The organism is Prevotella brunnea, assembly GCF_008016795.1.
Lineage (GTDB): Bacteria > Bacteroidota > Bacteroidia > Bacteroidales > Bacteroidaceae > Prevotella > Prevotella brunnea.
Genome location: NZ_SDIK01000019.1, coordinates 1 through 42,857 on the forward strand (window position 1 = coordinate 1; position 42,857 = coordinate 42,857).

Below are 42,857 nucleotides of genomic sequence, written 5' to 3' on the forward strand. Positions count from 1 at the left end.
AGCTAAATCCGTATAAGACACTTTTACAAACTGACAGCTAATGTATGTATAATCATGGTGCATCTTTTGAACGCCACAAAAGGAAAGAAGAAAGCATAATCGCTTGGGTATTTAACAAGAAATGATTACTTTTGCAACGGCTTTCAAACTGAAAGCTAAGGGGGTGCTCGCCTTCTTTGGCGTGGCTGAGAACATACCCATGAACCTGATACGGATAATGCCGTCGTAGGGAAACGCCCCTTTACACATTGATTTATAATATTTTAAAATGAAAAAAGTAGTTTTATTGGCTGTTGCGTGCTTCTGTATGGTAGGGATGAAAGCCCAAACGGAAGATACATTGGCAAGTCAAGAATTGCAAGAAGTGATTGTGGCAGGTGTTCGCGCTCCGAAAAATGCACCCTATGCCGTTGCGAATATCGGGAAATCGGAATTGGAGAGTTTTTCAAAGAGCGGCAGAGAATTGCCCTTCCTTTTTTCAAGAACTCCCGGAGTATTGGCATGGGGCGAAAACGGTTTGGGAACAGGCACTGCAGCCATGCGCATACGAGGAGCGGCAGGTAGCAGAATAAATGTAACGCTCGATGGCGTGGCTCTGAATTCCCCTGAAGACCAAACGGTTTTCTGGGCGAACATGAACTCCTATGCCGCACTGTTGGGAAGCGTACAGATACAGCGCGGTATTGGTACATCGACTAACGGCGATGGGGCTTTCGGTGGTTCCATCTCGCTGGCTACGATTGCGCCAAGCTTAATGCCATCTGCAAAAATCAGTGGGGCGTACGGCTCCTACAATACTTATAATACGGGCGTTAGTTTCTCAACGGGATTGCTCGGAAATCATCTCATCTTTGATGGGGCTTATCATGAAACATCTACAGATGGGTTCATTCACGGAACGAAAGGACGCTCAGGTTCCTACTATGGTGGACTGACCTTTCTTGGGAACGGCTTTCAAATTCGCTACAAAAACATTGGCAACTTCGAGAAGACGGGACAGGCTTGGAACGGTGTAGTCATGGGTAGTGGTGATTTAAGCCTCTTTGATGGGACCTATGGGACTAAGACCGGAATAAGAAATTACAAAAACTTGTATGATAAAGGACTCGGCAAATTCAATTCGCTCTATGAATATATTGTAACCAATGCCGATGGCTCGTTTGCGAAAGATGCCAATGGAAATTATATTACCGAAAGATACAAAATGCGCGATGGCTCTTATTGGAATAAAACCACCGACAACTTCTACCAAAACCACAATATCCTGTCGGCTGTGTGGCAACCTTCTGCGCATTGGAGTCATAATATCGCATTGCATTACACCTATGGCTTCGGATATTACAGTGAGCTGAAACCAAACTCTAAATTCTCTAAGTTTGGTCTTACGTTCTATGATGGGAATGGTAATTTCGTGAAAAAGTCAGATTTCATAAGAAAGAAAGGATTGTCTCAGCATACTTATGGAGCTGTGTATAACGTGAATTATAAGGATGAGAATTGGGATGTCATCGGCGGTCTCAATCTGCAACAATTCCGAGGCGACCATTTCGGATTTGTTACTTACATTAAAAACGAGGAAGCCGATGCAAAGTTCCGTCCTAATGGGAAAGATTATAAATACTATGACTCCGATGCCACGAAGTTCGATTACAGCGGTTTCATGAAGGCAAACTATCATTTCAACAACTATTGGAATGCTTTTGCCGACTTGCAGTACCGTTATGTAGAATACAAAACAAGTGGAATAAACGACAGGTTCTATAGTGATAAAAATGGTTATTACAACCAAAAACTCGCTGTGGTTGAGCGTTATAACTTTGTTAATCCAAAAGCCGGAATCAGTTTCTTCAAGGATGGACACAAAGCCTATGCCTCCATCGCTTATGCCAATCGCGAACCGGAACGCAACAACTTCACCGATAACGGAAAATACGGAGGTCCAAGTCCGGAAAGGCTAACCGATTATGAGCTTGGCTATCAATACATGGGGAGCAATTGGCATGCCGGCGTGAACTTCTATTACATGGATTATACCAATCAGTTTGTCCAAACCGGCGAGCTGAGTGATATCGGTGAGACATTGACCACGAATATCAAGTCGAGCTACAGGATGGGCGCAGAGTTTGTGGCAGGATGGAGTCCGCTTTCTTGGCTTACTGTCGAAGGGAACGCGGCATTGAGCAAGAATGTAGTCAAGGATTTCGATGAGATGGCAAGCGAAAATTGGGAAGACAGTTTCCGTAAAATCCATTACAGCCATTCAACGCTTGCATTTTCGCCATCAGCCATCCTCAATGGCTTTCTCAACTTGCATTATAAAGGTGCGCAAGTTGTTTGGCATACAAACTTCGTGAGCAGTCAATATTTGGACAACACCGAGAATACAAGTCGGTCGCTCCCCTGCTTCAGTCAAAGTAACATCAACCTAAGCTATAACTTGAACCTGACAGGAAAGCGTTTGGGTGTAAAGGAAATCGTCTTTGGGGTGGACTTATATAACGTCTTCAATCGCCATTATGCCATTAGTGGTTGGGCATACGACACCATTCTCGATGCTGACGGTCATCCAAATGAAAATCGCTATACGCAGTTGGGATTCATTCCTGCCGCCGGTTTCAACATGATGGGTAACATAACATTGAGATTCTAACATGATGATATCCCCTTTCTTGGCGGAAAGGGGATATATTCTATTGTAGTAAACAAAGGAAATTACGAATGTTCGACGCTATTTTCGCTTTTTTTCAGAACACAGATACGTATAGAATACTGGATGTAGTGGGAACCATCATTGGTTTCATTTACATCTATCAGGAATATAAGGCAAGTATATGGCTTTGGCTGACGGGAATCGTAATGCCGATTATTTATACATTCGTCTATTATGAAGCGGGATTGTATGCCGATTTCGGTATGCAGATATATTATACGTTGGCTGCTGTTTACGGATTTCTTTATTGGAAGTTCGGGAAGAAAGCAAATAATGACAGTGAAGAGTTGCCCATAACACATTTCCCCAAAAAGCTAATTTTTCCCACCTGTTTAATATTCCTTTTTGCGTGGGGAACTTTATATTTTATACTGATAAGGTTTACCAACTCAACTGTTCCCATTCTTGATAGCTTTGGCAACTCTCTTAGTTTTATAGGGTTGTGGGCTTTGGCGAAGAAATACTTGGAACAATGGTGGATTTGGATAGTTGTCGATGTGGAATTGGCTGCGTTATATGTATATAAGGATATTCCATTCACTGCCGGACTCTACGCTGCTTATTCCTTAATTGCCATTGCCGGCTACTTAAAATGGAAGCGAATGATGAGCGAGCAAACAACAATAAGCAAATGAATGAATTAAGAACTCGATACGATGTCGTTGTGGTGGCTGCGGGGGAGATGCCGAAATCCTCATTAGCAAACTGTATCTTGAGGAATGCTGCCCATGTCGTGGCCTGTGATGGGGCATTGGAAAGTTTGTTGTTGCAAGGTATAGAACCCGAAGCGGTTATCGGTGATGGCGATTCTATTACCCCACGGTTGAAGGAAAAATATAAATCCATCTATCATCAGGTTGATGAACAAGAATACAACGACCTTACAAAAGCAACCCGATATGCTCTATCTAATTTTGATTTAGGAGAAAAACCGGCTTTTTGCTATCTTGGAGCTATGGGGAAACGGGAAGATCATACTTTAGGAAATTTGTCTCTCCTGCTTCATTACTACACGCATTTACACATTGCCCCCGTGATGGTAAGCGATTATGGGTGGTTCGTTCCGGCAAAGGGTAGTGATAGTTTTGCTTCCTTTCCACACCAGCAAGTAAGTATCTTTCAGGTGGATTGCAAGCAGCTTAGCAGTGTGGGGCTGAAATGGGAAATATATCCTTTTAGGGAATTGTGGCAAGGAACATTGAATGAGGCTGTAGGTGATTGTTTTGCCATCGAAGCCGATGGAACATATCTTGTTTACAGAACCCATCAACCGAAGTAAGTGCATCAGTTGATAGGGTAAGGAAATATCGTTCAACAATGAAAGGGCTTGAGAATGCAATGATTTCAAACCCTTTATTTTTTATCCTTTCAGCTTAAATGAATTTTCTATCGATGACAGCTCGGCGGTAAATCTTTTGTCCACCTGTAATCGTTTCTCGATTCGAGAACAACTGTGTATCACCGTGCTGTGATCACGTCCTCCTACCAATTTACCTATTCGGCTTGCGGGCATCTTTGTAAACTTCTGTGCCAAATACATGCTTACTTGGCGCGCCAAAACAATGTCCTGTTTCCTTGAGCGCGAATTGACAGCGGTGGTCGTTACATTGAAGTGTTCACAAACTTTGTCAAGAATGTCGTCAATGGTGAGTGGCTCATCATCTATTTTCACCGCACGCTTAATTATTCTTTCAGCAAGTCGCATATCCACCTTGCTATTATAAACCACACTATAGGCTAACAGAGAGTTGATAACACCTTGCAAGTCACGCACACTTCCATTTGCCGTTTCAGCAATAAACTTAACGACATCTTCCGGAATTTCCAACCCATCTCGTTTTATCTTGTTGTGCAGGATGTCGATGCAAAGCTGTGTATTGGGCTTTTCCAACTCGGCAATCAGTCCGCAGGCGAAACGTGTGAGCAAACGTTCGTTCATCCCTTTCAATTCTACCGGTGGGCGGTCGGATGCCAAAATTATCCGCTTCCCATTCTTGAATAAATGGTTGAAGATGTGGAAGAAAGTGTCTTGCGTCTTTGTCGCCGTCATCCATTCTTGTATGTCATCTACAATCAAGATATCAATTGTCTGGTAGAAGTTGATGAAATCATTTGTTGTATTGTGCAAAACCGAATTGGTATATTGCACTTGGAACAATCGGGCAGAGATGTACAGTACTCGTTTCTGTGGATAGAGTTGTTTCGTTCGCAATCCAATCGCATTAATAAGATGCGTCTTTCCACATCCGGATGGTCCGTAAATAAACATCGGATTAAACTGTGTGGTGTTAGGATGTTCGGCAATGGATAACCCGATGGAACGCGACAGTCTGTTGCTGTCTCCTTCTATATAGTTGTTGAACGATTTGTGTGGGTCAAGTTGTGGGTCAATGTCCTGTGGAGCAATGTCCAATGCTGTCGGACTTTGGTTGCCGCGTTGAGTAGATTGTTGAGTAGGTATTTTCTCAATGGGGTCGGCCTGTATGTCCTGTGTCAGGTTGTGGGTTTTGTCTGTTACCACACGATAGGTCAGTTTCACCCCCTGACCATATATGCGTGTGAGTATCTTACTCATTAAATCTACGTAGTTCTCTTCGAGATATTCATAAACAAACAAACTGGGAACTTGAACCAATAACGTTTTCGAAGCCGTATCAAACGTCTCGAATACGATTGGTCGAAACCATGTGGCAAATTGCTGCTCGGTTACATTCTCTTTAACAAGCGAGAGACATTTTTCCCAGAGAGCATCGGGGTGAACTTTCATGTTTACTAAATATCTTTATGTCTTTCGACGATGGTTATTTTTATCGACTGCCTTTTCAAAAGGTAGTTGCAAAGTTAGCAAAAAAAATGCAAACCATTAAATAAATCCTATCGCATCTTTTTGTCTTGGTTTCTTCTAATGTGCTATGTACTTGGTTTTTAGATGTGAATATCGCTTTTCTGTCAATTTCTAAAATTGCTAAATTCCAACATTCTATTTTTCAGCCTGTTAAGAGAATTATCAGAGAAATGGTAGAAAGTGGTGAAACATTGTGTTACAAACTTAAAAAGATTGATTTTCAATTGTGTTACAACTTTCTCTTAAAGTGTGGAACTTCAATGGTGGTATTTAGACTCTTTTTAAATAATTCGTGATAATTTGTCTTTTTAGGTATCTATGATAGACAGCTTTGCAGAGATTCATTTGTGTTTTCTTTCCAAATCTTATAGTTTGCAATCCAATAACTTGCCTGCCGCAATGCAAAACCTTAGCTTTTTCGTGTTCAGGCGATGGTAAACAGCCGCTCGGTAGTAAATATTCCACCCGACCATCATTGTGAAATTATATTACAAAAGCCACGCCCGATAAACGCTTTGTAATCTGTTGATAATCAGGATGATATTATTTGCGATTTAAAAGCTTAGCTTTTGCACTCCAATTCATGACCTTTTGCAATGCAAAAGCTTAGCTTTTACGGAGCAAAAGCTTAGCTTTGGATAGATGAATGAAGAATAATTAGGACATTATTGAACTTTTCTCATATCAGGGGTAAGGATTTTCGCATTTTCAATGCCCTTAAAAAATAAAGAATATGCTTGTCTTTTGTCTTTCCCCGACAGGCAGGTGGTGATACGGGTTCATAGCGCATGTTTTTTAGTCAGTAAATTGCTGAATGGCAAACATCTACAATTGAATATTTCCAATGCAGTCATTAGAAAAAAGAACCAAAGAGGTTTCTAATGAAGATTTGGGCTTAGGAGTGAAAGGAAACGCTAACAGCTCATCTCACCCTGATACACACCTCGCCACGGAACGCCTTATTCTCTTCCCGACTTATAAAGCCGTAAACAGGTGTTTTACCTTGTGTCATCAATCTTTCATATAATTTGGGTTGGGCATCCACGTAACCACGAATGGTATGCTCGGAGTCATAAACACAAATTCGTCCATCGTGGGTCTCATCAGTCTTTGCAAAACCAACAAACAAGCCCACTTGTTCTTCTTCCACCGGTAGTGCAGTGCTCAGGTCGTAATGCAGAAAGCCCAACCGAGTAATGAGTTCGTTTTCAATGAAGGCATCCTCCACGTCTTTTAAGGATAGACTCTCAAAGTTTTTCGGAGCAATATTGCGCTCCGGTTTATTCTTTTTTACTGCGGAACGTTTTGATAAGTAAATCACAATCACAATGGTGATAACTATCAATATGAGATTTAAGATGTTCATATTCAAAGCATTTTCAAGACAGAGGGGATGGCAAATGTTTCCATCGTTCTCTGCAAAGATACTAAATCACTCTTAAAAAATAATGTTTTTTATTATCAATCCTAAGATTTATGATGAAATTTTGGTTTAAAGCTGTATCTTTGCATATAACTTATTCATTTTAAGATATGAGAAAATTATTCAACATACTAACAATTTTGCTTATGGCACCTCTCGGGATATGGGCCCAAAGCTATAGCACTCTTTGGAAACAAGTGAATGAAGCCGGCAGGAAAGACTTGCCAAAAACTCAAATAGAGCTTTTGGAAAAGATTGTCTCAAGGGCTGAAAAAGAAAAGTCGTATGGAAATTTGTTGGCAGCGGAACTGATGACAACAAGGCTGTGGACAGAAATTTCTTCAGACTCGCTTGATGTACAGAAGTCAAAACTGGAACGCCGAGCTGCCAACGCTGAAGAAAAAGACAAGGTGCTCGCGGCGGTTTACTATTGTGCCTTAGGCAAAATGCAGCGAGATGACGATTCCAACCCTAACGGTCAAACCTTATATTTCGATAAAGCCATGGCGCATCCGGAATTGTTGGCAAGACATCAGGCTGCGGAATATGTTCCATTGATAGCAAAGGGAAAAGACGACGCTATCTTTCATAATGACTTGTTACACGTCATCGGCTTGGAAAGTGGACGCTACGAAGTGTTAAACAAGTATTACACCTCGGTTGGAAATCGCGAAGCGGCTTGTTACACAGCGTTGAAAGCAGCTGAGAACAACGTTGATGCAGTGAAGTTGGATTCCATTATCCGGCTTTATGGCGACCTTCCAATTTGTGGAGAAGTGGCTGTAAGGAAGTTCATGTTGCTGAAGAATGATAAGAATATTTCAGCTAAAGAGAAATTAGACTTCATTGACAAAGCTTTGGGACGTTGGGGAGCATGGGAAGGAATGAACCGACTTCGGAATGAACGCACCGAGCTCATCTGTCCGATGTTCAGCGCAACATTGGATTCGGAAATGGGAATACCCAATAAGAAAAAAACAATCGAAGGATTGAAAGTAAGAAACATCAATGATTTAACACTGACAATCACTCGCACTACATTGGATGGGAATGCAGAATTAAACTCCTATAACCCGAAAGACATTCAACGAATAAAATCGGCTTGCATAGCTTCCACCGCACAGAAAATAACCCATCGATATGACAATCGCCAACCCTATGAAATAGTTGAGGACTCTCTTGAATTGCCTAAACTATCAACAGGTGTTTATCTGCTGGAGTTTTCTTCCTCAGCGACAGGCATGAAGATGCAATATAATTTGTACTACGTTACTAATGTCTTTCTGATGAGCGAAGAGCAACCGAACAAAAGGATACGGTATGTTGTGGTGAACGCCACAACGGGACAACCCATCGCGAATGCGAGCTTGAAACTAACTTTCGATTCCCGATATGGTGGAAGATCAACCACAAAGATGCTGACAACCGATAAGAAGGGGGAAGCATTCTATACCTATAATAAGGTGACGCCCGATGAGGTGTTCGCTTTTACTCAAAACGACCAAGCGTGTCCGAACTCAAACCTTTGGACTTCTTTTCAATATCGTAAAGACGAGAATACACAGAATATATGCGATGTCTTTACTGACAGAAGCGTATATCGTCCGGGACAAACGGTTCACACATCGGTCATCGTATATACAAAGGACGAGAAACAATTGGAAACCAAAGCCAAAGCAGATTGTAAGCTTACTCTGCAATTGCGCGATGCAAATTACAAGGAAATTGCTACAAAAGACGTAACTACCGATGAATATGGTACGGCTACAGCCGACTTTGAACTGCCCAAGAGCGGACTGACGGGTCGCTTTTCTATCATTGCTCGTTATGGAAACAACGGCTCCACGACCTTTAATGTAGAAGAATACAAACGCCCGACATTCGAAGTTGAGTTTGATAAATATGAGAAGAAATATGCTATCGGCGACACAATTAAAGTGAAAGGAAGGGCTAAGACTTATTCAGGAGTTCCCGTTCAGGGAGCAAAGGTGGAATATGCAGTCAATCGTCGTTCTGCATTGTGGTGGTGGCGCACCGGAGACGCCAATGAGCAACTTGCCAAAGGTGAGATTACTACCGACGAGAAAGGAGAATTTGAAATCAATGTGCCTTTCATTTTCCCGAAGAATGAAAGCATATCCAAATATCCTTACCACAGCTATTCACCTAATTTCTATAACTTTGTTGCGGAAGCAAAGGTAACCGATGTGGCAGGAGAGACAAGAGAAGGGTCATTGTCTTTGCCGTTAGGTTCAAAAGCAACTGCTTTCACCTGCGATTTATTGGATAAAAATTTGAGCGATAGTCTTAAATCTATCAAATTCACGTATCTGAACGCTGCCGGGAAGCCCATTGAGGGTAGAGTGAAATATGCCATTTTGCCCTATGGAAAACAAGCTCAACCGGTGGAGAAAGATTACATGGAAGCAGTTGCCAATGAAGTCTCAAAACTGAAGTCATTGAAATCGGGACGATATAAATTGTACGCGGTATGCGGAACAGATACGCTGGAGAAAGAATTTGTTGTTTTCTCATTAGACGACAAACGTCCCGTGTCACCGACACACTACTGGTTTTATCAAAGTGCAAAACAGTTCCCGCGTGATGGAAAACCGGTATATATTCAGGTAGGATCAAGCGATAAGGATCAGCACATTGTTTATTCCATTTATTCGGGTAATAAGATAATAGAAACCGGAGCGATAGATCAGAGCAATGCCATCACTACTCGTAAACTTGTTTATAAGGAAGAGTATGGCAACGGACTGACACTCACTTTCGCGTGGGTGAAGAATGGTGAGTTTTACAATTGTACAGCGAATATCGAACGACCGCAACCGGACAAACAACTGCGAGTGGCATGGAAGACATTCCGCGATCGTTTGGTACCCGGACAAGAGGAAGAATGGACGCTAACCATTCTAAATTCCAGCGGCAAACCGGCAACCGCCCAGCTGATGGCAACGCTTTATGATAAGAGTCTTGATCAAATCATACCTCATGTATGGAGTTTTAACTCTTCATTTTACAGCAATCTGCCGTATGCGGAGTGGACCGGCATTGTAACGTCTCCACAATCAATCGGATTTCTCAAGCCCATAAAATGGCTGAACATCAATAATCTTAAGTTTGCAACCTTTGATGAGCGTTTCTTGAGCAGATATTACTACATGGATTATAATCGTCGTTTCACTCGAAATAAAGAATTTGGAACCGTATTGATGGCAGTGGGGGACGTGGGAGCACGGAAAATGGAAGCAAAAGAACAAAGTTCTCCAACTGGTGCTCGGTTCTCCGCACCGGTGATAAAAATGGACAGAGCAATAAAAGAGGAGAGTGTGTCTGAGAATAGAGCCGAATCGGGAATCGGGAATGTGCAATTAAGGGAAAATCTCAATGAAACTGCCTTCTTTTATCCTCGCATGGAGACTGACAAAGATGGCAATGTGAATCTGAAATTCAGACTGCCTGAAAGTCTGACGACATGGCGTTTCATCGGACTTGCTCATGACAAGGATATCAATACGGGGATGATTACCGGCGATGTGGTGGCACAAAAGACGGTGATGCTTCAGCCCAATATGCCTCGTTTTGTGAGAATGGGGGATGAAGCGACCCTGTCTGCACGACTTTTTAGCACTTCTGAGAAGCAAGTTACAGGCACTGCGACCATAGAAATCGTAGATCCCGAAACGGAGAAAGTGCTGTATAGCGAAAGCAAAGCATACAGTCTTTCCCCCAAGGGAACATCTTCGGCAACTTTCTCCATTTCCGATCTTTTATCGGAAACCGGTGAACGAAAATTATCAACCGACCAATCGCTTCTAATAGTTCGCGTGTTTGCCAAAGGAACGGACTATTCGGATGGTGAACAACAATACCTTTCAGTTTTGCCAAGTCGAGAATATGTCATCAACACTTATCCGTTTACCCAAAACGAAAAGGGAACGAAGACCATTGATCTCACGAAGTTGTTCCCAAAGAACACCACCAATCAGCGTCTGACGATTGAATATACTAACAATCCCAACTGGTTGATGTTGCAGGCTCTGCCATACGTTGCCGATGCAAATGAAAAAAATGCCATTAGCTTGGTTTCGGCATATTACGCGAATACCTTGGCGAACATGATATTGAAGGCTTCGCCGAAGATTAAGCAAACGATTGACAAGTGGCGTTCGGAAACCGGCAAGGAAACCTCAATGATGTCGTCTTTGGAAAAGAACCAAGAACTGAAAGAACTGGTTTTGAACGAAACGCCATGGGTATTGGATGCCCAAGACGAGAGCGAGAGAAAGCAAATGTTAGTGCGCTATTTTGATGAAAATCAATTGCGAAACAATCTGAACACATCACTGTCCGGTTTGCGAAAGCTGCAAAATCCCGATGGTTCGTTCTCATGGTGGCAGGGAATGAGTGGTAGCATGTACATGACAGTAGAGGTGGTGAAAACCCTTTCACGCCTGAATGTCTTGTTGGGTGCCACTGATTCGCAAACAAAAGATTTGCTCAATAAGGCATTTCGTTATCTTGATGAGAAAGTTGCCCAACGAGTAGCGGAAATGAAGAAGGTTGAAAGGAAGGGACAAAAGAACCTTTTCCCATCCGATGTCCTTTGCGACTACCTCTACAGCAATGCTTTGGCAAAACGTCAGACGACAGCGGATATTGCTTACCTCATTAATCTACTGTCCAAAAAGCCTGTTGAACTCACCATCTATGGTAAGGCGAATACGGCTGTTATTCTCCAGCAATACAGACAAACAGCCAAAGCTGCAGAATACTTGAAGAGTATAGGGGAATACACGGTGTACACGGAAGAGAAAGGTAGATACTTCGATACAAGTAAGGCTTACTATAGTTGGTGCGACTACAAGATACCAACGCAAGTGGCAGCAATCGAGGCCTTTAAAACCATCACTCCGAAAGACGATAAGACCATCAAGGAAATGCAACGCTGGCTTCTGCAATCCAAACGAACCCAGTCATGGGACACGCCTGTAAACTCGGTGAATGCCGTTTGGGCATTTATGAACGGTGGAAACATGACACTCGACAACGGAGAGGAAAGTGTATTGAAGTTGGACGGCAAAGTCATAGCCACTCCGAAATCAACAGCCGGAATGGGATACGTAAAAGTAAGTGAGGCGATCAATGTAAATGATAGTTCAAACGGTGAACTCCGCAATACTGTTCACGCTTTCTCGGTCGAAAAAACGAGCACCGGAACAAGTTGGGGAGCTGTTTATGCGCAGTTCTTCCAATCGACGACAGCTATCTCGGATGCCACTTCCGGGCTGAAGATAAAGCGCGAAATCATCCCGGTAGGGGTGGATAATAAGCCCAAAGAGGCGAAAAGCCTGAAAGTCGGCGATAAGGTACTCGTTCGCCTAACCATCACCGCTGATAGGGATTATGACTTCGTGCAAGTCATTGATAAACGTGCCGCGTGTCTTGAACCTGTCAAACAGAACAGTGGATATCAGTGGGGTGGCTACTATGTCGCGCCAAAAGATTACACGACAAACTACTATTTTGATAGCATGTCTAAGGGGACACACATCGTTGAGACTGAATATTTCATCGATCGAAGCGGTAGTTATCAAACCGGTACTTGCTCGGCGCAATGTGCCTACTCACCGGAATATTCCGGAAGGGCGAAGGGTATCACCATGGAAGTGAAAGAATAGGCGAACGACAATGCTCCAAATTGAAATCGACAATGGCAGCGGATTCTGTTTCGGTGTAACCACGGCAATTAATAAAGCCGAAGAAGAATTGGAAAAAGGTACAAAATTGTACTGCTTAGGCGACATTGTTCACAATAGTATGGAGGTGGAACGACTCACCCGAAAGGGACTCGTTACCATCAATCACGAGCAGCTCAGAGAGCTTCACGATGCCACTGTGCTGCTTCGTGCTCATGGCGAGCCACCGGAGACATACGAATTAGCAAAGCGCAACAATATAGAAATTATCGATGCCACCTGTCCCGTTGTATTGGCGTTACAGCGCAGGATAAAGAATCAATATGAAAAAGGGTGTGCAAGTCCACCGCGTAAAGAGGATTTGGCGGATAATGGCTGTCAGGGCGATAAAAGAAAATTAGTAAGGGACTCGGAAAATTCAAACTGTTCGATAACTTCCATGAAACTTTCGGAAACCGATGAGGCGGAAGAAAATGCCAAAGGAGATATGCATGCTGCCCAAATTGTCATTTTTGGTAAGCCCGGACATGCTGAAGTGCTTGGTCTTGTTGGGCAAACTCACAGCAAGGCTGTGGTGATAGAGAAACTTGAGGACGTGAAACAACTGGATTTTACGCGAAACATCTACCTCTATTCACAAACGACAAAAAGCCTGAACGAGTTTCATAAAATCATTAATTACATTCAAGAGCATATTGCTCCCGGCGCAATTTTCAAGAGTTTCGACACGATTTGCAGGCAAGTGGCTAACCGTATGCCCAACATCTCATCCTTCGCGGCACGCCACGACCTGATACTTTTTGTTGCCGGGCGCAAGAGCTCAAACGGAAAGGTGCTTTTCCATGAATGTCTTAGCGTAAATCCCAATTCCCATCAGATAGAAAGTGCCAACGAAATCGAAATGTCATGGTTCGAAAACGTGAAGACCGTTGGCATCTGTGGCGCGACGAGTACCCCGAAATGGCTGATGGAAGAGTGTCGCGATGAGATTTTGCGAAGAACATAAACAGGGACAAAAGAGAGCCTTCGGGTTGCAAGTTGGAACAACCATTTGTAAAGATTATTCCCAAAGGGTTTTAAAACCTAAGCTATTGCCATTCAAAAGGTAAGCTTTCAGACTCCAAAAGGTAAGCTATTGGAGGACGATAGCTTACCTTTTGCGATTTAAAAGCTCATGAAGTTGATTTTCAGTAAGTTACAAAATGGATTCCATTCTCTGTGGGTGTAAAAGTTTTTCATCATGATACCATGGTCATGTACATACCTCGGAACCCCCTCTTTTGGAAGTCTTATATTTACCGTAATACCATATCTCAATGCTGTTGATGATATTTTGCCAAAGGATATAACATCCCGGTCCGACGGAAGACAAGGGGTTCAGATAGGTATAGGCAATCCAAATGGCGAATGCCGTATTCTTTTGTCCGAGTGATTGACCCGCATTGACCGTACTCTGAAAGAAGTGTCCAATGTAGCGACCGACAGCGAATTGAAGAATACAAATCATTAACCCGAAGAAAGCGATGAGAAGCAGGAACGGAACTCCGGCATTGGCATGCACGATGTTCTTCATGGTGGTTCCCGTTACAATGGTCAGCGAACAACCCCAAAGATAGAAGCTCAGGTCTTTTACGTTTGTCAGCCAAAGATGAAAGTGGTGTAAAGGCTTGAAGTGCTTCGTTATATACGCCAATATCATCGGCACCACCAATATGGCACATACTTTATAGAGAATTAGAAGAAACGAACTCCAAAATCCCATTCCGTTGCCCGGTTCTATCAGGGGGAAACAAATGGGAATGAGGATGGCGCATAGGAAGTTAGACAAGAAAATATAAGTTGTCATTTCCTCCAAGCTGCCACCAAGTTTCATCGTTACAACAGCAGCCGCTGCTGCACAAGGTCCTATGATGCAGGTTAATATCGACTCAAGCAATATCAGATTGTTTCCCTTCACATTGAAGAGGAGTATTGCTCCGACTATCAATGCGACGAAAAACACTTGAAAAACTCCCACCCAAAAGTGCCATCGGACAGGAATGAGATTGCGAAAGTCCACTTTACAAAAGGTTACATAAAGAATTAAAAACATGAACAAAGGGAGGATGGCGTCCATGAAAGGCGACAACAAAACAGCTGCCGGTTCCAAAACGGGTATAAAAGCAAAGAGCAAATATACCGTAATCCCGAACAACATTGCCATTGGGAGCGTCCATTTCTTCAGTAATGTTTTTAAGTTCATAAGCATCAGACTGATGCAAAGGTATAAAAAAGATTGGAAAGCAACAACGAGAAATCGTTACTTTCCAACCCATTAACTTTTGTTTGTCTTGCCATCCAATCGCTACCAATCATTAACGGCACATGTTCATAAATTATTTTTCTCTATATCCTTAAAGTATCTGTACGTACTTACTTTCAGTTCATCGCAAGCAGCTTCATCAGTAACTATGATTCCATGTTTATGCATCTGCAAGGCAGAGATAGTCCACCAATGCGTAACCGGTCCTTCTATAGCAGCCTGCAAGGCGCGTGCCTTGTGATGACCGTTAACGAGTATCATCACCTCGCGCGCATCCATCACCGTACCCACGCCAACAGTTAGCGCATACTTGGGCACTTTGTTCACATCGTTATCAAAAAAGCGCGAGTTGGCTAAAATTGTATCGGTGATTAAGGTTTTCTCTCGCGTCCGGCTGGTGAGACTGGATCCCGGTTCATTGAAAGCGATGTGTCCATCGGGACCTATTCCTCCGATAAACAAATCGATTCCTCCTACTTCTTCAATCATCTGTTCGTAATGGTTGCATTCAGCTTCCAAATCCTTTGCGTTCCCATTAAGGATATGAATATTCTCACGCGGAATATCAATATGGTCAAACAGGTTGCGCGCCATGAAAGAGTGATAGCTCTCCGGATGATTTTCAGGCAGTCCTACATACTCGTCCATATTAAACGTTATCACGTGCTTGAAACTCACCCTTTTCTCTTTGTAGGCTTTCACCAAATTCGCATACATACCTTCGGGCGAAGAACCCGTTGGCAAACCGAGCACAAAGGGGTGCTCCGATGTGGGATTGAAAGCATTAATGCGCTCGATTACATGATTTGCCGCCCATTCCGACAGTTTCTCATAATCATTTTCAATAATTAATCTCATTGCCTTTTTATTTATCAACAAACTGAATTATTGTACAAAAGTAAACAATATCTAAAAAACAAGGGTATTATTGGTGCATAATTTATAAAAAATAACAATTAAGTTCTGAAAAACATCATCACTATCTCGTTACAACTCTTAACTTTTTAGTATCTTTGCATCCAAACATCATTATAGTACAATCCTGATGAGAGAATTTGTTATATCCGATGCAAAAGCCGAAACAGCAGTCCTTGTGGGCTTGATAACACAAGGACAGGATGAGGCAAAGACAAGGGAATATCTTGACGAACTTGAATTCTTGGCGGACACTGCGGGAGCTGTTACCGTCAAACGCTTTACCCAACGTTCCGGTGGAGCGAACATGACCACCTACGTAGGAAAAGGCAAATTGGAAGAAATCAAAAGCTATATACAAGTTAAGGAAGACGAGGAAGACCCCATTGGGATGGTTATCTTCGATGATGAACTATCCGCCAAACAATTAAGAAACATTGAGAAAGAGTTAGGCGTAAAAATATTGGACCGCACCTCCCTCATCTTGGATATCTTTGCCATGCGGGCACAAACAGCCAATGCCAAGACACAAGTGGAATTGGCTCAATACAGATATATGCTTCCCCGACTGCAGAGACTGTGGTCGCATCTTGAACGTCAGGGCGGTGGCTCGGGTGCCGGTGGCGGTAAAGGAACTGTGGGACTTCGCGGACCGGGTGAGACACAGCTGGAAATGGATAGGCGCATCATCCTTCAACGAATATCGCTGCTAAAAAAAAGACTTGTGGAAATCGACAAACAGAAGACAACACAACGCAAAAACCGCGGACGATTAATTCGCGTTGCCTTAGTGGGTTATACCAATGTGGGAAAATCGACCATCATGAATCTATTGGCTAAAAGCGAAGTCTTTGCGGAAAATAAGCTCTTTGCCACACTTGACACAACGGTTCGTAAAGTTGTCATTGAGAATCTTCCATTCCTTTTGGCAGACACGGTAGGGTTTATTCGCAAACTCCCTACGGATTTAGTAGATTCTTTCAAATCCACTTTGGATGAAGTCAGGGAAGCCGACTTGCTGCTGCACGTTGTAGATATCTCTCATCCCGACTTTGAAGAACAGGTTCAGGTGGTTAACGAGACATTGAAAGACCTTGAGTGTGCCGATAAACCATCCATGATTATCTTTAACAAAATAGATAAATATCAATGGGAAGAAAAAGAACCCGATGACTTAACTCCGGCGACCCAAAAGAATATTTCCCTCGAAGAACTCAAGCGAACATGGATGGCAAAGCTTAATGACGATTGTCTCTTCATATCAGCTAAGAACAAGGAAAACATTGACGAGTTCAGAAACATCTTATACAAAAAGGTGAGAGAACTTCACGTTCAGAAATATCCCTATAATGACTTTCTCTACGAAGCGGATATCAACTAACGATTATAAAACCTACTACAATAAGACAAAAAGCGTATATGACATATAGAAACTTAACAAACGAAGAAATATTAGTTTTTGAAAACAATAACTGTTGGGCTGAGGATTGGTCTCGCGTGCAGGTAGCCGAAGAGGGATTCTATCCCAAATTCTTCCACAGAGTGATGTTCTATGGTGATATCCGATTGGGAAGTTTCGAAAAAGAAGTTGAAGTAACGAAAGGCTTTGTGAAACATTCCGGTATCAATGATGCTACACTGAGAAATGTTTCTGTTGGCAATGATTGCCTGATAGAAAAAGTCGGGAATTACATCAACAACTATACGATTGGCAGCGATTGCATCATTACCAATATTTCCGTCATGGAAACAACGGAGGGAGCTACTTATGGAGAAGGTAATCTCATAGCGGTGCTAAACGAAACCGGAGACAGCAACATCATTTTCTTCCATGATTTGAATAGCCAGTTCGCTGCTTTCATGGTGAGACACTTTAAGGACAAAGATCTCAAAAACGCCATTCGAAGACTTGTCTCGGAAGAAATAACACGCACCAATCCCGATAGGGGAACCATTGGTAACAACGTAAAGATAGTCAATACCAAAGAAATAACCAACACAGTCATTCAAGATGACTGCGAAATATCCGGAGCAAGCCGACTCAGCGATTGCACAATATTAAGCTCAGAGAATGCGAGTGTGTATATCGGGACAGGGGTAATATGCGAAAATTCCATTATCAGCGATGGCTCAAGCATCATCAACAGCGTGAAAATGCAAGATTGTTTTGTGGGAGAAGCTTGCCAAATATCAAACGGTTTCACTGCGGCGCAAAGCGTGTTCTTTGCCAATTCTTTCATGGCGAATGGTGAAGCGTGTGCAGCTTTCTGCGGTCCTTTCAGTGCTTCACATCATAAAAGCTCACTGCTTATTGGAGGAATGTTCTCTTTCTACAATGCCGGCTCCGGTACGAACTTCTCTAACCACGCCTACAAGATGGGACCTATGCACTGGGGTGTTCTTGAAAGAGGAAGTAAAACCGCAAGTGGTGGCTATATTCTCATGCCTGCCACCATCGGGACATTCTCTGTCTGCTTCGGAAAGCTCATGCATCACCCCAACACGCAGGCACTTCCATTCTCTTATCTCATAGCGGGAGGAGACACAATGTTCCTCGTTCCGGGACGAAATATCACTACAGTGGGACTTTATCGCGACATTAAGAAGTGGCCGAAGAGAGACATCCGCCCTATTGGGTCGCAAAAGAGTATCGTAAACTTTGATTGGCTTTCTCCATTCTCGGTCGGAGAAATTATTCGAGGTAAGAAAATCTTGGAAAATCTTAGACAAGCAAGTGGGGAAAACGTTTCCTCTTACATCTATCACGAGTATGTCATCAATGCCTCAAGTCTGAATAAAGGTATCAAATACTATGATATCGCTTTGCGAATTTATATGGGAGCGGTGCTAAAACGAGCACACAAATGGGGCTTTTTTGGAAAACCTAAAACCCAAATCGGACTAGGCAAATGGAATGACTTATCCGGTCTTCTGCTTCCCGACACTGAAGAACAAAAGCTTCTTGAAGATATCAAGAGCGGAAACCTTGAAACCATTCAAGACGTGCTTGATCGTTTCACGGAAATTCATGCGAACTACCGGAAATATCAATGGGCTTGGACTTACCGATTGATACAAGACTACTACGGAATAAAAGAAATTTCAGAAAAAGACAATAAGAGAATAGAGCAAGACTATATCGAAGCTCGGCGGGCATGGATTGCTGAAATCCGAAAGGACGCAGAGAAAGAATTTGCCATGGGCGATGTGGAGGAAGAAGTGCTGACGGCATTTATCAACCAGCTCGACCACGAAGTGGATTACGAAGAATAGTAAAGCGCAAGCCACAAGGAAACAATGCCACCTTGAAAGCTGCGAAGAATAATGTTTAATACTAAATATAATATTATGTTGAAAAACCTTAGTTTCAAAAAATTAGGTATCGGCATGCTCCTCCTGTTGGCTGCAGTGGGGATAAAAGCGCAGACTTATACCTATGAGAGTGTGCCTAATGATCCGATGAACACTCGCATTTACACACTGAAGAATGGTCTTAAGATTTATCTTAGTGTAAACAAGGAAAAGCCACGTATACAAACTTACATCGCTGTTCGTACAGGAAGTCGCAACGATCCGGCAGAAACAACCGGATTAGCACACTATCTTGAGCACATTATGTTTAAGGGAACGGAAAAGTTCGGTACATCGAATATGGAGGCAGAACGTCCCTATTTGAAACAGATTGAGAACCTCTACGAAGAGTATCGCCACATTACCGATCCTGCCAAGCGCAAAGTATGGTACGCTAAGATTGATTCTGTATCGCAATTGGCAGCGAAATACAACATCCCCAACGAGTATGACAAACTCATGGCGTCTATCGGTAGCAAGGGAACGAATGCTTATACCTCGAACGATGTAACTTGCTATGTGGAGAACATCCCCAGCAATGAGGTAGAATCTTGGGCAAGAGTTCAGGCTGATCGTTTCCAGAATATGATAGTTCGCGGTTTCCACACTGAATTGGAATCCGTTTACGAGGAATACAATATGGGTTTGACCAGTGATGGTAGAAAAATATTTGCAGGCTTGATGGCAAAGCTGTTCCCCACCCATCCTTATGGTACCCAGACCACCATCGGTAGAGGAGAACACTTGAAAAACCCCTCAATAACCAACATCATGAAGTATTACAAACGCTACTATGTTCCAAACAATATAGCCATCTGTATGTCGGGAGACTTAGATCCTGACAAGACTGTGGCTACCATTGAGAAATACTTTGGTAGTTGGAAAAAGAGCGAGAACCTAAGCGTACCGCAATATGGTCCTCAGCCTAAGTTCACCGCCCCTGTAGATACAACCATCGTGGGACAGGAAGCTGAAAGAATTTACATTGGTTGGAGAGCAAAAGCCGGTAACAGCTTGCAAAGCGATACCTTGAACATTATTAGCGAATTGCTCAATAATGGACGTGCCGGTCTTTACGACTTGAACTTAAATCAAAAGATGAAAGTTCAGGGAGCGGGCACGGGTTTTGAAGACCTCCATGACTACTCATTGTTCATTGCCATTGGTATGCCCAAGAAAGGGCAAACCTTACAGGAGGTTCGCGATTTGCTATTGGAAGAGATAGGAAAACTGAAACGTGGAGAATTCTCCGATGATTTACTGCCTTCGGTCATCAATAACTATAAGCGCAGTTACTACAAAAATCTGGATAATAACCAGTTCCGTGCCAAAGCCTTTGTCAATTCGTTCATCAATGATGTAGATTGGAAGCAGGAGGTGGGCAAGATTAATCGCATTTCCAAAATCACGAAAGGAGAAATAGTCAGCTTCGCCAATCGTTTCTTCGACAACGGCTATGCTGCCATCTATAAAACACAAGGTACCGATACCACTATTCAAAAGGTAGAAAAGCCTAAAATTACGCCTATCCCCACTAATAACGACAAACGTTCTGCGTTCTTGGAGGAGATTGCCAACCACAAAGTAGAGCCTATCCAACCTTCATTTGTCGATTTCAAAAAGGATATGACAATAGGAAAGATGAAAAATGGTTGGAAAGTGCTATACAAACAGAACAAACAAGACGACCTCTTCACGCTCTACTTTGAGGTGCCGTTTGGAACGGAGAGCGATTTGCTTCCCGACTATGCAGCATCATATCTTGATTATCTTGGTACGGACAAGATGACGAACGATCAGATAAAGCAAGAGTTCTACAAGTTGGCTTGCGATTACAGGTTTGGTCAGACCAATGACGAGACATTTTTGGTCATGACTGGACTGAATGAAAACTTGCCTAAGGCATTGGCATTGCTCAAAGATCTTGTTGAAAACGCAAAAGTTGATAAGGAGGCATGGAGCAAGGCGGTAGATTTGATGCTCAAGTATCGTAAGGATAATAAAGCGAACCAAGGTCAAAACTTCAACGCTTTGTTCGACTACGGAATGTATGGACCCTATAACTCTACACGAAACATCCTTAGCGAGGAGCAATTGAAGAACATGGATCCGCAGAAGCTCCTTAATTCCTTAAAAGAGCTAAAGAACTACAAGCAGACCGTGCTCTATTATGGTCCATCCACCCTTGATGAGCTGAACAAACTGATAACCAAGACTATTAAGGCTCCCAAGAAGTTTAAGCCCATTCCTGAAAGCAAGCGTTACACAACTCAAACAACTCCTAAGGACGAAATACTTCTTGCACCTTACGATGCTAAGAATATCTATCTCGTGCAGTTCCATAATGAGAACAAGGAATGGACTGCCGACAACGCAGCAACCATCGCTCTCTTCAACGAATACTTCGGTGGAGGTATGAATGCCATTGTTTTCCAAGAGCTGCGCGAAGCACGTGGTTTGGCATATTCCGCAAGTGCAAGATATCGTCAGCCCAGTCGTTTGGGAGACAAGGAGAGTTTCTATACTTATATCATTACACAGAACGACAAGATGATGGACTGTGTTAAACAGTTCAACGAACTACTCAACAACGTTCCGGTTCGGCAGGCTAACTTCGACTTGGCCAAGCAAAGTCTCATGAAGAGCCTCGCGTCAGCTCGTACTACCAAGTTCTCTATTCTCAGTGCCTATATGGCTGCACAAAAGTTAGGGCTTGACTACAGTTTAAGCGAAAAGATTTACAAGGAAATTCCACAAATCAAGCTTCAAGACATTATCGACTTCGAGAAGGCAAACATGGCTGACAAACCTTGCAAGTATCTCATCCTTGGTAATGAAAAGGAACTTGACATCAAGGCATTGGAAAAGATAGCTCCCATCAGGCGTGTGACGACCGAGGAAATCTTTGGCTACTAAAAACAAGTTGTGTGTCGATTTCCGAAAATGGCATAATCCTTGTCTTCGGAATCGACATCACGACTAAAAGAAATAAATACAAAAACATTATATCAACAACTAATAAAATCCTGATACCATGTGCCGTGCGGAAGGAAAACTTCCGAACGGAACAAGTATCAGGTATTTTTGTTTATGACAGACTTTAAGTATGCCCCAATGTTCCAGTTGGGTAAGGACGACACGGAATACAGACTGCTTTCCAAGGAAGGAGTTTCCGTGGCAAATTTTGAAGGTAAAGAGATAGTGAAAGTTTCTCCACAGGCTCTGACTTTATTGGCACAACAGGCTTTTCACGACTGCGAATTTTTGCTTCGTCGCGCCCATAACGAGCAAGTAGCGAATATTTTGAAGGATGAGGACGCATCAGAAAATGATAAATATGTAGCCCTCCAATTTCTCCGCAATGCCGAGACAGCGGCAAAGGGAGTGCTCCCCTTCTGTCAAGACACCGGAACGGCCATCATACACGGCGAAAAAGGTCAGCAAGTGTGGACAGGATTCGAAGACGAAGAGGCACTATCGCGTGGAGTGTTCAACACATTCACGCAAGAGAGTTTGCGTTATTCACAGAACGCTCCATTGAATATGTATGATGAGGTGAACACGAAATGCAACCTTCCGGCACAAATCGACATCGAGGCAACCGAAGGGGCTGAATATAAATTCGTCATGGTGGCAAAAGGCGGTGGCTCTGCGAACAAAACTTACTTTTATCCAATGACAAAGGCAACCATACAGAACGAAGGAACGTTGATTCCTTTCTTGGTGGAAAAGATGAAAAGCCTCGGCACTGCGGCATGTCCGCCTTACCATATTTGTTTTGTTATCGGTGGAACTTCTGCGGAAAAGAACCTCCTCACCGTAAAACTTGGCAGCATCAAGTATTACGACAACCTTCCCATCACGGGCGATGAGACCGGACGAGCTTTCCGCGATCTCGACTTGGAAGAGAAATTGTTGAATGAAGCTCATAAAATCGGACTTGGAGCTCAGTTTGGAGGGAAGTATTTGGCACACGACATTCGTGTCATTCGCCTGCCGCGACACGGCGCGAGCTGTCCCATTGGTATGGGGGTTTCGTGTTCGGCTGACCGTAACATAAAAGGGAAAATAAACAAAGACGGGATTTGGCTTGAAAAGATGGACACAAATCCCGGAGAACTCATTCCGGAGGAATATCGCAAGCCGGGAGAAGGAGGAAAAGGCATTGAAATCGATTTAAACAAAGGCATCGACACCGTTCGTGCAGAACTGAGTAAATATCCGGTATCTACTCGCGTAAACCTCAAAGGAACCATCATTGTGGCTCGCGATATAGCTCATGCGAAGCTCAAAGCACGTTTAGACGCGGGCGAAGACTTACCAAGCTATTTCAAAGACTATCCCGTGCTCTACGCCGGTCCGGCAAAGACTCCCAATGGCTTGCCTTGTGGTTCCATGGGACCGACCACGGCCAACCGCATGGATCCATATGTGGAAGAATTTCAGGCTCATGGAGGTTCTCTGGTGATGATTGCGAAAGGCAATCGCACACAGGTCGTTACCGATGCTTGTAAGAAGCATGGCGGATTCTATCTCGGAACGATCGGTGGTGTGGCAGCAGTCTTGTCGAAAAGCAGTATCAAAAGCATAGAATGTGTTGAATATCCGGAACTCGGTATGGAAGCTGTATGGAAAATAGACGTGGAAGATTTTCCGGCATTTATTCTTGTTGACGACAAGGGCAACGACTTTTTCAAACAGCTGAAGCCTTGGACGGGATGTCCGAAACGATAATCATCGTTTATAGCCCTACGCAAAGGTGTCAATCTGATAGGTTGGCATCTTTGCGGAAATGGGATAAAGGATAAGGATTTCTATTTACCGGCTCGCTATTCTCAACTTTCTTATCGCGAACAGGGAAGCAGTCAGTTGATGGCACGCATCAGTTTTCTTGAAAAACGCATATACCTGCGAGCTTTCCATTCCCAATTATGAGAAGCGAAAAAGGCTTACCGAACTGCAGTGTTCATCTATAGATTTAGAAAAGCTTAGCTATTGCAATGCAAAAGCTAAGCTTTCGGGCTTTAAAAGCTAAGCTTTTGCATTGCAATAGCTAAGCTTTTAAAATCGCACTCGTATTCATCTGATTTACAATAGGTTGCAGGCGGCAAAAAATCATCTGCTTTGGGCGTGATTTTTCCTTTGAACAACTTGCAAAAAAGCTTGTGTGGCAGCTTGGTCAAAGGTCGAATTTATAACCTACGGTAAGCGTTATCATTCTGTTTTTTCCATTTAAGAAATTCATGACTTTGGTAAGTCCAAATACGTAACGTGCGTCTAACACCACATTCTGATATTCATAGCTCAGGCCGAGTGGTACGGATAGAACAAATTCCTTGAAAGCCTCTTTGGAAAGATCTCCTGAAAGAACTTCATTCTCAGTAAAAGTTCTTTTACCTTCCTTGTCCACCGTGTAAGTTTGAAATTCAAACTTAGTATTGCCGTTGAGCATAAATGAAGGCTGTAAGCCTATATTCACTGCCAATCCGTTTACTACAAAGAAGTGAGCGGTGAGCGGGAGGTCAAGATAATTCAGTCTGTAATTGGCATCATGGAAGATTGTGCCCTTCCCCTTGTCATCTACTCCTAAATCTTTGTCATCGTAAGCCCATCCGGCTTGTGTGTAATTTAGTCCTGCCGATATTGCCAAGCAGTCGGAACTTTGGTATCTTACTTCCACACCGCCTACAAATCCAGAACGAAAAGTAGAGTTGGAAGAACTTTCTCCGTTCATCGTTTGAATATAATTATTTGTTGAATTGGAAATGCTTACTCCCACATGAGGAATAAGCGACCATGTACAAGGGTCAGATTGTGCCATGGACGTGATGGCTAAGGCAGAGCCAAAAAGAAATAAAAAAAGACGTTTCATAAGTTATTATGTTTTCTTATGAAACGTCATCATCGTATGTTTATTGCTATTTTCGGTTGTTTTTTTCTGAGGCAAATGCCTTAATCCTCTTTATTATTGCGTTTCCGCTCCAGATGGTCGAGAATAATCTTGCGCATGCGTATATTCTTAGGTGTAACTTCTATATACTCATCTGCCTTAATGTATTCTATGCACTCCTCAAGGCTCATTTCTGTTTTCGGAATTACGCGAGCTTTATCGTCAGATCCGGAGGCGCGGACATTGGTAAGCTGTTTTGCCTTGGTAACATTGATAACCAAATCCTTTTCGTGAACATGCTCACCAACTACCTGACCTCCATATACCTCTTCACCGGGATCAATGAAAAACTTTCCGCGGTCTTGCAATTTGTCAATGGAGTAAGCATATGCAGTTCCCGTTTCCATGGCTATCATCGAGCCATTGGTGCGGCGGGTAAGGTCTCCCTTGTATGGTTGGTAGTCCTTGAAGCGGTGTGCCATGATGGCTTCTCCCTGACTGGCTGTCAGAACATTAGTACGCAAACCCATGATGCCTCGCGATGGTATCTCAAAAGTTATGTTCACGCGATCGCCTTCAGTGTCCATGCCGAGCAATTCACCTTTGCGGCGCGTTACCATATCTATCATCTTGCTGGAAAAATCGTTCGGAACATTGATGGTCAGTTCCTCAATCGGTTCGCAACGTTGGCCATCTATTTCCTTGTAGATAACCTGAGGCTGTCCCACCTGTAATTCATATCCCTCGCGCCGCATGGTCTCTACCAATACGGAGAGATGAAGCACTCCACGCCCGCTTACAATCCATTTGTCAGTAGAGCCTTCCATTTCGCTGACACGCAACGCCAAGTTCTTCTCCAGCTCCTTTGCGAGTCGCTCACCAATGTGGCGCGATGTGCAGTATTTACCTTCTTTTCCGAAGAACGGAGAGTCGTTAATGGTAAAGAGCATACTCATGGTTGGCTCGTCCACGGCGATGGGAGGCAAAGGTTCGGGATTTTCAAAATCAGCAATGGTATCTCCGATTTCGAAATGCTCCAATCCAATGACAGCACAGATATCTCCTGAACTCACAGCGTCAGTCTTTTTATGGGTCATCCCCTCAAAGGTGTGCAACTCTTTAATCTTGGTACGCTCCTTAGAACCATCGCGGTGGCAGATGGTAATGTTCTGACCATCTTGCAAAGTGCCGCGATGTACTCGTCCAACGGCTATTCTACCGGTATAGCTGGAATAATCCAATGAGGTGATGAGCAACTGCGGTGTGCCCTCCAACTGCTTGGGAGCGGGAATATTCGTTAAGATGATGTCGAGCAATACATCGATATTGTCAGTAGGAGAATCCCATTTCGTATTCATCCAGCCGTTCTTCGCGGATCCATAAACTACAGGGAAGTTAAGTTGCTCTTCAGTGGCATTCAGGTCGCACATCAAGTCGAACACCATTTCGTAAACCTCTTCAGGACGACAATTGGGCTTATCCACTTTGTTCACTACGACAATGGGCTTCAGTCCAATCTGCAAAGCCTTCTGAAGCACGAAGCGTGTCTGAGGCATCGGACCTTCAAAGGCATCGACCAAAAGAAGGCAACCATCTGCCATGTTGAGCACTCGCTCCACTTCACCACCGAAATCGGAGTGCCCCGGAGTATCCAAAATATTAATTTTAGTACCTTTCCAATTGATACTTACGTTCTTACTTAAAATTGTTATCCCTCTCTCTCGCTCCAAGTCATTGGAGTCTAACACTTCGCCACTGTTGTTCTGACCATCTCGGAAAAGCTTTCCGGCGAGCATCATTTTGTCAACCAATGTTGTTTTCCCATGATCGACGTGCGCAATTACTGCGATGTTTCGAATATCTTGCATTTATTTACCTTAGAATCTTGTCTAATTTCGAGTGCAAAATTACAAATAATAATCCGAATAGCATTGTTGATTAAAAAAAATGTTGTAACTTTGCACCGCAGTTTCGGAGAATCCGATGCATTTGAAGTCGTGCTACCGTTGTGATTAAGGCGGCTTTGCGACTGAAAGATGTAATTGCAAAATCATTAATCAAAAAAGAAAATGTATTTAAACAAAGAGAAGAAAGAAGAAATCTTTACACAGCATGGTAGAGAAAAGAAAGCTACTGACACCGGTTCGGCAGAAAGCCAGATAGCTCTGTTCACTTATCGCATCAAGCACTTGACGGAACACGTGAAGAAAAACCATAAAGACCACGTAACAACTCGTTCTCTGACACGTCTTGTAGGAAAACGTCGCGGTCTTTTGGATTATTTGTACGCAAGGGATATTGAGCGTTATCGTGCTATTATTAAGGAATTAGGTCTTCGCAAGTAAGATTTCAATAAGCAATAAAAAAGGGCTGGCGTCTAAAACGACCAGTCCTTTTTCATTATTCTCATGTTTTGTTTCTTTCGTTCCTTTATTCATTTTGCTTCATTTCAATATCTCTCGTAAGGGAATCATCACGAACTCTCTTTCCTCCATTAACGGATGAGGAATCTTTAGATCAGGTTCGTCTATCTGTAGGTTATCATATAGAAGTATATCAATGTCAATAATGCGATCGGTATATTTGCCATTGGTGGTTTTATGCACTCGTCCCATGTCTTTTTCGATATCCTGTGTTATCTTCATAACTTGGCGAGGGGAGAGTGTTGTTTGAGCACAAACGCAGGCATTAAGGAACTTATTGGGACTATCGAACCCCCAAGGTTCTGTTTCCATAAAGGAAGATTGGCACAATACCTTTCCGATGCGTCGGTCAATGTTGGAAATCGCTTCTTCCAATATGGAGCAACGATTTCCCAAATTGGATCCCAAACCTAAATAAACTATGTGCATTTTGAATCGTATGATTGAATGAACGTGATGAAAGAGATTTCCTTAATCGTTCAAAATCAAGAGTGAATCGCCGAAGCAACCAAACTTATAACCTGCTTTTACCGCCTTGTCGTAGGCTTCCATGATGAGGTCATATCCACCGAAAGCAGCTGTTTCCATTAATAAAGTGGAGTAAGGATGATAGAAGTTTACCAACATTGAGTCTGCAAATCCGAAATCATAGGGAGGGAAAATAAATTTATTGGTCCATCCATCATATTCTTTCAGTAGTCCATCCGTTCCCACCGCAGTTTCAGTAGCTTTCACTACACTGGCTCCTACAGCGCAAATATGATGTCCGGCTGTCTTTGCCTCGTTTACAATCTTACAGGCTTCAGCCGTAATGTGCATCTCTTCGGAATCCATTTTATGTTTCGTAAGGTCTTCAACCTCTATGTCATGAAAGTTACCCAGTCCACAATGAAGAGTTATGAATGCCGGTTTGATGTCTTTAATCTCCATCATTTTCATCATGTGTTCCGAGAAATGAAGGTTTGTCCCCGGTGCTGTTACGGCTCCTTCATGTTTTGCGAACACCGTTTGAAAATATTCCATATCCTCTGCACTGGCATGTGCGAAGTCTTCTCCTTCTTTCTTGGGGCGATTGTCGATGATATAACGTGGCAATGGGGCTTCTCCTAAAGCGTATAATTCACGCTTAAACTCATCATGTGGGCAGTCGTAGAGAAAACGAAGTGTGCGACCGCGTGATGTTGTGTTGTCGATTACCTCGGCAACCATCGTGCCAGACTCATCAAAGAATAATTTGTTGCCAATGCGTATCTTACGTGCCGGCTCTACCAGTACATCCCACAGTCGCATTTCCTGATTTAACTCACGCAGCAAGAACACTTCTATCTTTGCATCGGTTTTTTCTTTTGTTCCGTAAAGACGAGCCGGAAATATTTTTGTGTCGTTCAGTACGAAAGCATCTCCTTTGTGAAAGTAATCCAACACATCCTTGAAACGAATAAAATCCTCTTCGGCAGGTTTGCCTTTCACTTCGTTTTTGAACATATCAATGATTCCGGATTTACGGTGAACCACCATTAATCTGGCTTCGTCTCTACGTGTAATCTTAAACACTTGGCTTGTTCCGTCCGAACGTTTCAGTATTCGTTTTGAAACGTTTGGGTACAAAGCCACTTGCTCATCTGGTAAATCGAATTTAAACTGTGAAAGTTTCATCTGTCAATCTCTTTTTTCTATATTCTGTTTGTTTAACCACTCTTCAAAATGGTTGTAATCCAAGCAATTTTCTACTTTTATGTCGCCAACTCTTGTGCGTCGAAGTTGCGTAAGATAAGCACCGCTATTCAATGCTCGTCCCAAATCGCGTGCCAATGCTCTTATGTAAGTTCCTTTTCCGCATACGATGCGCATCTCAAGTAACATTTTCTCGGCATTAAAGTTCAATACCTCTATCTCATCAATCCTAACCTTTTTGGATTGCAGCACTACCTCCTTGCCTTTTCTCCGATAGTTGAAGGCTCGTTCACCGTTTACTTTTACTGCGCTGTAGGTGGGTGGAACTTGTTCTATATCTCCAATAAACAGTTGTAACTTCTCTTGTATCAGTTTGGAAGTGATGTGCATGGTGGGATAAGTCGCATTCACTTCGTGCTCATTGTCGTAGCTTGCGGTTGTCGCTCCAAGTTGCAGTGTCGCGACATATTCCTTGATGTGGGTTTGGAGCTCCTCTATTTGCTTTGTCATCTTACCTGTAACCAGCACGAGCACACCTGTTGCCAATGGGTCTAAAGTTCCGGCATGTCCCATCTTTACTTTTCCGCCTTCAGTCTGCGAGCACAGAAAGCGTATTCTGGCAAGTGCCTTAAAGCTGGTAATGCCATAAGGCTTGTCAATGGGTATGAGCACTCCTTCTTTGAAATTCATAATCGCGTTTTTGGAATCAAGAATCAATCCACCATATTTAACGACATGCCGGCAAGAATCATGATGAGAATGATTGAACCCACAATAATTCTATACCATCCAAATGCCTTGAAACCATATTTGGTGATAAAATTCACGAACCACTTCATTGCCAGCAATGCCACAATAAACGAAACTACGCTCCCCACTCCTAACAAAAAGAGGTTTTCGCTTGTTGCCCAATGGCTGTCTCCTCTCAAAACTTCCCATAGATCCAAGATTGTGGCTCCTGCCATTGTGGGTACGGCAAGAAAAAAAGAAAACTCTGCTGCTTTTTTTCGTGTCAGTCCGTTTGCCATACCTCCGACAATTGTTGCCATAGACCTGCTTACGCCCGGTATAACGGATATACATTGAAAGAAACCAATGCTGAGTGCACGTTTCGCATTCACCTCATTCTCATTGTTTCCTTTGTTAAAAATCTTGTCGCAGAAGAGCATGAAGACGCCTCCGACAATCAGCATGATGGCAACCACCCACACAGAATCGAGCAACCAACCCAGCAAACCGCTTTTCTTGGCTGCCAAACCTATGACTACAGCCGGTAACACTCCGATAACAAGCATCTTATAGAGTTTCCATGTCTCACTGTCGAAAGTAAAGAACTTTCGCCAATACAAGCAAACCACCGAGAGGATGGCTCCAAACTGTATGATGAACGTAAAGGCGTGAACAAACTCGTTGCCTTGTTCAACTCCCAACAAGTTCTGAGTTATAATCATGTGTCCGGTAGATGATACCGGAAGAAACTCCGTTAGTCCTTCAACGATGGCAATAATAATAGTCTGAATGAAGTCCATTGTTATTGATTATTTCCTGTTCATCAATGTTTTTTACTCTTTTTCAGTGTTTTTCTCTTTTTCCCGGGGTAGATACAGGATAGATCCGATGATGGAAATGAACCCGATGAAAGTTACTACCGGCGCAACTTTTATACGCATCGGACTAAAAATTTCCGGATTGTAGGTGGTTTCAGTTGAACCGCTGCCACTCATGAGTATAAAACCGAGGATTACAATTGCCACGCTAATGGTCAATAAGATAAAATTAATCTTTCCAAACGCTAAGTTTTTGTTATTCATAATCTGTAGAATGTCTTTATCTTTATAAAGATTATACCTTTAATTTCAAGTGATGTGTATCTCGAAAGGACTTGTTATATCTTATACAAGTCGCCCGCTTTCATCTTTAGAAATTTGTTCACGGAGAGCCATGAGCAAAAGAAAGTGATGAGGATGCCAAATGTAAGCATTACAAGCGCGGTAATCAGCAGAACTTCTTGGTTAAGAACAACCGTGATTTCCGGGTCGTAGGAATAGAGAAAGTACATGCCTATGCCCAAAACAACAATGGCAAGAACGGCTGAAATAAGTCCTTCGAGAATTGCCCTTCGGAGGAAAGGCATCCGAATGAAGTTCCAAGAAGCCCCCACCAACTTCATGGTGTGAATGGAGAATCTACGTGCATAGACACTCAGCCGTATGGTATTATTAATCAATGAGAAAGAGACTACCGTCAGCAGGGCTGCTATCACCAGCAACACCAATCCGATTTTGCTCAAGGTGCGGTTCACGCTTTCCACCAAATCTTGCCGATAAGCGATGTCGCTCACGCCCTTATAAGTCTTTAGTTCTTTGGCAATCCATTGTATGGAATCGTTATTGGCATAATTTGCTTTCAATCTCAATTCTATTTCAGCCGTGAACGGATTCTCTCCCGCAAATTCCGCAGGATTGGCACCCAGCTCTTTCGTGCCTTCTTTCAGTGCCTCTTCTTTGCTGATGAAGTTTAAGTTGCTAATATATCTCAAGTTGTTGACCCTTGTGCAGAGAGTGGCGCACTCTTCATTGCTCATGTCCGGTTGGAGAATCATGGTAATGGTTAAATTCTCCTTGACATAGGAACTTAAATTCCGGCTGGTAAATACCGTCAGTACCACCATGCCAATAAGAATAAGCACCATCGCGGTACTTATGCAAAGGGTAACAACCTGCAAACTCCGTTGTTTGCGGGATTTATTTCGTCTTTTTGTCATTTTTAAATATAGCTATAGCTCTTCAATGTTGTTGCAAAGATAGTGTAAAAAGAAAGAAACACAAAGTATTTTAGGGATTATTTGCAATAGGTAAATCTTTCTTACCTCATTCGGGGCTTTACGGTTGCTTTTTTTAGCTTCAACGACTTCGCCGGAAAGGTTAGGTGTCTCTTTCGAAAAATTGAATAAAAGACGGGGAATAAAAAAGGAAAATAAAGTGATTTGCAACCACCCAAATGACAATAAGTTGAATACCTGTTTTTAAAAGCTAAGCTTTTGGGATGTAAAAGGTAAGCTAATGCAACGCAAAAGCTCACCTTTTGAAACAGGTTTCTTTATGCCTTGATAATCAATACTTTACAAGTATGCCAATTTCTCATTGACGTGTGAGATTTTTTTTCGGTTTTTCGGTTTATTTCGGCTTATCCCAATGTTGTGAAAAATGATATTTTAGAGTGGTGTGTATGACAAAAGGGCAGTGTTTGATGTCATTTTGGCATGGTTTTTCGTCGGGCACATCGTTTGATGAATAATGAGCGGAGATTAAGAGTAAAACAATCTACCACGTAAGTGAAATTTTTAGGAAAAGAACAATGAAAGGAGATATATTCTATGACATTCGACAAATTTACAATTAAGGCACAGCAGGCTGTTCAAGGTGCGGTTCACATCGCCCAACGCAACGGCCAACAAACCATCGACCCTTTGCACCTGTTGGCAAGTTTGATGGAAGAAGGCAAAGACGTGGTGGCATACGTCTTTCAGAAACTCGGGATGAATGTCCCGGCGGTGGACGCCGCGGTAAAGAGTGAAATCAACCGTTTGCCGAAAGTTTCGGGAGGTGAACCTTATTTCTCTGTGGAGACTAACAAGGTGGTTCAGCAATCGTTCGACATTTCTCATCAATTTGGTGATGAATTTGTTGGTATCGAGTCGCTACTTTTAGCGGTATTGAAAGTAGATTCTACGGCAAGTCGCATCATGAAAGATGCCGGTTGCACGGAAAAGGATTTGAAAGCCGCCATTAATGATTTGCGACAAGGAAGAAAAGTGCAAACGCAGAGTGGCGATGAAAACTATCAGGCTCTGAAAAAGTACGCACGCAACCTCGTGGAAGATGCGCGCGGAGGAAAGCTCGATCCGGTAATCGGGCGCGATGAGGAAATCAGGCGCGTTTTGCAAATTCTCTCCCGCCGTACCAAGAACAACCCTATATTAATTGGTGAGCCGGGTACGGGAAAGACTGCCATAGCCGAAGGTCTGGCTGGGCGTATCGTTCGTGGCGACGTGCCTGAAAATCTGAAGAACAAACAGCTCTATTCGCTTGATATGGGTGCCTTGCTTGCCGGTGCGAAATATAAAGGTGAATTTGAGGAACGCTTGAAAAGTGTGATAAAGGAAGTTACCAATGCTGAAGGGAATATCATTCTCTTCATTGATGAAATTCATACATTGGTGGGCGCAGGCGGAGGTGAAGGAGCCATGGATGCGGCAAACATCCTGAAACCGGCTTTGGCGCGTGGCGAACTAAGAGCCATTGGTGCTACCACGCTCAACGAATATCAAAAATACTTCGAGAAAGACAAGGCGTTGGAGCGTCGTTTCCAAACAGTAATGGTGGATGAACCTGACGAACTGGATGCCATTTCCATTCTTCGCGGTCTGAAAGAACGCTACGAAAACCATCATAAGGTACGCATACAGGACGATGCATGCATCGCGGCGGTGAAATTGTCGGAGCGTTACATATCCGATCGTTTCCTTCCCGATAAGGCAATCGACCTGATGGATGAGGCTGCGGCGAAGTTACGAATGGAACGCGATTCCGTTCCTGAGGAATTGGATGAGATAAGCCGTCGGCTGAAGCAGTTGGAGATAGAGCGTGAAGCCATTAAGCGCGAGAATGATACGGAGAAAATTGCCCGACTCGACAAAGAAATCGCCGAATTGAAAGAACAGGAACACGGTTTTCGAGCAAAATGGGAGAGCGAAAAATCACTCGTTAATCAGATTCAGCAAGATAAACAAGAAATAGAGAATTTGAAATACGAGGCAGAACGTGCAGAACGTGAGGGCAATTATGAGCGTGTCGCAGAAATTCGCTATTCGAAATTAAAAGAACTCAACGACGATATCGAAAGCATTAAGTTGCAATTGCAAACCACTCAGGCAGGCAAGGCCATGGTGCGAGAGGAAGTTACGGCAGATGACATTGCCGAAGTGGTGAGCCGATGGACCGGGATTCCCGTGACAAAGATGTTGCGGAGCGACCGGGAAAAACTGCTCCGGTTGGAAGATGAATTACACAAACGTGTAATCGGACAAGATGAGGCGATTACGGCGGTGGCTGATGCTGTGCGTAGATCTCGTGCCGGATTGCAAGATCCGAAGAAACCTTTGGCTTCTTTCATCTTTTTGGGTACCACCGGCACAGGTAAGACTGAACTGGCTAAAGCATTGGCTGATTATCTCTTCAACGACGAGACGATGATGACACGTATTGATATGAGTGAATATCAAGAGAAGTTTAGCGTTTCCAGACTCATCGGTGCGCCTCCGGGGTATGTGGGTTACGATGAAGGCGGACAACTCACGGAGGCTGTGCGACGCAAACCTTATTCCGTGGTGTTGTTCGATGAGATTGAAAAAGCACATCCCGACGTTTTCAACATTCTGTTGCAAGTGTTGGACGATGGGCATCTGACCGATAACAAGGGCAGAATGGTTAATTTTAAGAATACTATTATCATCATGACTTCCAATCTTGGCTCGCAATACATCCGGCAGGAGTTTGAGAAACTTGAAGAAGATAACCGTCAGGAAATCATTGACTCGACAAAGACTTCCGTTATGGAGATGTTAAAAAAGACCATCCGACCGGAATTCCTGAACCGAATAGATGAAACCATTATGTTCCTGCCACTTACAAAGGCTGAAATTGCCGGCGTGGTACGGCTGCAATTGGAACGAGCGAAAGCCATGCTCTTACCGCAAGGCTTCGTGTTGGAATGGACTGATGCCGCGGTTGATTATCTCGCGATGGTAGGGTATGACCCGGAATTTGGAGCGCGACCCGTGAAACGTGCCATACAACGCTATGTCCTCAACGACCTGAGCAAATCGCTCTTGTCGGAAACGGTGAACAGGGATAAACCCATTGTCATCGACTCTTTTGGCGAGGGACTCGTGTTCAAAAACAATTAACAGGTCGTAAAACTGTTATAAGGGAGAAGGATACACTCACAACGAGTGTGTCCTTTTCCGTTTTCATAACGGAATGATGAGACAGTTGAAAGAAAGAGTTTATCGCCCATGACAAAAAGCCGTCTAATAATTTTGAATACTCTGTGAATTGGTGTACCTTTGTAGGCAAATAACTTAATTTCAAGAACAATGAGATGCCCGAATTGCAATACCGAAGTAGACGAAAAAGAACTGCGCTGCCCTCATTGCGGAGCAGAATTGCATCAATTTGATGACGATGAGCCTACCATTGGCAGGGGAATGGTGATATTTATCATCATCGGAACCATCTTTCTTGTTACATTTGGAGCCTTGTATTATCAAAATCACAAAAACGATCCGGAATATACTCAGACGGCAATAGAGCCGGATTCCAACCTCGCTGAAAAAAATGTGGTTAAGTTTGATACGGCATTCCGAAACCCGATTAAGAAAGATTCCATGGCAGAAGAGGAGGCAAAGGAAGCCGAAAAGGTGTTGAACAGTATTCGCGGAAAAGCCGGAAAACGCAAACGGGAAACACCCGAGACCGGTGTCTCGTCTTCTGAAGCCGAACCTTTAATCGTGCCTTCTCATCCTAACGCCGGAAGTAATGGCGGTAAGCCGGAAGTAACGCCCGGTTCAACGACACCTACAGTTCCCAAACCGCATATTGAAAACATTGAAACTGAATGATGAAAGTCATTAGAACAAAATGTTTTCCCACGAAGAAGTATGATGCAATCAATATTCTTGGGATACTCTTTGTTCATCCGGGGGTAATTCTCACGGAGACTATTTTGAATCATGAAAGCATCCATACTCGCCAAATGTTGGAAATGCTGATATTGCCTTTCTATGTGTGGTACATCGTGGAATGGCTCATTCGCCTTCCGTTACCCGGAAGAGCATATCAAAATCTATCGTTTGAGCGTGAAGCTTACAACCACATGAGCGATCTCGATTACCTGCAAACCAGAAAACCTTATGCATGGATAAAATATCTTTAGTCGGATAAATTTCGTTCCAAAGCAGTAATGTCTGTTACGATACACTTCTTTCCATCAATCCTGAATTTTACGTCTTTCCCACCAAAGGGCATTCCGTATATTCGCTCAGCGTCGTGTTGATATTTTGGACGCGGGTCTTGTGCTAAAGCTTTTTTCAGTATTTCCAATTCGTTGACAGTAATATGTGCTTTCAACTCCTCCGGAAAAACAACTTCAAGAGTTTTCCATCCTTTCCTATCCGTAAAACCTCCCTTTGCTTCCGGGTGACTATCCACATAAGGGAGGTAGGGTTTGATGTCATAGATGGGAGTTCCATCCATAAGGTCGGCACCTCGCACTACTATTTCACAGGTTTTCACTTCCACGATCTTTACGGACGACAAGCCTAAGCCGTTGGGACGAAATGGAGACCGGCTGGCAAAGACCCCGATACGTTTGTTTCCGCCCAATCGCGGAGGGCGAACGGTAAGGTTGAGGCTTCCTTTCTTATTTTTCGAGCTGTTTGCGGAAAAGCCCCAAATCAGCCATAAGTAATCAAACTCTTCCAATCCGTGTAAGGCTTCTTCGCGTCTGTACTTTGTTTCAAAGACAATGCTTCCTTGAAGATCGTTTATCAGTCCGCTTTGTCGGGGAATTCCGAATTTTGATGTAAAGGGTGAGCGAAAATGCGCTATTGGTTCTATTTCTTTCATGCGACAAACTTACGGAAAAAGTTGGATATTCAAATTCATTGGCAAAGAAAATCGAGGTTTTATGCCATTGATTTGCTATTTTTTATTTATCTTTGCGTCAATTATTCTTTTTTGAGAGACAATCTAACCTGAAAAATTATAATAACACATATTATGGAACTGAAAGAAAAACAAAACATTGAACTCCCCGAAAACGCTTTTAGGGAACTGAAAGAAGGCGAGGAGTATGAACCGGTCATGAACCCAAGGAAAGTCTATCCGGAAGTGAGTGCATGGTCGGTAACATGGGGTGTCCTTATGGCTGTTCTGTTTTCGGCAGCGGCTGCTTACTTAGGTTTGAAGGTGGGGCAGGTTTTTGAGGCGGCAATTCCCATTGCCATTATCGCCATCGGCTTGTCTTCCGGTACAAAACGCAAAAACGCGTTGGGTGAGAATGTCATTATCCAGAGCATTGGAGCTTGTTCGGGCGCGGTGGTAGCAGGTGGTATCTTCGTCATGCCTGCTATTTATATGCTTGATTTGCAAGCCGATTTCTTCCAAATATTTATCGCTGCAGCCTTAGGAGGTGTCTTAGGCATCTTGTTCTTGATACCTTTCCGCAAGTACTTCGTGAAAGACCAACATGGGAAATATCCTTTCCCTGAAGCTACGGCTACCACGCAAGTACTCGTAAGTGGCGAGAAAGGAGGAAGTCAGGCTAAACCTTTGTTGCTTGCCGGTCTGGTGGGAGGTCTCTACGATTTTGTTGTTGCCACGTTCGGCTGGTGGAATGAAACAGTTACAACACGCATGATTGGTTTAGGGGAAACCATTGCCGACAAGGCTAAACTTGTGTTCAAGGTCAATACCGGTGCTGCCGTTCTTGGATTGGGCTATATCATCGGTCTGAAATACGCTTCCATCATCTGTCTTGGCTCTTTAACCGTTTGGTGGGTAATAGTCCCCGGCATGGCATTGCTCTTTCCCGATACGGTGCTCAATCAGTGGGATCCCGGTGTTACCGCAACGGTGGGTAGCATGAGTCCGGAAGAAATCTACCAGACTTATGCTCGTTCCATCGGTATTGGTGGCATTGCCATGTCGGGTATCATCGGAATTATCAAGTCATGGAGCATTATAAAGGATGCAGTAGGATTGGCGGCTCGCGAGATGAAAGGAAAAGGAGCCGCTCAGGAAGAGGCTATTCGTACACAACGTGATATTTCTTTCAAGATTATCGCCATAGGAAGTATCAGTACGCTGATTATCACATTCATTTTCTTCTATTTTGGAGTGATGGAGTTCAACTTGTTGCATGCCGTTGTGGGAATTGTTCTTGTGGCGGTTATTGCGTTTTTGTTCACCACGGTGGCAGCCAATGCCATTGCCATCGTGGGGTCAAATCCTGTTTCAGGAATGACGTTGATGACTTTGATTCTTGCCTCTGTCGTTATGGTGGCTGTAGGGTTGAAAGGCAACTCCGGCATGTTGGCAGCTTTGCTTATGGGTGGCGTGGTTTGTACGGCACTTTCCATGGCAGGTTCTTTCATTACCGACCTTAAAATTGGTTATTGGTTGGGAACAACACCTAAGAAACAGGAAACATGGAAATTCCTTGGAACCATTATTTCAGCAGCAACGGTTGCCGGCGTAATGATAGTTCTCGATAAGACCTATGGATTTAATTCCGGAAAATTGGCAGCTCCGCAAGCCAACGCTATGGCTGCAGTGATAAAACCTTTGATGAGTGGTCAAGGCGCACCATGGATATTATATGGAATCGGTGCCCTTCTTGCATTGACATTAGATCGTTGCAAGGTGCCCGCATTGGCATTCGCTCTGGGTATGTTCATTCCTATCCAACTGAACATTCCTTTGTTCATTGGTGGAGCTGTCCACTGGTTTGTTACGACACGTTCCAAAGATGAGCAACTCAATAAAATGCGAAGTGAGAAAGGTACGCTTATTGCTTCCGGATTCATTGCCGGTGGGGCGTTGATGGGTGTAGTTTCTGCACTGTTGAAGTTCTTTGGAATAGATTTCGATTATACGGATTGGTGGCAAAATCATCTTTCCGAATTGCTGTCTCTTGTGGCTTACATTGCCTTGATAATGTATTTCATTGTCGCTACAAAGACAAAGAAAAGTGTAGCGGAATAATTCATCGAAATTGCTTAATCATCTTATATGTCAAATGGCGAGCTCTGCTAATGCGGAACTCGCCGTTCTTTTAGGGATATTCGATAGTGAAATTCCACAATCGGTCGCCTATATGTTTCAATCTTCTCGAAAACAATCTTTTGACACAGCTCTTCCGGATTGAGCCGAGTTTAACAAGCTAAAAATATAAAAACAATATAAAAATAACAATTAAAATGGTTTTTAGTAAAGAAATGTTATTTATTCCATAAAAAAGTATTATCTTTGCAAACAAAGTCTTTTCTTACTAAAGACAAATATTTTAAATAATAGGAATTTATGAAAAAGTTTTTTATCGCACTCTCGATGCTCGCAATGGGCATCACAGGTATTCAAGCTCAAGTAGCTCTTGAAAAACAGAAAGCATTTGACAACATTTACCTCGGTATTGAGGGTGGTGTAATGGGACCACTTAACTTCAAGCATTTCGCACCACTCAATCCGTCAGCAGGACTCAAGCTGGGCAAGAACTTCAGCCCGGTATGGGGTGCCAACATCGAGGGAGTCGCATGGTTCGGCGATAACCGTTGGGATACCGGCTCAATAGGCTTTGCTGATAGCCACACATTCGTGAAAGCCATCAATCTCGGTCTGAACGGTACACTCAATCTCACTAACCTCTTTTCTGAATACAAGGCCGACCGCACATTCGAACTCGGCGTTGAAGCCGGTATCGGCTATTACATCTGCTTCGGCGACGACAACCTCATCCGCACCAACAACGAAGGTGATGACACAGAGCTGACAGCCAAGACAGGTCTTACTTTCGCTTGGAATCTCGGCAGCGACAAGGCATGGCAGGTTTATGCAGAGCCGGCAGTCATTTGGAATCTGACCCACGGACCCGGCGATGCCATTCAGTTTGGTAAACAGGCAGCACAACTCGGTCTGTTCTTCGGTGTGAACTACAAGTTCATGACCTCCAACGGTACCCACAACTTCAAGGCTTGGAATGTTGGCGAACTGAACGACGAAATCAACTCTCTTCGTGAGCAGCTGAACGCTAAGCCAAAAGAAGTCGTAAGAGAAGTCGTAAAAGAAGTTGTCAAGGAAGTTCCCACAACTACCACACAGACAGTCAAGGTTGAAAACTTGGTATTTGTTACATTCGCACAGGCTAAATACACATTAACAAATGATGCCAAGAATGCTCTCGACAAGATTAAGAAAGGCAGCCGCGTACAGGTTGTCGGTACTGCATCCCCGGAGGGTAATCCACAGTACAACCAGACATTGTCTGAGAACCGTGCCAAGGCTGTTGCTGACTACCTCACAAATCGTGGTGTCATTGTTGACGAAGCTACCGGCAAGGGTGTACAGGGCGTAACATCCAACCGTTTGGCAGTTGTTTACGTAAAGTAAATCTTTCCTGACCAGCCCGCACTAAGGGGGCAGAAGAGAACAAAACAAGTGGGGATGAGCCAATCCGGTTCATCTCCACTTTTTCTTTTCCCGGTAGCGACTGACCCTCTCCGGTTATTAGAGTCCGAAAGAAAAGTCATATCGGCATCATCGAATTGTAAATCTCGGTAAAATGCCCAATCAATGACTAACAGCCCAGTGGCAGATACACAGTGCGCACAGCGGCACACCACCACAGTGAGACGCATTTTTCTCACCATCACCTGTCGTTTTTTTTAGCAAAAAATGCAATAGAGTCCTAAATGTTTTTTCAAAAACTCACGAAACATCGCATAAATCATAAGACTTGACGTGTTTTCTCTCTAATCCCATATGACATATATCTCCAATTCGTATTCAGGTGGTGGTAAACAGACGCTTGATAGCGCACATTCGACCCGACCGGCAACATGAAATTATATTACAAAAAACCATATTGGGGACACACTTTGTAATCTATTGATAATCAGGATGATATTAATTGCGATTTAAAAGCTTACCTTTTGCACTCCAATTCATGACCTTTTGTAGTGCAAAAGGTAAGCTTTTACGGAACAAAAGGTAAGCTTTGGATAAACGAATGAAGAATATTTAGGACATTATTGCAAAAAAATGCCTATCTTTGCAACACCTGCTCCCATGTGCCCTTTGGGAGTATCGCAAAAGAAAGGACGAACAGAAAATCCGTCCGTCCCCGACCGGAAGACGAAGTGTCGCCGTCAGCACCCAACCAGTTGACCGGCGGACACCGGAAAAACTTTCGACTTAACAACGTCGCATCAGGAAACGGCACACATCAACGATACGACACAGAAAAAAACAACCAAGATATGAAACTGGCAGAAGCATTGTCGATCCGCAAGGATTTGACCAAGAAAATTGAAATCATCAAGTCGCGTCTGATAAGCAACGTACGGCTGCAGGAAGGTGACGAGCCATCGGAGCAGCCCGCCGAGCTTTTCAAGGAACTCGACAGTTGTTTAGTGCAGCTCGAATCGCTCATCGCCCGCATCAACAAGACCAACATGCACACCAAAGCCGACGGACGCACACTCACCGAGATGATGGCGGAAAAGGAAGTTCTGACCAAGCGCATCTCCATAATTGCAGCCGTGTCAGACAAGGCCAACGAGACGCAAGACCGCTACTCACGCTCCGAAATCAAGATGGTGACCACCATCGACGTCAAGGCACTCAACAAACAGATGGATAAGCTGTCGGAACGCCTCCGTAAACTCGACATCAGTATACAGGGGCTCAACTTCCTCACTGACCTTGAGGACTAATCCCACCGCTGTTTGGAAACCAATTTGGTGTAGCCACTTGCAGAGGGCGAATTGAAAAACAACAATAAGTAGCCGAGGGAGCACGGCAAATCCATTGCGGACTCACGGATGATGCTCAGCACGCTATCACGTCTCACACTTCATTGTGCACATTTCACTACCATCAATTGACTCTACAACTGGCGAGGGTCGGGCTGAGGGAAATTGGTTTCCTACACTCAAACTCGTGGCATCCGCCACCCAACGCTGCAGTCTCCTCGTTCCCGATTGCATCGGGAGAAGTATATATATTAGTGTCATCCGACATTTGGAGTGATGAAGTATGGGTGAAACTTAAAAGTCCACGAATACGGTTTTCTAGAAAAGCTTCTCATTAACAATGGGTTTAAGCTTAATGAAATGCATATAGAAGTTATAGGCGTTATTTCATCACAAGTTATCACTTTTTGATTATAAATCTCCGTATATAAAGGGTTTATGAATAGGGCTAATTGTATAACTTGATGATTTTAAAAGTTAAAGAACCATCACTCGAAATCTCGAAAGACCCATAATTCCGGACACTATCAGATATCTTCACGTTCCTCTTTCCATCATATTTGCCGGCTAATCGCGTAACTACTCTGTAATAATATATTGTTTTCGTCAGGCTATATTTGAAGAATACAAACAGAAACTTGTGCGGGCTGTGCGAGAGTCTTTAATCTGTGAGAAACGCAATGTGCCAAAATGCGTGTAATCATTTCTTTTTATTGCAGACACTGCATGGAAGACAAACAATCACAACTTAATGCCATTGATACCATCCTGCCATTGTAGGAATGTAACATAGTCTTGACCCATTGCTGAGTAGTTATCGGAAACTGCTAATTCCAAATAGAAGTGCAAAATCTCTGTGGGTGCAATAACTATGAAAAACACCGCGGAGGTTTGCCTTGCGGCTGGGGGCGCGAAGCCCCCAAAGAGCATTGACGGATAACTTAAGCAATACAAAAAAAAGGAGAAAGACTTTCGTCCCTCTCCCTGAGATTAACTAATTTTGTATTGCAATGTATAAACAATT

General features: G+C 43.4%; 30 protein-coding genes. 16 read left to right on the forward strand and 14 right to left on the reverse strand.

Going from position 1 to position 42,857, the window contains the following annotated elements:
• Window positions 1-268 precede the first annotated feature (268 nt).
• The 3 genes from ETF27_RS03055 (at window position 269) to ETF27_RS03065 (ending at window position 3,989) form a co-directional block, all read left to right on the forward strand.
• The gene (locus tag ETF27_RS03055; RefSeq protein ID WP_147785493.1) at window positions 269-2,650 is read left to right on the forward strand and encodes a TonB-dependent receptor; all 2,382 of its coding nucleotides are present in this window, start codon (window positions 269-271) and stop codon (window positions 2,648-2,650) included.
• 68 nt (window positions 2,651-2,718) lie between these two features.
• Window positions 2,719-3,345 (forward strand): nicotinamide riboside transporter PnuC, encoded by a 627-nt coding sequence (gene pnuC / locus ETF27_RS03060; protein ID WP_130828527.1) that lies wholly within the window; start codon window positions 2,719-2,721, stop codon window positions 3,343-3,345.
• Window positions 3,342-3,989, forward strand: a complete 648-nt coding sequence (locus tag ETF27_RS03065) for a thiamine diphosphokinase (protein WP_130828528.1) — start codon at window positions 3,342-3,344, stop codon at window positions 3,987-3,989. The genes pnuC and ETF27_RS03065 overlap by 4 nt, the downstream gene beginning before the upstream one ends.
• A gap of 81 nt (window positions 3,990-4,070) precedes the next feature.
• Here the strand turns inward: ETF27_RS03065 and dnaA are convergent, their stop codons facing one another.
• Both dnaA and ETF27_RS03075 read right to left on the reverse strand, forming a co-directional pair.
• Window positions 4,071-5,477, reverse strand: coding sequence for a chromosomal replication initiator protein DnaA (gene dnaA / locus ETF27_RS03070; protein ID WP_130828529.1), 1,407 nt, complete (start codon window positions 5,475-5,477; stop codon window positions 4,071-4,073).
• Between the two features lie 1,000 nt (window positions 5,478-6,477).
• Window positions 6,478-6,921: a hypothetical protein gene (locus tag ETF27_RS03075; RefSeq protein WP_130828530.1), complete on the reverse strand. Its 444-nt coding sequence runs from the start codon at window positions 6,919-6,921 to the stop codon at window positions 6,478-6,480.
• A gap of 167 nt (window positions 6,922-7,088) precedes the next feature.
• Here ETF27_RS03075 and ETF27_RS03080 point away from each other — a divergent pair, with 167 nt between their 5' ends.
• Window positions 7,089-12,668, forward strand: coding sequence for an alpha-2-macroglobulin family protein (locus ETF27_RS03080; protein WP_130828531.1), 5,580 nt, complete (start codon window positions 7,089-7,091; stop codon window positions 12,666-12,668).
• Window positions 12,669-12,678: 10 nt separating this feature from the next.
• Entirely contained in the window at window positions 12,679-13,692 is a 1,014-nt protein-coding gene (locus ETF27_RS03085) for a 4-hydroxy-3-methylbut-2-enyl diphosphate reductase (RefSeq protein WP_130828532.1), read from the forward strand.
• Window positions 13,693-13,938: 246 nt separating this feature from the next.
• On the opposite strand, the gene ETF27_RS03090 is transcribed toward ETF27_RS03085, so the two are convergent.
• The gene (locus ETF27_RS03090; protein WP_130828533.1) at window positions 13,939-14,928 is read right to left on the reverse strand and encodes a bile acid:sodium symporter family protein; all 990 of its coding nucleotides are present in this window, start codon (window positions 14,926-14,928) and stop codon (window positions 13,939-13,941) included.
• Window positions 14,929-15,054: 126 nt separating this feature from the next.
• Window positions 15,055-15,846, reverse strand: a complete 792-nt coding sequence (gene nagB, locus ETF27_RS03095; RefSeq protein WP_130828534.1) for a glucosamine-6-phosphate deaminase — start codon at window positions 15,844-15,846, stop codon at window positions 15,055-15,057.
• A 187-nt stretch (window positions 15,847-16,033) separates the two neighbouring features.
• On the opposite strand from nagB, the gene hflX reads away from it, so the two are divergent.
• From hflX to ETF27_RS03115, 4 genes are all read left to right on the forward strand, one after another.
• The gene (gene hflX, locus ETF27_RS03100; protein ID WP_130828535.1) at window positions 16,034-17,284 is read left to right on the forward strand and encodes a GTPase HflX; all 1,251 of its coding nucleotides are present in this window, start codon (window positions 16,034-16,036) and stop codon (window positions 17,282-17,284) included.
• Window positions 17,285-17,322: 38 nt separating this feature from the next.
• Window positions 17,323-19,176: a DUF4954 family protein gene (locus ETF27_RS03105; RefSeq protein ID WP_130828536.1), complete on the forward strand. Its 1,854-nt coding sequence runs from the start codon at window positions 17,323-17,325 to the stop codon at window positions 19,174-19,176.
• 75 nt (window positions 19,177-19,251) lie between these two features.
• Entirely contained in the window at window positions 19,252-22,170 is a 2,919-nt protein-coding gene (locus ETF27_RS03110; protein WP_130829702.1) for a M16 family metallopeptidase, read from the forward strand.
• Between the two features lie 174 nt (window positions 22,171-22,344).
• The gene (locus ETF27_RS03115) at window positions 22,345-23,988 is read left to right on the forward strand and encodes a fumarate hydratase (RefSeq protein ID WP_130828537.1); all 1,644 of its coding nucleotides are present in this window, start codon (window positions 22,345-22,347) and stop codon (window positions 23,986-23,988) included.
• Window positions 23,989-24,433: 445 nt separating this feature from the next.
• On the opposite strand, the gene ETF27_RS03120 is transcribed toward ETF27_RS03115, so the two are convergent.
• Window positions 24,434-25,126, reverse strand: a complete 693-nt coding sequence (locus ETF27_RS03120) for a porin family protein (protein ID WP_130828538.1) — start codon at window positions 25,124-25,126, stop codon at window positions 24,434-24,436.
• Between the two features lie 80 nt (window positions 25,127-25,206).
• Window positions 25,207-27,012 (reverse strand): translational GTPase TypA, encoded by a 1,806-nt coding sequence (typA, locus tag ETF27_RS03125; RefSeq protein WP_130828539.1) that lies wholly within the window; start codon window positions 27,010-27,012, stop codon window positions 25,207-25,209.
• A 201-nt stretch (window positions 27,013-27,213) separates the two neighbouring features.
• On the opposite strand from typA, the gene rpsO reads away from it, so the two are divergent.
• Window positions 27,214-27,489: a 30S ribosomal protein S15 gene (rpsO, locus tag ETF27_RS03130; protein ID WP_130828540.1), complete on the forward strand. Its 276-nt coding sequence runs from the start codon at window positions 27,214-27,216 to the stop codon at window positions 27,487-27,489.
• A 99-nt stretch (window positions 27,490-27,588) separates the two neighbouring features.
• Here the strand turns inward: rpsO and folK are convergent, their stop codons facing one another.
• The 6 genes from folK to ETF27_RS03160 form a co-directional block, all read right to left on the reverse strand.
• Entirely contained in the window at window positions 27,589-27,996 is a 408-nt protein-coding gene (gene folK, locus ETF27_RS03135; protein WP_130828541.1) for a 2-amino-4-hydroxy-6-hydroxymethyldihydropteridine diphosphokinase, read from the reverse strand.
• Between the two features lie 42 nt (window positions 27,997-28,038).
• Window positions 28,039-29,223 (reverse strand): S-adenosylmethionine:tRNA ribosyltransferase-isomerase, encoded by a 1,185-nt coding sequence (locus ETF27_RS03140; RefSeq protein WP_130828542.1) that lies wholly within the window; start codon window positions 29,221-29,223, stop codon window positions 28,039-28,041.
• A 3-nt stretch (window positions 29,224-29,226) separates the two neighbouring features.
• A complete protein-coding gene (gene truB, locus ETF27_RS03145) occupies window positions 29,227-29,931 on the reverse strand; it encodes a tRNA pseudouridine(55) synthase TruB (RefSeq protein ID WP_130828543.1) in 705 nt (234 codons plus the stop codon).
• A 23-nt stretch (window positions 29,932-29,954) separates the two neighbouring features.
• Window positions 29,955-30,770, reverse strand: a complete 816-nt coding sequence (locus tag ETF27_RS03150) for an undecaprenyl-diphosphate phosphatase (RefSeq protein ID WP_130828544.1) — start codon at window positions 30,768-30,770, stop codon at window positions 29,955-29,957.
• A 33-nt stretch (window positions 30,771-30,803) separates the two neighbouring features.
• Window positions 30,804-31,052, reverse strand: coding sequence for a DUF3098 domain-containing protein (locus ETF27_RS03155; RefSeq protein ID WP_130828545.1), 249 nt, complete (start codon window positions 31,050-31,052; stop codon window positions 30,804-30,806).
• 74 nt (window positions 31,053-31,126) lie between these two features.
• A complete protein-coding gene (locus ETF27_RS03160; RefSeq protein WP_130828546.1) occupies window positions 31,127-32,005 on the reverse strand; it encodes a cell division protein FtsX in 879 nt (292 codons plus the stop codon).
• Window positions 32,006-32,617: 612 nt separating this feature from the next.
• On the opposite strand from ETF27_RS03160, the gene clpB reads away from it, so the two are divergent.
• The 3 genes from clpB (at window position 32,618) to ETF27_RS03175 (ending at window position 36,237) form a co-directional block, all read left to right on the forward strand.
• The gene (clpB, locus tag ETF27_RS03165) at window positions 32,618-35,209 is read left to right on the forward strand and encodes an ATP-dependent chaperone ClpB (protein WP_130828547.1); all 2,592 of its coding nucleotides are present in this window, start codon (window positions 32,618-32,620) and stop codon (window positions 35,207-35,209) included.
• A gap of 189 nt (window positions 35,210-35,398) precedes the next feature.
• Complete coding sequence (locus tag ETF27_RS03170) at window positions 35,399-35,923, forward strand: zinc-ribbon domain-containing protein (RefSeq protein WP_130828548.1); 525 nt, start codon at window positions 35,399-35,401, stop codon at window positions 35,921-35,923.
• A complete protein-coding gene (locus tag ETF27_RS03175; RefSeq protein WP_130829703.1) occupies window positions 35,923-36,237 on the forward strand; it encodes a hypothetical protein in 315 nt (104 codons plus the stop codon). The genes ETF27_RS03170 and ETF27_RS03175 overlap by 1 nt, the downstream gene beginning before the upstream one ends.
• Here the strand turns inward: ETF27_RS03175 and tsaA are convergent.
• Window positions 36,234-36,929, reverse strand: coding sequence for a tRNA (N6-threonylcarbamoyladenosine(37)-N6)-methyltransferase TrmO (tsaA, locus tag ETF27_RS03180; protein ID WP_130828549.1), 696 nt, complete (start codon window positions 36,927-36,929; stop codon window positions 36,234-36,236). The two genes, ETF27_RS03175 and tsaA, sit on opposite strands and share 4 nt — an antisense overlap.
• A gap of 153 nt (window positions 36,930-37,082) precedes the next feature.
• On the opposite strand from tsaA, the gene ETF27_RS03185 reads away from it, so the two are divergent.
• Both ETF27_RS03185 and ETF27_RS03190 read left to right on the forward strand, forming a co-directional pair.
• Complete coding sequence (locus ETF27_RS03185) at window positions 37,083-39,068, forward strand: OPT family oligopeptide transporter (RefSeq protein ID WP_130828550.1); 1,986 nt, start codon at window positions 37,083-37,085, stop codon at window positions 39,066-39,068.
• Window positions 39,069-39,386: 318 nt separating this feature from the next.
• Window positions 39,387-40,469, forward strand: coding sequence for an OmpA family protein (locus ETF27_RS03190; RefSeq protein ID WP_130828551.1), 1,083 nt, complete (start codon window positions 39,387-39,389; stop codon window positions 40,467-40,469).
• On the opposite strand, the gene ETF27_RS03195 is transcribed toward ETF27_RS03190, so the two are convergent.
• Window positions 40,457-40,729 carry a hypothetical protein gene (locus tag ETF27_RS03195; RefSeq protein WP_130828552.1) on the reverse strand — a complete coding sequence of 91 codons (273 nt, stop codon included), beginning with the start codon at window positions 40,727-40,729 and terminating at the stop codon, window positions 40,457-40,459. The genes ETF27_RS03190 and ETF27_RS03195 overlap by 13 nt on opposite strands.
• A gap of 489 nt (window positions 40,730-41,218) precedes the next feature.
• Here ETF27_RS03195 and ETF27_RS03200 point away from each other — a divergent pair, with 489 nt between their 5' ends.
• The gene (locus ETF27_RS03200; protein ID WP_309253834.1) at window positions 41,219-41,794 is read left to right on the forward strand and encodes a DIP1984 family protein; all 576 of its coding nucleotides are present in this window, start codon (window positions 41,219-41,221) and stop codon (window positions 41,792-41,794) included.
• The last annotated feature ends 1,063 nt before the right edge of the window (window positions 41,795-42,857 follow it).

Excerpts from the sequence above, each read along its gene's own strand:
- pnuC (WP_130828527.1), top strand. The coding sequence starts at position 2,719 with ATGTTCGACGCTATTTTCGCTTTTTTTCAGAACACAGATACGTATAGA.
- ETF27_RS03055 (WP_147785493.1), top strand. The coding sequence starts at position 269 with ATGAAAAAAGTAGTTTTATTGGCTGTTGCGTGCTTCTGTATGGTAGGG.
- ETF27_RS03075 (WP_130828530.1), bottom strand. The coding sequence starts at position 6,921 with ATGAACATCTTAAATCTCATATTGATAGTTATCACCATTGTGATTGTG.
- ETF27_RS03080 (WP_130828531.1), top strand. The coding sequence starts at position 7,089 with ATGAGAAAATTATTCAACATACTAACAATTTTGCTTATGGCACCTCTC.
- ETF27_RS03170 (WP_130828548.1), top strand. The coding sequence starts at position 35,399 with ATGAGATGCCCGAATTGCAATACCGAAGTAGACGAAAAAGAACTGCGC.
- ETF27_RS03105 (WP_130828536.1), top strand. The coding sequence starts at position 17,323 with ATGACATATAGAAACTTAACAAACGAAGAAATATTAGTTTTTGAAAAC.
- ETF27_RS03140 (WP_130828542.1), bottom strand. The coding sequence starts at position 29,223 with ATGAAACTTTCACAGTTTAAATTCGATTTACCAGATGAGCAAGTGGCT.
- ETF27_RS03150 (WP_130828544.1), bottom strand. The coding sequence starts at position 30,770 with ATGGACTTCATTCAGACTATTATTATTGCCATCGTTGAAGGACTAACG.
- ETF27_RS03085 (WP_130828532.1), top strand. The coding sequence starts at position 12,679 with ATGCTCCAAATTGAAATCGACAATGGCAGCGGATTCTGTTTCGGTGTA.
- ETF27_RS03190 (WP_130828551.1), top strand. The coding sequence starts at position 39,387 with ATGAAAAAGTTTTTTATCGCACTCTCGATGCTCGCAATGGGCATCACA.
- ETF27_RS03090 (WP_130828533.1), bottom strand. The coding sequence starts at position 14,928 with ATGAACTTAAAAACATTACTGAAGAAATGGACGCTCCCAATGGCAATG.
- ETF27_RS03120 (WP_130828538.1), bottom strand. The coding sequence starts at position 25,126 with ATGAAACGTCTTTTTTTATTTCTTTTTGGCTCTGCCTTAGCCATCACG.
- truB (WP_130828543.1), bottom strand. The coding sequence starts at position 29,931 with ATGAATTTCAAAGAAGGAGTGCTCATACCCATTGACAAGCCTTATGGC.
- ETF27_RS03155 (WP_130828545.1), bottom strand. The coding sequence starts at position 31,052 with ATGAATAACAAAAACTTAGCGTTTGGAAAGATTAATTTTATCTTATTG.
- ETF27_RS03065 (WP_130828528.1), top strand. The coding sequence starts at position 3,342 with ATGAATGAATTAAGAACTCGATACGATGTCGTTGTGGTGGCTGCGGGG.
- clpB (WP_130828547.1), top strand. The coding sequence starts at position 32,618 with ATGACATTCGACAAATTTACAATTAAGGCACAGCAGGCTGTTCAAGGT.
- ETF27_RS03175 (WP_130829703.1), top strand. The coding sequence starts at position 35,923 with ATGAAAGTCATTAGAACAAAATGTTTTCCCACGAAGAAGTATGATGCA.
- ETF27_RS03160 (WP_130828546.1), bottom strand. The coding sequence starts at position 32,005 with ATGACAAAAAGACGAAATAAATCCCGCAAACAACGGAGTTTGCAGGTT.
- typA (WP_130828539.1), bottom strand. The coding sequence starts at position 27,012 with ATGCAAGATATTCGAAACATCGCAGTAATTGCGCACGTCGATCATGGG.
- folK (WP_130828541.1), bottom strand. The coding sequence starts at position 27,996 with ATGCACATAGTTTATTTAGGTTTGGGATCCAATTTGGGAAATCGTTGC.
- hflX (WP_130828535.1), top strand. The coding sequence starts at position 16,034 with ATGAGAGAATTTGTTATATCCGATGCAAAAGCCGAAACAGCAGTCCTT.
- ETF27_RS03115 (WP_130828537.1), top strand. The coding sequence starts at position 22,345 with ATGACAGACTTTAAGTATGCCCCAATGTTCCAGTTGGGTAAGGACGAC.
- ETF27_RS03110 (WP_130829702.1), top strand. The coding sequence starts at position 19,252 with ATGTTGAAAAACCTTAGTTTCAAAAAATTAGGTATCGGCATGCTCCTC.
- tsaA (WP_130828549.1), bottom strand. The coding sequence starts at position 36,929 with ATGAAAGAAATAGAACCAATAGCGCATTTTCGCTCACCCTTTACATCA.
- rpsO (WP_130828540.1), top strand. The coding sequence starts at position 27,214 with ATGTATTTAAACAAAGAGAAGAAAGAAGAAATCTTTACACAGCATGGT.
- nagB (WP_130828534.1), bottom strand. The coding sequence starts at position 15,846 with ATGAGATTAATTATTGAAAATGATTATGAGAAACTGTCGGAATGGGCG.
- ETF27_RS03195 (WP_130828552.1), bottom strand. The coding sequence starts at position 40,729 with ATGGTGAGAAAAATGCGTCTCACTGTGGTGGTGTGCCGCTGTGCGCAC.
- dnaA (WP_130828529.1), bottom strand. The coding sequence starts at position 5,477 with ATGAAAGTTCACCCCGATGCTCTCTGGGAAAAATGTCTCTCGCTTGTT.
- ETF27_RS03185 (WP_130828550.1), top strand. The coding sequence starts at position 37,083 with ATGGAACTGAAAGAAAAACAAAACATTGAACTCCCCGAAAACGCTTTT.